Raw genomic sequence first — 55660 nt, forward strand, 5'->3', positions numbered from 1 at the left:
CGTACCGCGAATCTCGACGCGCTGGACAACCAGGATGTGGCGTTCGCCGACGTCGTGGCGGCGGTCGGTGAGACCGCGGTGCTGCGTCCGCAGATCATGCTCGTTCATCACGAGCAGGCCAGGCTCGGTCATCTCGACGCGCTGGGTGGGTTGATGCCGGTGCCGGTGGGTGTTCCGGATTCGGACCTGACGCTGAGTTTCTACGAGCCGATCGGCGACGGACCTGTCCACGCGTATTTCTCGTTCTCCTCGGATGTGCTGGACGCCGAGACGGTTCGTGGCTGGGCGTCGGAGTTGTCGTCGCTGGTCACCGTGTGGGCGGAAGGATCCCGATGAGCGAGAGTGATCCAGATCGCAGTTCCGGGGCGGAGTTCGCCGCCGCGAGGGCCGGAAGTACTTGGTACTGTGCTGGAAATAAGGATAGGCTTCACTATCTTTTCGGAAGGCGGACGGCGGCTGGGTCGGGTGCGGCGCGGCGTCGAGGACGGACAACGAGCTATGAGTGAATCGCCGGAAACGGTCGGTACAGATCTCCCAGTGCGAGATGTCGTGGGTGTCGGATTCGGTCCCGCTAACCTCGCCCTGGCCATTGCCATCGAGGAACACAATGCGGAGTGCCCCCCGCGCGAGCGGATCAGCGCGCAGTTCTTCGAGAAGCAGGATCGATTCGGCTGGCATCCCGGGATGCTTCTCGACGGCGCGACGATGCAGATCGCGTTTCCGAAGGACCTGGTGACGTTCCGGAATCCGCGTAGCGCGTTCACCTTCTTCAATTACCTTTTCGATCAGGGTCGCCTCGTCGACTTCGTCAATCACCAGACCTTCTTCCCGACTCGTCACGAGTTTCACGACTACCTGCAGTGGGCGGCACGCCGAGTGGACGCCGACGTGCGATACGGCACCGCGGTGGAGACCGTGCGCGGAATCCGCGGCGACGACGGGGTGATCGACCGTTTCGAGGTCCGCGCCGCCGACGGCAGCACGGTGATCGCGCGCAACGTCGTGATGGGCGCCGGTCTGCGGGAACGAATCCCCGAGTGGGCCAACCCCTCTGCGCGATGCTTCCACAACCACCAGTTCCTGTTCCGGCTCGGTGAGATGCCGGCCCCGGTCCACCATCGGTTCGTCGTCCTCGGGGCAGGCCAGAGTGCCGCCGAGATCGTGCAGTACCTGCACGGAAACTACCCCGAAGCCGAAGTCCACAGCGTCTTCTCGCGGTACGGGTACAGCCCGGCCGACGACAGTCCGTACGCCAACCGCATCTTCGATCCGGACGCGGTGGACGATCTGCACGGTGCCCCGGAGGCGGAGCGTCTGCGATTGCTGGATGTCCATAGGAGTACTAACTATTCGGTGGTCGACATCGAGCTCATCAACGAGCTCTACGCGACCGAATACCAGGAACGCGTTCGTGGGCGTCGCCGCCTGTTCATGCGTCGCGCGTCGGAGATCATTGCCGTCGACGAGACTTCGGACGGAATCGAGGTGGCTGTCCGCAGCGGTGTGGACGGCCTCACCGACACTCTCGCTTGCGACGCACTGATTCTGGCCACCGGTTTCACCCCCGCACCTCTCGAGCCTCTGCTCGGCGATCTCGCGCCGAAAACCCACCCGCCGCGCGACGTGGGCCGAGATTACAGATTGGCGGTTTCACCGGACGTCACAGCGGGAATCTATCTGCAGGGCGGCACGGAGAAAACGCACGGAATCACGTCGTCGCTCCTGTCGAACGTTGCCGTGCGGGCGGGAGAGATCGTTACATCTGTCGTAACAAGGCGTGGCCGCAACGGCACGCTTGCTAGTGTGAACGCACAGGACACGTATGCGACAAGCGAGGCGAGATGAGCACCAATCCATTCGATGACGAAGAAGGCCGCTTCTACGTGCTGGTGAACGATGAGGACCAGCACTCACTGTGGCCCACGTTCTCTGAGGTGCCGGCAGGCTGGCGCGTAGTTTTCGGCGAGGAAAGCCGGGCCGCGTGCCTCGAGTACGTGGAGAAAAACTGGACCGACATGCGGCCGAAGAGCCTGCGTGAGGCCATGGAGGCCGACGAGAAGTCGGGCGGACGGCACAGCGTCGACAAGAGCTGACCTCCCCGGCGCCGCGTTTCGGCGACGATGTGCCGGGACGACCGTCCGGTGAGACACCGGCGGTCGTACCCGGCAGACGGCCGAGAGGCGGTCGCCTGAAACTGCCTCAGGCCGCCTTCTGTGTGTGTGTTTCGACCGACTTCCGCCGCCTCGTCTTGAAGACGGGGCGGCGGATGTCGTCTGTGCGACGCAGGATGCGCGGCCTCCGCAGGGTCCGGGCGATCCACTCGCCCAGCGTGACGCCCGCCGCGAGCGCGCAACCGATACCGAACGCCGCCAGCAGCGAGCTGAGTCCGATCACCACCTCGTTGTTGAGCAGGGCGTACAAGCCCCGATACAGAGACAGACCCGGCAGCAGTGGCGTGATACCCGCCACCACGACGACCAGCGGCGGCGTGAGCGCGCGGCGGGCCATCAGACCACCGGCGAAACCGACCACCGTGGCCGCGAGTGCCGAACCGATGATGGGGCCGATGCCGAACTGGTGCGCCACCATGTAGACCAGGGCGCCGGCCGCGCCACCGAACCACGCGGCCGTGAGGGCACGCTGCTCGGCGTAGCAGGCCAGTGCATAGAACATCGACGCGAAAGCGCCCGACATCACCAGGACGGGTAGCTGCACGAGTTCCGTGATCTCGACGTTGACGGGTGGCAGGGTCGAACCCAGCACGCCGGTCAGACGCAACGAGATGGCCACACCGGCGATGATGCCGCCGGTCATCATGACCACTTCGAAGAATCGCGCCGCCGCGGTGATCGGTGCTCCGGTGATGGCGTCCTGCACGGAACCGACCAGCGACAACCCGGACAACAGCACCACCACACCGGCCGAAATGATCTGTGAGGGTCTGATCTCGACACCCAGCTGATCCTGGAACGTGTACAGCGTCGCCGCCGGGGTCGCCGCCACCAGACCGCCCGCCACCTGCTGGAAGAAGAACGGCAGACCGATGCGGTTGAGGACGCGGTTGACCCGGTAGATCACCATCGTCGTCAGGAAGGCGACCGATGCGACCAGCACCCCACCACCCATCAACACGGAGACCGACGCGGCCATGGACGCCCAGGCGAGCGTCGCGATCCAGCGGTTGTACGGGTGCGGCGCCGTGGTGACTGCGGTCAGGGCCTCGTGCGCCTCGCTGGGGGTGACGGCCTCCCGGCGGATCCGCCGCGTGAGCCGGTCCACCGCCGCGAGGCGGGTGAAGTCCATCGAGCGGTAGTGCACTATCCGCATCGTGCTTGCCGGCGGGAGGGTCGGCCCACGGTACGCGGACAGCACGATGGAGTTGTACGTGACATCCACATCGCACTGGGCGAGGCCGTACGTGGCGGCGATGAACTGCACCTGCTCGGCGGTGTCCATCGCACCGGTGCCGGACGCAAGGAGCACTTCACCGACTCGCACGGCGAGGTCGAGTACTTCGGCGACCACCGCGTCGTCGGTGAGGTCGATCGGCTGCAGCGGTGTGGGTGCAGCGGTGACCGCATCGACCGTTGCGCGACGGTCGCCTGTCAGACGTTGGAGGGATTCTGTGAGCTTGGCCATACTACGTGTCGGAGACAAGATCTTTCTCGGTCAAATCGGTGGCGGAGAGTGCAGACTCGAGTGTCTCGTGGCGGAACGTGGAGATGACCTGATCGTGGACGACACGGAATGCAGAGGCCAGGATACGCGTCTCCTCGGGGTCCGTGGCCCACGTGGCCTGCTGTTCGACCACCAGCACCCCGTCGTAGTAATACATTCGCTGCGGAATCAGCGTGATGCCCGCGGTAGACGCCCATTCCCGCAGCGCCGCCAGGCCCTGGGTGGCGCCTTTCGGCCCACCCATCTCGATGTCGTCGCTCGACAGCGACAGCAGAGTGTCGATGTCGCCGGAGTTGAGGGCGTCGTGCCAAGCGAGGACGGTGGCGATCTCCGAGGTACTCATGGCTTCAACGCTATCCAATGTGGGCGGAAGTAGCCGACGTTCCTGCAATGGATATGATGGGCGCGCGTGTCCGCCTCCTTAGCTCAGTGGTAGAGCACTCGCCTTGTAAGCGAGCGGTCGTCAGTTCAATCCTGACAGGAGGCTCCACCGCGGAATTACCTCCGCACACAGAGGGCCACCTTCTCCCGCGAAGGTGGCCCTCCGTGTTTCCCGCACGCTCACCCCTGGGTGGGCAGTTCGTCACCCTGGGGTCCCTGTCTCCCACCCCGCCGGTCATTGACGATGAGTGCATGCAAGTGAATTCGTGCAGGTCGGCGGTACTGGACGCGGTGGAATCGCTGCCCGCCCTCGAACGGGAGACACTGGCCCTCGTGTATTACCGGGGAATGTCCTGCGACGAGGTGGCGGACACGATGCAGATCAGCGTCGCCACCGTCCGGGACCGCCTCCACGAGGGGGCGCGCAGACTGCTCGCCGGTGTCGGCGACCTCTGATCGGGACCGCGCCCTCACGTGCCGATCGGCTGACCGAGCAGGCTCGCGATCGTGTCGCCGACGATCGACGACCACACCGGCCACGTCGCCTGGTCGAGGGCCATCGATCCCACGTCGTGGGTGGTGCACCCGGCGTCGGCGGGCACCCCGTCGAACCGGTCCCGCAGCCACACCAGGGCGCTCGCGGCCGCGACCGGTTCGAGGGACAGATGCTCACTGGCGTGGTCGCGGGTGTACGTCACCCGGGCGTTCGGGTCCTGGCAGTAGGTGTCGACGAGTGTGTCGACGGGCCCGACCGGAACCAGCCAGTCCGGGTTCGCCTGGTACATGAACATCGGCACGTCCGGGACCCGGTGACCCATCTCGGTCCGGTCGAGTACCGATTCGACCACCGGATCGCGAAGCGGGTCGCCGCTCGGGCTGTCGAACAGGCCCCTCAGGTTCGCAAACGGCAGTAGCGCCGACTGGTAGCTGACGCAGAGGTTGCTCTTGGCGGCAAGGAGCTGCTTGCCAAGTGGGTTCAGATGCGTGTCGAGATACTCCGCGAGCTCGGGATAGTCACGGCTCACGCCGAACACGCCGCTCAGCACGATTCCCGCACCCAGATTGTTGTCGGCGAGATCGACGAGGGCGCCGAGATCGGCGGGGATGCCGCCTTCGGCCGCGCCCACGATATTCAGGTCCGGTGCGTAGCTCGCGTGGAGTTCGGCGGCGTGACCCGTCGCGATCGCGCCTCCGGAGTAGCCCATCAACCCGACCGGAGTCTGCCGGCCCGTCAGGCCCAGGGGGTCGAAGTTCTCCGCCGCGCGGATCCCGTCCAGGGTGATGCGGCCCGCGAGGGGCCCGGCCGCATACGCGGCGTTCGGGCCCTGGTGATCCGGCATCACAACGGCCCATCCCTGGGCGAGGGCGGCCTGCGCCTCGAGGAACTGCAGCGGCGCGACGATTTGACCGGTAAGCGGCGCGGGCACGGACCACTGCCGCAGTGCGTACGAGGCGGCGCAGTATTTGCCGAGGGAGTCCTCCGCCGGCTGGAGCGAGAGCAGATTGCGGACGCCGTCGATCGTGCCCCGGGGCTTGACGACCGTCGCGACCGCCGGGATCGGCTCGTCCCGCGAATTGTCGGAGCGATACGACAGCTGCCACGCGTCGACGTTCACCGGAAGCACCGACAGGTTCGCCAGGTGCACTTCGCGGGCGGCGATGATCTCGCCCGGCTCGGCCGCCGCGACCACGTCCGCAGGCGGTTCGTAGAAACTCCGGTCGGCCTCGGGCCAGGCGGGAACGGTAGGGGCCGGCTGCACGTCGACCGACGTTCCGCCGTCGGTGGGAGCCCCGACCGACGGCGTGGCGACGGCGAGTTGTGCGCCCACCGCCATCGCTCCCACCAGCAGCATTCGGCGTCGTAGCGCTGTCGTTCCGATCATGTGGTCCTCCCCCGGGCAGAAGTGAGACGTCTATGTCTCACTTTGAGAGCAGACCCTAGATCAGGTGTGACGGGTATCGCAATACCCGCGAGTAAGTTCGGCTCAGGTCTGGTCGGTGACCAGCGCGATGAGCATCGTGCTCAGAACGTCCACCAGGACCGAGGCGGACGTTCGGGGGGAGGCGGTGCTCCAGTGATGGGCGAGATCGTTGACCGCCCCGATGAAGGCGATCGACACCATCGCGAACCGCTCGGGCGGGTCGACGACGCCACCGTCGATCGTGCGGGTGACCACCTCGAAGAGTTCGGCCCACTGCGTGCGGCGCGCGAGGTGGTACTGCTCCACCCGGGGGCCCGCCCCGACCACCTCCACGAAGATGATCCTGGCCCGCCGCTCGTCCGTGCCGACCGACTCGATGTAGGCCGTCATGACGCTGGCGGCGACGGTCCGGGGATCGCGCGAGGGCGCCCGGTCGTTCGCGGCGAGCACCGCGTCCCGGGCCTCGTCCTGAATCGTGTCGTAGAGCGCGAGGAGGATGTCCTCGCGGCTGCCGAACTCCTCGTAGAACTGGCGACGCGACAGTCCGGCGTGGGCGCAGATGTCGCTGATCGAACTGTGGGCGTAAGTCTTCTCCGCGAAGACCGACAGGGCGGAGTCGAGGAACCGTGCCCGGCGGGCTACGCGACGTTCCGCAACCGGTTGGCCGCTGTACGTCCGATTCGACTCTGCTCGGGACACGATCTCAGCCTACGGTGACGGGGCGTAGTGGTCCGCCTCGGCTCACATCAGTTCCCGCATCCGTTCGTGCAGGATGATGCGCCCCGCGGCCTCGATCAGCGCGAGGTGGGAGAACGCCTGCGGAAAATTGCCGAGATGACGGCCGGTGCTCGTGTCGAACTCCTCGGCGTACAGCCCCAGGGGAGAAGACACGCTCACCAACCGCTCCATCAAATCGGTTGCCTCCTGCACCTGTTCGACCACGGTCAGTGCCGACACCAGCCAGAACGAGCAGATCAGGAAACTGCCTTCCTTGCCCGACAACCCGTCGTCGGTTTCGCCGGTGCGGTAGCGCAGGACGAATCCGTCATCGGTGAGATCGTTCGCGATGGCGTCGACGGTGGCGCGCAGGCGCGCGTCCCCGCGGGGAAGGAAACCGAAGACCGCGGCGAGCAGGGTCGACGCGTCCAGCGCCTCGGTGTCGTAGTGCTGGCGCAGAACCCCGTTCTTCACCCCGTGCTCGAGGATGTCCGCGCGGATCTCTTCGGCTGTGGCGCGCCAGATTTCCTCGGCCGAGCGATCGCCGCGGATGCCCGCGATCTTCGCCGCCCGGTCGAGTGCCACCCAGCACATCAGCTTCGACGATACGTAGTGCTGCGGTGCACCGCGAGCCTCCCAGATCCCCTGATCGGGGTTGCGCCATACCGCGGACGCGCACGTCGCCTGCTGCTGCACGAGCGGCCACAGCCGGCGGGGGAGGCGCTTGCTGCGCACCGTGTGCAACAGGATCGAGTCGAGGACGGCGCCGAACACGTCGTTCTGGCGCTGGTCGAACGCGCCGTTGCCGATGCGCACCGGACGCGCGCCCGCGTAGCCGGACAGGTCGTCGCGGGTCGACTCCGTCAGGTCGCGGGTGCCGTCGATCCCGTACATGATCTGCAGTGCGCCATCGCCGTTCGACTCGAGGTCTGCGATGAACTGCATGAATTCGTCGGCCTCCCAGTCCAGGTTCAGATAGTGCAGAGCCTGCAGTGTGAACGTGGAGTCCCGCATCCACGTGTACCGGTAGTCCCAATTGCGTTCGCCGCCCGGAGTTTCCGGTAGGGAGGTGGTGAGGGCTGCGACGGTGGCGCCGGTCGGCATGTACGTGAGTCCCTTGATGGTGAGGGCGGACCGCTGAATCGCCTCCCGCCACCGGTGATCGGGAAAACGTGCGTGGCTGAACCAGCGCCGCCAGAACGCCGAGGTTGCATCGAGTTGCGCGACAGCCTCTTCCGCCGTTTCCGGTGCGGCGAGTTCCGCCGCCCACGACAGCGCGCAATAGAGGGTTTGACCCTTCTCCAGCACGTGCCGGGCGCGCACCCGCCCACCCTCGATGCCGAGCGCCATGTCCGTCTGCAGGCGCAGGGTCCGTCCCGCGCCGCTCGCGTCGGCGGTGTGCCGGTCGCCGTCCACGAGAACCCACTCCGCCGGTGTGCGCCCGTAGTCGAAGACGGGCTCGCACACCAATTCCACCTCCACACTGCCGTCGAGGCAGGTGACCGTGCGGACCAGCATGTGATCGGCGTCCTCGTCGGCAGGCGGCCGTGTGTGGGGAGTGATCGTGTCCTCGCCGCGGCTCGGCCCCATCGTCAGTGCACTGCGCACGGTCACCCAGCCGGTCGGCGTGTTCCACACCGCCGAAATGGTGTTGCTTCCCGGCTCGTACTGCCGGGACGCCGGAACGTTGAGCCCGAACGGGCCGATCCGGAACATCCCGGCCTCGCGGTCGAGAAGGGAACCGAACACGCTGGGCGAGTCGAAACGGGGCACGCACAGCCAGTCGACGGAACCGTCCGGCGCGATCAGCGCCCCGGTGTGACAGTTCGAGAGGAAGGCGTAGTCGGCGATGGGCGGGAACGGCGACGGCGCGGCTGCGCTCTGGGGTGGGGCGTCGTCGTCCGAGGCAGTAGTCACGTTCGCGCCTCTCTCCCGGCAGTGTCGGCCACCTCCATGCTGCGGGTCGGGGCGCGCAGGGTCATCACCCTGTACGGGTGACCGGGGTCCCGTCAGTCACCGAGAACCGCGAGATCGAGTCGGCGGACGCGATCGGGTTCCGCGATGACGTCGATCTCGGTGATGCTGCCGTCCGCGATCGTGAACGCCAGCACCAGGTGCAACCGCCCGTGGAGAGCCATCACGAGCCCGACCGTCCCGTTCACCAGGGCGACCTGGGTGAACCGGGCCCGTTCCGAGGAGGCGAGAGCGCCCCTGGCCACGACGCGGGCACCCCGGATCACGAGAGGCGCCGGGGTGGGGCCGACAGCCGGATCGGCGCGGAGCACCACATCCGGATCGAGCAGGGCGACCAGCGCGTCGAAGTCGCCGCCGCGGGTAGCGGCCAGATAGGCGTCGACGACGCGGCGCTGGCGTTCCAGATCCGCCGTGTCCGGCGCCGGCGAGACTCCTTTCACCCGTCGGCGGGCGCGGCTGGCGAGCTGCCGAACCGCCGGGGAGGAGCGGCCCACGATGGGGGCGACGTCGTCGAAGGGCACGTCGAACATGTCGTGCAGCACGAACGCGAGCCGCTCGGCCGGGGTCAGCGTGTCGAGCACCACGAGCAGTGCCTGCCCGACCGAGTCGGCAAGCACCGCTTCGTGTTCGGGGTCGCCACCGTCCTCGTGACCGACGACCGGGTCGTGCGCCTGCACGTCGAGAGGTTCCTCGCGCCGCTGCTCGCGTGATCGCAGCACGTTCAGGCACACCCGCGACACCACGGTGATCAGCCACGCCTCGAGATTGTCCACGTCGCCGGTGTCGGCGCGGTTCATGCGCAGCCACGCCTCCTGGACGGCGTCGTCGGCTTCGGTCACCGAGCCCAGCATCGGGTACGCGGCGGCCCGCAGCCGGGGCCGGTGTTCCTCGAAACGCTCCGTCAGCCGATCGCGGTCGTCCACCGTGTCACATTCCTTCCTCGCCGCGTGTCTTAGCTGTAGATCCACCGAAAACCAGCTGCCGAGACCGGGAAACCGAGTCCCGCATCCAACGAATCTGGAGAGATCATGACATCACCCATTCTGATCACCGGCGGTACGGGCACGCTCGGACGTCAGGTCGTCCCACTGCTGCGGGCAGCGGGTCGGGACGTGCGGGTTCTCAGCAGGCACGGCCGCGAGCCCGGCGTCGGCGTCGAGTACCTGGCCGGTGACTTGTTCGAGGGCAAGGGAATAGAGCCTGCGCTGGAGGGGGTCGAGATCGTTCTGCACTTGGCGGGCGGACCCAAGGGTGACGAGGTCGCGATGCGGAACCTGGTGGAGGCCGCCTCGCGTGCCGGGGTGCAGCACCTCGTGTACATCTCGGTGATCGGCGCCGACGGCGTTCCGCTCGGCTGGTTCGGATCCAAGCTGGCAGCGGAACGAGCGGTGGCCGACTCGGGTGTGCCGTGGACGACGCTGCGCGCGGCCCAGTTCCACGACCTGGTGCTGACCATGCTGCAGAAGCTGGTGAAACTGCCGGTGATCCCGGTCCCGGGCGGACTGCGCTTCCAGCCGGTCGATTCGGGGGAGGTCGCGGCGCGACTGGTGGAACTGACGCTCGCGGCACCGGCCGGCCTCGTACCCGACCTGCCCGGGCCGACCGTGTACGACATGGCCGATCTGATGCGCGGATACCTGAAGGCGACCGGAAGGCATCGGCTGATGATGCCGGTCCGGATGCCGGGAAAGGCCGGCCGCGCGTACCGGGAGGGCGCGAACCTGTCACTCGACGTCGCAGTGACGGGCAAGCGGACGTGGGAGGATTTCCTGGCCGACTACGAGAGCATCTGACCGCCGACGTCGGCGAGTTTCCCGCGCAGATCCGCCAGGGTCTTGGTCAGGAGCCGAGACACCTGCATCTGCGAGACACCCACCCGCGCTGCGATCTGCGACTGGGTCATGTTGCCGAAGAAGCGCAGAACCAGCACAGTGCGTTCGAGATCGGGAAGTGATTCCAGCAGAGGTGCGAGGACCACGTGGTCCTCGACGTGGGCGAGGGCGGGGTCGACGTCTCCGATCGTCTCCGACAGCGGGCGTTCGTTCTCACCGAGCGGGAAATCGACGGACAGGGTGCTGTACGCGTCGGCGACCCGGAGCCCCTGGACTACTTCGTCCTTGTCGATCCCGAGGGCCTCGGCCAGTTCGCTCGCCGTCGGAGCGCGTCCGAGCGTCGTGGTCAGGTCGGTTGTCGCGTTGGTGAGGGAGAGGTGCAGTTCCTGCATGCTGCGCGGGACGCGCATGGCCCAGCCCGTGTCGCGGAAGTGCCTGCGCACCTCGCCGGTGATGGTCGGGACGGCGTAGGACACGAAGTTCCCTCCGCAGCGGGCGTCGAAGCGGTCGACGGCCTTGACCAGACCGAGGCGGGCGACCTGGATCAGGTCGTCGAGTGGTTCGCCGCGACCGTGGAAGCGCCGGGCGATGTGTTCGGCGAGCGGCAGGCAACGTTCGATCAGTCGCTGTCGCAGCACTTCGCGGCGGGGGTCGGAGGCGGCGAGCCGGCCGATGGCCTCGCACTGTGCGGGCACGTCACGGTACTGGTCGCGCTCGCCGCGCGCGGCTTGCGGGCGTTCCAGTCGTCGGTCGTCTGTTGCGACCTCCGCCGCAGGCTTCGTGCGACGCGTCGGCGTCGTCCTCGGGGGGATGCGACGGATCTCGCAGGATGGTGCTAGGAGCTGGGTGGACACATTCATGGCTCTGCCCTTCTCTGACCGGCCGGCATCGGCAATGGCGTCGCTATTCGACGAGTGCGGGTGAGGTGTCGGCGGCCTCGTCGGCGAACATCGCCTCGATCCGGGCCTTGATTTCCTCGGTGCTCATCGTTGCTCCGCCTCGCGAGGCAGTAGTGGTGGCGGAAGCGTGGGATGTGGAACTGGCGGGCATGAGCGATGCGTCCTGTCGGGTGTGAAGGGTCGGTATGAGACGGAGAGCGGTGGCCGGGCCGGCCGTCAGGTCGGCAGGGAGGAGAGGAGGGTGAGTGCGCTGAGGGCCAGCGTGGCGATCAGGCCGCCGGCGATCGCTCCACCACTGCGTGCGCCGAGAACGAGGACTTCGCCGTCGTGGGGAGCGTTCTGCGGGTTGTGTGTGGTCATCGCTTCTCCTTGGTGCCCAACTCATGGTGAGAACTTATCTGCGTTGATGGATATAGATTTGTTCTACAGTCATAGCGCAGGAAGTTCAAGCGGAATCGGCAAGATAGCTGCTCGAGACGGTGATCGCCGGGCCGGAGAACCGGACCGGGAAGAGATCAGATGAGGCCGGGTGGCCATCCGGCTGCCGAGAACTGCGATGCAGGAGTGGGGACAGCGCGGTACGCGCAGGGCGGAGCGAACCTGCACCCCCTGCGGCACATTGTGTCTACCGAACCTTGGTAGGATTGATGCGCCCTGAGAAGAAGGGAGATCCGGTGACGTCCTCTCATGTGCCGCTTCGTTCGCAGCGGGGTGTGTACGGGATCTCGGTAACGTCGGAGTTGACGGGTATCGGGCCGCAGACACTGCGCTTGTACGAGCGGCGAGGGTTGATCACACCGACTCGCACGGGCGGTGGAACACGCCGGTACAGCGAGGACGATGTCGCGCGCCTCCAGAAGATCACCGAACTCGTCGCGGCCGGTGTCAATCTGATCGGAATCGGTCAGATCCTTCAGCTCGAAGCCGAGAACGCGATCCTCGCGGCGCGCAACGCCGAACTCGAGCGGCTCGTGCAGTCCGAGTTTCCGGACCGCGCCTGAGCCGCGCCTACCGGCTCAGCTCGCAGACTGGTCGTTGGTGGGGGTGAACTCGTCGAACGACGCGTCGGCCGACTGCCATTTTCCCTTCGCCCGGATATCGGCGAACGCGAGGTCGAACGCGTCCACCAGCCATGCGTGCTCGGCGGCGGCCAGCAGTTCGTCGGACGTTCCGTCGGTGACACCCTGGTAGAGGCTGACCCGCCATTCGGACGTGTCCTCGACCGTGTCGGTCAGTCCGTCGGCGGCGTTGGATGCGAGAAGGTAGCGGTTGTACTCGAAATCGACCCGGATCGCATAGCCCGCACCGGTGTTGACCACATTTGCCGGTCGCTGAGTTGCCGCGGCGAGCGCGGTGAGAGCGTCGCGGTAGCGGTCTGCGTGTTCCTGAGTGCGGGGCACCGTCTTCTCGTCTCTGGGGCAGAGGCCGTGGCACTCGCGGCCACGACACCTCCACGAACCCTGCCTGGACGGCCTCGGTTCGTGTTCGGTTCGGATCCGAGATTACGTCACCCGGTCCTGATCCTCGCCGCAGCCGAGGGTACGTGCTGAAGGTAATAAGCAAAATCTATATCTTCAATTACAGATTCGTTTCATTCGTTTGTTAACATCAGGTGTTCCTTAAGCAGAAGGGAGCCTGTTATGACCATCGATGCCCTACCCCGCTCGTGTCGCGGGGTCTACGGAATTGCGGTGACGTCGGAGTTGACGGGCATCGGCCCGCAGACCCTGCGGCTGTACGAACGTCGCGGATTGCTGACCCCTGCCCGGACCAGCGGCGGTACCCGTAGATACAGCGAAGACGATCTGGCCAGGCTGGCGCGCATAGCGCAGCTCATGGAGGACGGAGTGAACGTCCCGGGTATTCGGAGGATCCTCGCGCTCGAATCCGAGAATGCGGATCTGGCGTCCCGGTTGGAAGGCTCGGGGGGCGACTCGGCCGGAGAGTGATCCGTACGGCCACCGGGGATCGACGAATTCCCGGATCCACGTCGGTCTCCGTCTTCGGTCTTCGAGAGCGCGCGCATCTGCGGATGTGTCATCTGTGCTGGTCCTGGTGGTTTTCAGAGCGGTGATCCTCGCGTCGTTCGATTCTCTTGCTCGCAAGGGTTGTACTTTACTGATGAGTAGTTATGATGAAATCTGTATCAGCCAGAGCAGATAAGTTGATGACCCGAACGAGCCGCACGCATACGAGCATGTGACGTTGCGGCAGGGAGAGAACAAGCAATGGCCGAACGAGACACTGCCCGTCCAGTCGATGTCGTCAGCGCGCTACCGCTGCACATCGCGAAACCCGGGCACTGCACGAAGGCGCCGACAGCGTCGTCCGGCGAACGTCCTCTCGTGTAGTCCCGATTCTGGTCCGCATTCGAGACTTCAGACGGGAAATCGAACCATGACCCTTGCCGACAATGCACTCCGCACGCGCCCTCCCCGGCACGCGAAGAATCAGCAGGACGAGCCCGACCGTCGTTTCTCGCTCGGGACCGCTCTCATCGCTGCGCTCGTTGCCGCCGTGCCCGCGGTGTCCGTGACCGGATCGGCGGTCCTCGCGGCCGTCACCGGTGCGTCCGTTCTGATCGGCGTCCTACTCGCGGCATATCTCATCTCCAGCCTGATCTGACCGCACCCACGTACTGGAAGGACACACATGACCGTCCCCACACTGATCACCCAGCTGCACGCCGTCCTCGATCTCACCAATACCGAAATCCAGGTTGCCGAAACGCGCGTCACGCAGGCGCGCACGGAGGCCGTGCGCCGAGAGCTGACCGAGAACGCCGAAAACGGACGCCTCCGCGCGGAGGCGATCTCACGCGCCATCCGCGATCTCGGGGGAGTGCCGGAGATCGTCGGCCCCCTGCTCGGCCGGGTGGCAGCGGCGCTGAAGGCGATGGCGGAGCAGGCACAGCCGTTCGACGAGGCCCTGCTCGGCGACCTCGCCCTCGAGCACCAGCTGCTCGACCGGGCGCGGTACGTGAAGGCCCTCGCGACCGCGGCCGGGAAGCAGGACGTCGTCCGGTTGGCCGATCGGCTGGTCACCGCGCACGCCGCGACCGTCGACTGGTTGACCACGGTGCTCGCGGAGGAGGCGCTCGGCGGACCGGCGGCACTGCGACGCACCCCGTTCCAGGCGGCGACCGGCGCCACGATCCGGCTGATCAACGTCCCCGTCTCGTGGTCCGCGCGCGGTATCGACCGTGCTCTCGACACGGCCCGCACCACCCCGCCGATGCTGAGCGCGTTGCTCGGGCGAGGCGCCCACGCGGGCGACGTCGCGGTGAAGACGCTCGCGGCATCGCGTGATGCCGCCCTCGAAACGGCCGAGCAGGTCACTCGCAACGAAGGCGCTGATGGAGTCGCAGACGCGATTCATTCCGCACGCGCCGCCGGTGGCGTCCTGGAGGCGGATGAACTCCCGATCGCCGACTACGACGACCTCAACGTGTCCCAGGCCGTCGCCGCGGTCAAGGAACTGACCGATCCCTCCGACGTGCGCACCGTCGTCGCCTTCGAGGAAGCCCACAAGGACCGTCAGGGCGTGGTCTCCGCGGCCCAGACGCGACTGGCCGGCATTGCCCAGGAGGTTGCCGGTATCGGCAACTGACGCAACACCGACGACGAACTCGCCGGTCCCGATGCCCGGGGCCGGCGAGTTCGTCGTGTCCCGCTCAGCGGAGTCCGGCGAAGAACTCTCGGATGTCCGCGGTCCAGGTCTCGGGCTCTTCGAGTGCGGCGAAGTGACCGCCACGGTCCTCGACGTCGGTCCACCGCGTGATCGCGTGTTCCGGTTCGGCGTAGCGACGGATGCCGACGTCGTGGGCGAAGACGATGACCGCGGTCGGGATCCCGGACGCGGATTTGGCGGCGCCCCAGGATGATTCCTGCATGTAGCCGACGTACGCGGACGAAGACGCGGTGTCGGTGAGCCAGTACAGCATGACGTTGGTGAGCAGCCGGTCGATGCCGACGACGTCGTGGGGGAGCGCCTCGCGGGGATGCGTCCACTCGCGGAACTTGTCGACGATCCAGGCGAACTGGCCCACCGGCGAATCAGCCAGCGCGGCACCGAGAGTCGCGGGTCTCGTGGACTGGATGGAAATGTAGCCGAACTCCTCGGACATGAACCGGGACACCCGGTTCAGGCGATCCCGCTCCAGCGGTGACAGACTCGCCCGCTCCGCCTCGTCCAGCTCGTGGAGCGGAACCCCGACGTTGCCGTTGAGATGCACCCCGATCATCGCGTCCCGGGCGATGCGGGCGACCCCGGGTGAGACGTCCGCACCGATGTCGCCGCCCTGGACACCGTAGCGGTGGTAGCCGAGCCGGCTCATCAGCTCAGCCCACGCCGTGGCGATACGGGTAGTGTCCCAGCCCGATTCGCGGACCGGCCCGGAGGACCCGAATCCGGGCAGCGACGGCACGACCACGTGGAACGCGTCGGCGGGGTTGCCCCCGTGCGCTGCGGGGTCGGTGAGGGGCCCGATCACGTCGAGGAACTCGACGAACGAACCCGGCCAGCCGTGGGTGAGGACGAGGGCCAATGGGTCCGGTTCGGGTGAGCGCACATGGAGGAAGTGGATGTTCTGACCGTCGATCTCGGTGACGAACTGGGGGATGGTGTTGAGCGACTTCTCCTGCGCCCGCCAGTCGACTCGTCGCGCCAGTACGCGACGAGTTCGACCAGGTAGGACGTGGGCACACCGCTCACCCAGTCGTCACCCGGGAGGGGTGTGCCGAACCGGGTGCGCGCGAGGCGATCGGCGAGTTCGTCGAGTTGCTCCTGCGCGATGTCGATGCGAAACGGACGGATGGTTTTCGTCGTGTCGGTCATACCGGGCACGCTACGAAGGATTGAGGACAGTTCCGGTCCTCGATTGCGATCCGGGTCAGCAGGCCCCGGTCTTGGCGGCGTCGTAGGCCTGGATCATCTGGTCCTTGCGCTCCTGCGGGGCGTCCTTCCACTCCGGCGTCTCGGCCGACTGGGTGAAGAGGTCGTCGAGGGCCTTCGTGCGGTCGAACGTCTCGCCGCTCTGCTGCGCGCGAGCCTCCGCGCCGTTCGCGTACTGGAGCAGGCCTTTGCACAGGTCCGCGACGGCGGGCAGGTCTGCGGAGGATGCCTCGGTGGCCTCGATCGTTGCGCTCGCCGGGGACTCGGCCTCGGTGGTGGTCGATTCGGAACTGCATGCCCCGAGCAGCAGGGCGGCAGGGATCAACAGCGCAACGATGGTTCGTGTCATGCGAAATACATACCAGAGGCACGGGTCGGCTGCTGTCGGCCGGTCGGTCCTATGCACGAAGTGGCAGCAGTCTCGCGAGCTGCCGGGCCGCCTCGTCCGGCCGCTCACCCAGTTCGTTGACGACGACATGATCGGCACCGGCCGCGAGGTGGCTGTGGACCCGCGCGACGATCGCGTCCGCGTCGCCCCAGGCGACCAGGTCGTCGACGAGCCTGTCGCTCAACCCCGCGATGTCGTCGGCGCCGAAACCCATCCGTACGAAGTTGGTGGCGTAGCCGCCCACCCCGGACAGGAAGCGGAGCGGAACGCGGGCCGTGTCGCGGGCCTGCGCGGCGTCGGTGCCGAGCACCGTCATCAGCGAGACGACGAGCGTGGCGTCCGGACCGAGGATGCGCCGCGCCTCGGCGGTGTAATCGGGGGTGACGAGGAGCAAGACGGCCCCCGCGGCCCTGTCCCGCGCGAGTTCCAGCTTGCGCAGGCCCAGCGCGGCCAGAATCCGTCGCTCCGCCGGCACCGGCGGATCGAACCGGTCGAGCCTGTCGAGATAGTCGTTCAACGCCCGGAACGGCCGGGGGACCTGCGGGCCACCCAGTCCGACGACGAACCGGTCCGGCGCCGTGGTCTGCAGATCCGCATGAAGCTGTGCGACGGCGCCCGAGTCGTACACGCCGACCGGGATGATGCCGGTCGCGACGGGGATCGAGTTGGTCGCCCGGACGACAGCCGAGATCCGGTCCAGGCTGTCGATCTGACCGCCCCGCAGCCAAATCGCCGAATAGCCGAGGGACTCCAGTCGGGCCGCCTCGTCGAGGTACGTCTCGTCCGGTGAGATGTTCAGGGAGATGCCGAGGGGTCCGAGGCCTTCGATGCGAGTCATGACCCGACCGTAAAACCTCGAGTCACGTTCAGGTCAAGGCGTCAGGCGGGCCCGAGTGTGTAGTCGACGCCCGGGCGGTCGCCCTTGCCCTTGAGCCAGCGTCCCGGCAACTTGCCGGCGAGGTCGCCGAGCGGCCCGACCGCGGCGCTGAGAATCCCCACCGTTTCCTGCAGCAGGTCGATGCTGGCGCTCATCCGCTCGAGATTGGGCGCCAGCGCCGTCAAGGTCTCGGACAGCGCGACGATCTGGTCGAGCGGGCCGCCCTCGGCGATGAGACGTTCGAACGCGCCACCCTCCGACAGCAGGGTCTCGAGGATGCCGTTCTCGGCGAGCGCCCGGTCCACGAGTCCACCCGGCGCCGTGAGCCGCTCGACCGCACCGTCCTGCGCGGTCAGCCGTTCGAGCGGTCCCTGTTCGGCGGTGAGACGGTCGAGCAGGCCGTCCTTCGCGAGAAGCCGTTCCAGGGTTCCGTCCTCGGCGAGCACCCGGTCGAGCGGGCCGTCCTTGGCGAGAACCCGCTCGAGCGGGCCGCCCGGCTCGAGCAACCGTTCGAGGGTGCCGCCCTCCGAGGTGAGTCGGTCGACGGGACCACCCGGAGCGAGCAGGCGGTCGAGCGGACCACCCGGCTGGAGGGCCTGCCCGAGCGGCCGGTCGTTGGCCGCGAGCGACGACAGCTGGCTGATCACCTGCAGCGGGCTGCCCTGGGTGCTCATCCCCGTGACCACACCGGTTCCGGCGACCGCCGTCCGGACGGTCACCAGGCTCGCTTCGGCGATTCCGAGACCGACATCGGCCGCCGCGAGACCGACACGCACCGGGAGGGTCATCAACGACACCAGGTTCATGGAATTACTGTAACCCGCGACACACAAGCATCGAGTGTCACGATCCGGTCAGTGCAGAACCTTCAGTCCGACGACGCATCCCACGATGCCCAGGATCAGGAGGATCTTCACCAGCGAGGAACTCTCGGCGCCGGTCACCATCGCGAACCCGACCGTGAGGGCTGCGCCGATGCCGACCCAGACCGCGTACGACGTTCCGATGGGGAGACTGCGCATCGCGAACGCCAGACCCGCCATGCTGAGAATCAACGCGACGCCGAACACGACACTGGGTCCGAGTTTGCTGAACCCGTCCGATCGGCCGAGGGCGGTGGCCCAGACGGCCTCCAGGACTCCCGACAGCACAAGCACGATCCACGCCATGACAAACCTCCGGGCACCGTCTTGTCGCTGGCCGGGTACGGTGCGCTCGTCCGGATGTCGTGTCGACGATTTCCACGGTACCCAACGGGGCGCTCCGCGCCTGTGAGTGGTGAGCGAGTACACACACTCCTCGGACGCGCACGGGTGTGCGAATGCGCCGATTATCTCGCGGATCGAGGTCGCCTCATTTATTGTCGAGCGAAACAGTGAATTCTGTGCATTTACCACGGAAGATAACGAGGCACATCATGATGCTCGGACTGCTCGCGGCAATCAACAGCGCATTCACCCTCGGACTCGCCAACACGATCGGGACGTTCGGTGGAGTGGTACTCAACCTGAACGTCGTAGCCTGAACTTCCTGCCTGTCAAGACAACTCCGCTCCCGCAACCCCGCTGTCGGATAGACGGCGGGGTTGTCTCGTGCGTGCGACGACCGGAGGCGACAGCACACGGAGCGCAACTTTCCCATCCTTGCTCATGCGCCGAGAATTTCCCCCTTTTTCGGTAAAGAAGAATGGGTGATTTTATTCGGGGAATTCGCGTGCGTGTGTCGCCGTGAATTCTTCGGAGTTGACCTAGTGTCATCCGCAACGCGCACGGACAGCGCGCAACCACCCCTTCCCAGGGGCAACGATGGAGGTCATGATGCTCGGACTGCTCGGGGCACTCAACAGCGGTGTCACACTCGGATTGGCCAACACGATCCTGACGTTCGGCGGGGTAGTACTCAACCTCAACATCGTGGTGAACTGACGACCGGAAACCGACCGCACGGGCCGACGGTACCGGCTCCCAGGAATCTCCCAGGAAACCTACAGCGACGATCCAGCGGCGCGAGCGATGATGGGTTGCGTGAATGAGAAGCCTGTCGAAGCCCGCGTCCTCGTCGTCGACGACGAACCGAACATCCTCGAGTTGCTGTCCGTGAGTCTGCGGTTTCAGGGATTCGAGGTGGTGACGGCGTCGACCGGGGCCGAGGGACTCGACACGGCCCGCACGTTCCGCCCGGACGCCGTCATCCTCGACGTCATGATGCCGGGAATGGACGGGTTCGGCCTGCTCAAGCGGCTGCGCGCCGACGGTGTGGACGCTCCGGTGCTGTTCCTCACCGCGAAGGACGCGGTGGAGGACAAGATCAGCGGACTCACCCTCGGCGCGGACGACTACGTCACCAAGCCGTTCAGCCTCGAAGAAGTGGTGACCCGGCTGCGCGTCATCCTGCGGCGGGCAGGCAAGGTGTCGATGGAGGAACAGTCCGCCCGCATCAAGTTCGCCGACATCGAACTCGACGACGACACGCGGGAGGTCTGGAAGGCGGGCGACCTGGTGTCGCTGTCGCCGACGGAGTTCACGCTGCTGCGGTACTTCATGGTCAACGCCGGCACCGTGCTGAGCAAGCCGCGGATCCTCGACCACGTCTGGAACTACGACTTCGGCGGTGAGGTCGGGGTGGTCGAGTCGTACGTGTCCTACCTTCGCCGGAAGGTCGACACGGGTGAGACGCCGCTGATCCACACCCTCCGCGGAGTCGGCTACGTGATGCGAGAACCGCGGCGATGACCGCGCCTGCGGCTCCGCGGGAGTCGGCCGAGGCGGTCGCCGCTGTCCCGAACAGGCCTGCGCGACGGTGGATTCGCTCGATGCCGCTGCGCATCACCCTCGTCGGTGCCGTGCTCCTGCTCGCTGCGCTCGGGCTCCTCGCATCCGGTGTCGCAGTGACGTCGGCGCTCGAAAATTCGCTGACCAACCGCGTCGATCACCAACTGCACGACGCGGCTCAGGGGTGGGCGAAGCCCGGCAAATCGCGCCCGCTGCCGCCGCCGGTCGAACCGAACCTCGGCCGCCCACCGAGCCCGTTCTACGTCCGCACGACGCTGCCGAACGGAACGGTCCTGCGCGAGATCAACGACGAATCCGTCTCCCCCGCGCTGCCCGAGAACCCGGCGGCCGGGCCCGACACGGTCGGCTCGACCGACGACTCCGACGTGCGGTGGCGGGTGCTGACGACGACCGCGCCGGACGGAACCGAGACCACCGTCGCGATGACACTCACCGAGAACGACGAAACGGTGAACCGTTTGATCGTCCTGCAACTCATCATCGGTGTGGTGGTGCTGATCGCGCTGGGAGTGGTCGCGTACTTCGTGGTCCGGCGCAGTCTGCGACCCCTCGTCGAAGTGGAGGAGACCGCAGCGGCGATCGCGTCGGGTGACTTGCACCGGCGTGTTCCGGAACGGGACGACCGTACCGAGATCGGACGACTGTCCGTGGCGCTCAACGGAATGCTCGCTCAGATCCAGCACGCGTTCGCCGCCACCGAGGCGTCGGAGGAATCGGCGCGGCGCTCCGAGGAGAAGATGCGGCGATTCGTCGCCGACGCGAGCCACGAGCTGCGCACCCCGCTCACCACGATCCGCGGCTTCGCCGAACTGTATCGACAAGGCGCGATGACCGACACCGAAACCCTGATGAGTCGCATCGAAGGGGAGGCGTCGCGGATGGGACTCCTCGTGGAGGATCTCCTGATGCTCGCCCGGCTCGATGCCCAGCGCCCCCTCGAGACCCGGCCCGTCGACCTGCTGTCGGTGGCCTCGGACGCCGTGCACGGGGCACGCGCTCTCGCCCCCGATCGGTCCATCGCGCTCGACGTCCGCCCCGGACCCGGGACACCGGAGGTGATCGGTGACGAGGCCCGGCTGCGGCAGGTCCTCGGCAACCTGCTCGCCAACGCCGTCAAACACACCCCCGCCACCGCGGACGTGACGGTGCGGCTGAGCACCACCGAACACAGCGTCGTGCTCGAGGTGGCCGACACCGGACCCGGACTCAGCGAGGAGGACGCGGCCCGGGTGTTCGAGAGGTTCTACCGCACCGACGCCTCCCGCACCCGGGAGAGCGGCGGCAGCGGGCTGGGCCTGTCGATCGTGGCGGCCCTGGTCGCCGCCCACCGCGGGTCGGTGACCGTCGACAGCCGGCCCGGTGAGGGTGCCACGTTCCGGGTGGAACTGCCGCGGTCGAGCTGACCGTCAGTCGGGGACGTTGCCGCCGTGGCCGAGATCGCGCAGCGCCGCCTTGAGCTTCGACTGCGCCTCGTCGAGCGATTCCTGGGACGGATTCTGCTCGGCGTTGCTGATGTTGAAATCGCCGAGGTCGTAGGCCGGGAAGACGTGCACGTGCAGGTGCGGCACCTCGAGACCGGCGATGAGCAGACCCGCCCGCGGTGCGTCGAAAGCGGGGCGGACGGCCTGTCCGATCGTGCGGGCGACGTCCATGACCTTCGTCCATATCTCACCGTCGACGTCCTGCCACTGGTCCACCTCCTTGCGGGGTACGACGAGCGCATGGCCCTGCGTGACGGGGGCGATCGTGAGGAACGCGACGACGTCCTCGTCCTCCCACACGAAACGTCCGGGCAGATCTCCGTTGATGATGGCGCTGAATACAGATCCCATGGCCGCCATTATGCGGCTTCGCCCCCCGTGAGTACTTATTAACCTCCCGCGGTTAACAAGTACTCACGGGGGGCGAAGCGCACAGGAAACTCCCAGCCTCCGTCCAGAGTCATCGGAGCGTACGGGACGAATCTTGGACGCATGACGACGAATTCCCTCTCCCGCGCACCGGGCGCCATGGGACGACTCGAGACCCCCGAAACCTCCGAGACCGCGCCCGTGCTCGACGTTGTCGTGCCGGTCTACAACGAGGAAGCCGGACTCGAACGTTGCGTGCGCCGGCTGCGGCGGCACCTCGACGAGAACGTTCCCTACTCCGCCCGGATCACCATCGCCGACAATGCCAGCGTCGACGCCACCCTCGCAGTGGCGCACCGACTGGCCGCCGAGATCGACGGCGTCCGTGTCGTGCACCTCGACGAGAAAGGGCGCGGCCGCGCTCTGCGTGCAGTGTGGAGCGGCTCCGACGCCGAGGTGGTGGCGTACATGGACGTCGACCTGTCGACGGACCTCAACGCCCTGATGCCGCTCGTTGCGCCCCTGCTGTCGGGGCATTCCGACGTCGCGATCGGCTCCCGCCTCGCCCGCTCGTCGCGGGTGGTCCGGGGACCGAAGCGCGAGTTCATCTCCCGCAGCTACAACCTCATCCTCCGCAGCGCGTTGCACGCGCGGTTCTCCGACGCGCAGTGCGGGTTCAAGGCGATGCGGGCGGACGTCGCGCAGCGCCTGCTGCCGCTGGTCGAGGACACCGGATGGTTCTTCGACACCGAGCTGCTGGTGCTCGCGGAACGCGCCGGCCTGCGCATCCACGAGGTCCCGGTCGACTGGGTCGACGACCCGGACAGTCGCGTCGACATCGTCGCGACTGCCGTCGCCGACCTCAAGGGCGTGTGGCGGGTGGGCCGGGCACTGTCCACCGGATCGCTGCCCATCGGCAGCCTCCGCGACAGTTTCGGCCGCGAGCCGCTGGTGCCCGGAGTTCCGCGTGGCATGGTCGGGCAGCTGGCCCGGTTCGCCGTGATCGGCGTCGCGTCGACCGTCGCGTACGCGCTGCTCTACCTGATCCTGCATCCGATCGTGGGCGCGCAGTGGGCCAACGCCGTCTCACTGCTCGTCACGGCCGTGCTCAACACGGCCGCGAACCGCGCGTTCACGTTCGGTGTCCGCGGATCCGAGGGCGCCGCCCGGCATCAGATGCAGGGGCTGCTGGTGTTCGCCTTCGGACTGCTGCTCACCAGCGGTTCGCTGTACGTCCTCCACTCGGCGGCCCCGGACGTGTCCAAGCACGTCGAACTCGCCGTCCTCGTCCTCGCCAATCTCGTTGCCACCATCAGTCGTTTCATAGCCCTTCGCTGGGTGTTCCGGAACGCACGCCCCGAAGGAGCTCACGCATGACGACGACCCTCGAACAACCGAAGTTCGAAGCGGCCGAACCACCTCCCGCCCGCAGGCGGTGGGAGCCGTGGGCGCTCGCCGCACTCCTGGTCGGGACCGCGGTCGCGTACATCTGGGGGCTAGGTGCCTCCGGCTGGGCCAACTCGTTCTACGCCGCCGCGGTCCAGGCGGGTTCGGAGTCGTGGAAGGCGTTCTTCTTCGGATCCTCCGATGCCGCCAACTCCATCACCGTCGACAAGCCCCCGATGTCGCTGTGGCTGATGTCGCTGTCGGTCCGGGTCTTCGGGCTCAGCTCGTGGGCGATGCTGGTACCGCAAGCACTGCTCGGGGTCGGTTCCGTCGCCCTGCTGTACGCCACGGTGAAGCGGTGGTTCGGCGCCCCGGCGGGTCTGCTCGCGGGTCTCGTGCTGGCGCTGACGCCAATCGCGGTGCTGATGTTCCGGTTCAACAACCCCGACGCCCTGCTGGTGCTGCTGATGATCGCCTCCGTGTGGGCGATGCTGCGGGCCGTGGAGGACGGACGCACCCGGTGGATGGTGCTGACCGGCGTGTTCGTCGGTTTGGGGTTCCTGACCAAGCAGCTTCAGGTGATGCTCGTCGTCCCGCCGCTCGCTCTGACCTATCTCGTCGCGGGACCGCCGAAGTTCGGCAAGCGCCTCGCCCAGTGCTTCGCGGCGCTCGGCGCGATGATCGTCTCCGCGGGCTGGTGGTTGCTGATCGTCGAGCTGTGGCCGGCGTCGTCGCGGCCCTGGATCGGCGGTTCGCAGAACAATTCGATCCTCGAACTCACGCTGGGCTACAACGGTCTCGGCCGGTTGAACGGTGAGGAGACCGGCAGTGTCATGCCCGGCGGCGGTCGAGGGGAGCTGGCAGCGGCCATGGGCGGTGCCGGCGAGGCCATGGCGGGCGGCCGCTTCCCCGGAGGAGGCGCCCCCGGCGGTGGCGGTATGTGGGGTAGCACCGGCATCACGCGGATGTTCGAGTCGGCTCAGGGCGGTCAGATCGCCTGGCTGATCCCGGCCGCACTGATCCTGCTGGTCGCCGGTCTCGCACTGCGCGGCAGGGCACCTCGCGTCGACACCCGGCGTGCGTCGTTTCTCGTGTGGGGTCTGTGGCTGCTCGTGACCGGACTGACCTTCAGCTTCATGGCGGGCATCTTCCACGCGTATTACACCGTCGCACTCGCACCGGCCGTGGCCGCGCTGGTGGCGATCGGTTCGGCGACGCTGTGGCGTCGACGGGACACGCTGTGGGTGCGGGCGGTTCTCGCCGCGACACTGCTGGCCACCGCTGCCATGTCCTGGGTTCTGCTCGGACGCAGCGCGTCGTTCGTGCCGTGGCTGAAGTGGGCCGTGGTCGTCGTCGTCGGCGTCGTCGCTGCGGTTGCCGTGCTCGTCCCGGCGCTGACCCGAGGCCGGATCGCTGCCGTGGTCACGCTGGCCGCGCTGTTCACCGGCCTCGCCGGTCCGACGGCTTACGCCGTCGACACCATCGCGACGCCGCACACCGGTTCGATCGTCTCGGCCGGACCCAACGTCGAAGGCGCCCACGGAGGCCCCGGCGGGATGGGTGGCCCTGGCGGGATGGGTGGCCCTGGCGGCATGGGCGGTGCCGGACGCACCGACGGTGCCGCGGCGCCCACCTTGCCGGGCGGTGCCGTTGCCGGCGCAACGGACGGCGCGGCGGCAGGAGCCACCGACGGCATGGGCGGTATGGGTGCCATGGGCGGCGCCGCCGGGGGACTGCTCTCCGGCAGCGAGCCGGGCGCCGAGCTGGTGGCGTTGCTCGAACAGGATTCCGGCAACTACACCTGGGTGGCAGCGGCCATCGGATCCAACAGTGCATCCGGCTACCAGCTCGCCACCGAGGATCCGGTCATGCCGATCGGCGGATTCAACGGCAGCGATCCGTCACCCACGCTGGAGCAGTTCCAGCAGTACGTGGCGGACGGCAAGATCCACTACTTCATCTCCGGCGGCCGAGGCGGCGGAATGGGAGGAGACGGAACGGCATCGGAGATCTCCACCTGGGTGCAGGAGAACTTCACCGCCGTCACCGTCGACGGCGTGACCCTGTACGACCTCACCGCATAGAAACCACCTGTGAGTACTTGTTAACCGCCCGCGGTTAACAAGTACTCACAGCTGTTTCAGAGGGGGAACGAGATCTCGGGTGTGCGGCAGATCAGCAACCTCCGGACGCGCCCCGAACCGTCGAGCTGTGCCGAGGTGTTGAACGAGGCCTCGAAATCACCGTTCCGTGTGGTGCGTCCCAGTGCCAGCTCGACCTCTCCCACACGAGCTCCCGCGAGGACCTCGTGTACGAGCACACTCTTCTCGCGTTGCTGCAGGTACTCGACGAGACCGCCACGATCCCCGACGAATTCGGCGGCATTCCCACCGCCGGTGGAGAATTGAACCGACATCCGGAAGTCGTCGGTGATCATGTTCAGGACGCGATCGGGATCGTCCGAATCCATGATCGCGAACCACGCGACCAGCACGGGAGTCGCAGAAGTCGTCTCGTTGAGGTCAGTCGCGCTTCCCATGGGCCAACTCCTTTGTGAGAATGCTGAATTCCGTATCGAAGGACACCTCGTACGCATCGATGGTTCCGTCGCTGTCGAGGTGCATGGCGGCGAGGAAGTAGCCGGTCGTCTTCACGTCGTTCTCGACGACGGAACCGTAGGCGAACTGGACGTCGCCGGCGCTGCTCGTTCGGAGCAGCACGTGTCGTCGATCGACCGGGGGCCGTCCCCTCAGGTAGTCGAGCATGTCGGCGCGGCTGTACCCCCTGCGGACGGTACCCGGGAGGACTATGGCGAACTCGATCGATTCGTCGAGCAGGGCAACTGCGTCGTCGATCCGGCCGCTGTCGAGGATCGCGTAGTACCGCTCGATTACGAGTGCATCGGTCATGAAATGAACTTAGTTCAACCCGGCGCCGCTTGTCGAGGGTCCTTGCCGGGACAGCTTCGGCGAAACTAAACTGAACTCACGTCAATTTGAGGAGAGTTCCATGCCGACCCCCCATTCCCATCCCTGGCCCGAGACCGAACCCCCGGCGATGACGCCTGTCGCCGAGCACGACGATATCCGGGCGGTGGTCCGCCGATTGCTGGATCGGCATTCGACGATCGAGGCCGGCCGACTCGCCGCCGAGTCGGAAATCGGCTATTCACCCGAGTTGTGGTCGCTTCTCGTCAAGGAGATGAACGTCGCCGCCCTGACGGTGCCGGAGGATCGCGGCGGCCTGGGTTACGGCGTGGTCGAACTCGGGATCGTTCTCGAAGAATGCGGGCGCGCGCTGGTTTGCGAACCCGTACTCACGTCCGCGACGCTGGGAGTGCACGCCCTGCTCGCCGCCGACAGGTGCCCGCAGGTCGACGACCTGCTGGGGCGAGTCGTCCAGGGCGAACTCGTCGCAACCGTGACAGCTCTCAGTGCGGAGACCGATTTCGTCGACGCCACCCGAACCGGAGACCGCTGGTCGGTGTCCGGCCGCGCGACCAATGTCGTGCAGGGCGGCGCGGCCGATATCGCCGTGCTACTCGGGCGCGGTGACGAGGGGCCCGGCCTGTACGCGGTCGATCTGCGTACCGCCCCGGTGCGGCGCACGGAGCTTCCGGTCATCGATCCCAGTCGGCGGCAGGCGAATCTGCTCTTCGACGACGCGGCCGCGGTGCGTCTCGTCGGACCCGGCGACGCACTGCGGACGGCCGCATCGCTGCGGAGCCTCGGAGTGATCGGACTGGCGTGCGAACATGTGGGAATCGTCGATCGTTTACTCGAAAGCACAACGGAATACACGATGCAGCGCCACCAGTTCGGGCGAGCGATCGGCTCCTTCCAGGCCGTCAAGCATCGACTGGCTAACACTTTGGTCGAGTTGGAGAAGGCTCGATCGGCGGCGCGGTATGCGGCCGCCGTGTTCGCGGAAGACCCCGACTCCGCGGCGCTCCCGGCCGCGGTTGCGGGGGCGATCTGCACCGAGGCCGCGATCGCCACCGCCCTCGAGGCCGTGCAATTGCACGGCGGTGTCGGCTTCACCTGGGAACACGCGACGCATTCCTACGTTCGCCGCGCGCTCGGTGACGAACCGCTTCTGGGGGATTCGCGGGCACACCGCAGTCGCGTTGCGGATCTCGTCGGGCTCTGAATCGGGGCGTCTGCCCTCGGCTGAATCGAAACCTCTTGCTCCGCCCTATTGACGGACCATCTCCCACCCAGTAGAACTGAAGTGAATCCAGTTCAGTTTCATTCCTCGAAAGGACACCGACATGGTGGACACCGACCACATCGTGCTCGAGAAGGACGGCGACGTCGCCCGCGTGTGGCTCAACCGCCCGCACAAGAAGAACGCGGTCACCGTCGAGCTGCTGCATCGCCTCGACGAGATCATCGTGGAGGTCGACAACGACCCCAACCTCAAGGTGCTCGTCCTGCGTGGACGTGACGGCACCTTCTGCTCGGGCTTCGATCTCGACGAGCTGCGGGAGAAGTACGTCGGCTCCACCACCGCGATGGACGTCGCGGTGCTGTCGGCCCGGGTGTGCGACCGCCTGTACTCGATGAACACCCCGTCCGTCGCGGTCCTCGAAGGCTTCGTCACCGCGGGCGGTTTCGAGCTGATGATCTCGTGCGACTTCGCGATCGCCGCCGAGGACGCCCGGATCGGCGACTTCCACATCCGGCGTGCGCTGTTCGGTGGCGCGGGCCCGATCTACCGCCTGCCGCGCATGATCGGCGTGCGCAAGACCAAGGAGCTCATGCTCACCGGCAAGCTCCTCACCGGGAAGGAGGCCGAGGCCTTCGACCTGATCAACGCGTCCGCGCCGGCCGACGATCTGGACAAGCTCCTCGCCGAATTCATCGCACCGATCGTCGACAAGAGCCCGTTCATGATGAAGCTCACCAAGATGTGCATCGACCGCGGTCTCGACGCGGACATTCAGTCGCTCATGGTGATGGAGCACCTCGCCGTCGGCAACGCGCTGCAGTCGGAGGACGCGCGAGAAGGCGTGAACGCGTTCCTCGAAAAGCGTGAACCGAAGTGGGTCGGTCGCTGATCCGACCGCGACGACGATTCCCGAGGAGAGGATGAGGATGGGCGAGACACACACCGCGCCGGCGCTCGACGCACGCCGCTGCCCGGACTGCGGGGCGGTCGCGTTCCCGGCCACCCGCGTGTGCTCGAGGTGTGCCGGGACGTCGATGGCGCCGTTCACGGTGAGTGCACGCGGAACGGTCTGGGCGTACACCGTTCAGCGGTTCGCCCCGAAATCCCCGCCGTATGTTCCGCCGCCGGACGGGTTCTCGCCGTTCGCCGTCGGATACGTCGAGCTCCCCGAGGGAATCAGGATCGAAGCCGTGCTCGACTGCCGCGACTTCGCCGAGTTGGACGACGGGGCGCCGGTGACCTTGGTCGCCACGGCGCCGGTGCCCCGCTTCGCCACCGACGCCTATCTGAAGGAGACCCGCTGATGTCCACCGTGTCGATCATCGGGGCCGGACTCTCGAAATTCGGCCGTCAGCCCGACAGAACGGGTCGCGGACTGGCCCTGGACGCGATCGCGTCCGCCCTGGCCGACGCCGGCATCGCGTGGACCGACGTTCAGGTCGCGTTCGGTGGCAGCGACGGATCCGGGCTCGCCGACACCCTGGTGTCCGAACTCGGACTCACCGGGATCCCGTTCACCAACGTCAAGAACGGGTGCGCGACCGGCGGTAGCGCACTGGTGTCGGCGGTCAACGCCATCCGCGCGGGTGCCGCCGACATCGCACTCGCGGTCGGCTTCGACAAACATCCGCGCGGCGCGTTCGATCCCGCACCGGAGGATTGGGGTCTGCCCGTCGGCTACGGCGAGGCAGGCCTCATGGTCACCACCCAGTTCTTCGGCATCAAGATCGCGCGGTACATGCGCGAACACGGGATCACCGCACCCACACTGGCTGCCGTCGCGGAGAAGGCGTATCGCAACGGCTCCCTGAACCCGAATGCCTGGCGGCGTGAACCGATGTCCGCAGAGGCGATCGCCGCCGCGGACATGGTCAACGACCCCCTGACCCGGTACATGTTCTGCTCGCCCGGCGAGGGCGGTGCCGCCGTCGTCGTGGCAAGCGAGGCCGCGGTCCGGCGACTCGGGGGACGGCCCGTGCACCTACGGGGCATTGCGGCAGGCACCCGCCGGTACGGCTCCTTCGAAGTATTCGGCCCGGCAATACAGGGCGAGGGAACCCCACCCAGCGTGAGCACGTCCGTCGCAGCCGCGGCATTCGAGCAGGCCGGACTCGGCCCGTCCGACGTGGATGTGGCGCAACTCCAGGACACGGAGAGCGGCGCCGAGATCATGCACATGGCCGAATGCGGGTTCTGCGAGCACGGCGAACAGGAAAAGCTCATCGCCGCAGGCGAAACGGAGATCGGCGGACGGATCCCGATCAACACCGACGGTGGCTGCATCGCGAACGGGGAGCCGATCGGCGCGTCCGGTCTCCGGCAGATACACGAGATCGTCACGCAGTTGCGCGGAGAGGCCGGTGGCCGCCAGGTCCCCGGACACCCGCGCATCGGATTCACCCACGTCTACGGTGCGCCCGGGATCAGCGCCTGCACCGTCCTGTCAGTCTGAGGAAGAGCCATGAATCAAGCAACGATGCCCGGCCTGGACCAGTTCGTGGACGACGCGCGGGCGTGGCTGCGAACGGTCGCCGAACCGCGCACCCAGATCAAATGGGGAGTGGGACCCGACTCGGTCGCCGTCTTCGAGAATTGGACCGCGGAGCAGGAGCGCGAAGAGACCGACCACATCCGCGCGTACGAGCAGACGAAGTTCGACGCCGGCTGGGGTTCGATGAACTGGCCGGCCGAATACGGTGGACGCGACCTGCCGATGTCCTATGTACTCGCGTTCCGGCGGGAGGAGAACGCGTTCGACGTCCCCCGCCGCACTGAAATGTTTTCGGTCACTCAGCAACTGGTTGCACCCGCCATTGCGCAGTGGGGAACACCGGAACAGCGCGAGCGGTACGTGCGGGCGATGCTCCGCACCGACATCATTGCCTGCCAGCTGTTTTCGGAAACCGAAGCCGGATCGGACCTGGCGGCTGTCCGGACGAGGGCCGTCGAACGCGACGGCCGGTGGACGATCACCGGGCACAAGGTCTGGACGTCCGGCGCCCGGGTCGCCGACGTGGGCGTCGCGGTGTGCCGCACCGACCCGGACGCGTCCAAACACGCAGGCCTCACCGTCTTCCTGATCCCGATGGACGCCCCCGGGGTCACCGTCCGGCCGATCCGCCAGATGACCGGCGGCAGTTCCTTCAACGAGGTCTACCTCGACGGCGTCGAACTGTCGGACGACTACCGGCTGGGCCCGGTGGGCCAAGGGTGGCCGGTCGCGTTGACCGTGCTGGCGGCCGAGCGCCTCGACGCCGGGAATCTCGGCCTGGCCAACGCGGATCAGGCCGTCGAACTCGCCCGGCACCTGGGCCGTGAACTGTCCGAGATCGAGCGGGACAAGGTCGCAGATCTCGTGACGCGCAGCTACGTCCAGCGGGTGACCGGAATGCGGGTGGCGGCGGCCGTGGTCGCCGACAAGGACCCGGGCCCGGAGGCGTCGGTGGGCAAGTTGCTCGCCACCGACACCATGGCACGAACCTCGGAAGTGGTCCGGCTGTTGCTGGGTCGCGATCTGATCGCCGACTCGGGGGAGTGGGGAACGTTCGCGTGGACCGAGCACGTGCTCGGCGCTCCCGGATACCGCATCGCCGGCGGCACCGACGAGATCCAGCGCAACATCCTCGCCGAGCGTGTGCTCGGCCTGCCGAGGGAGCCCCGCCCGTGACTGCAACGATCACCCTCGACGACCGTGTGGCGCGGCGGCTGCGCGAGCAGAACCCGGGACTGGACGTCGGCCCGCTCGAGCCGTTGCTCGGAGGGCATTCCGGGCTGACCTACAAGGTCCGGACGGGCGACGGCGACCTCGTCGTCAAGGCGGTACCCGAGGGGCAGCGTCCCATCGGCCGGCACGACATGCTGCGTCAGGCACGGATCATGGAAACACTGCGAGCCACAGCGGTTCCCGTGCCCCGCATCGTCGCCGTCGACGAGAGCGGGCCCGCCTGGTTCGCGATGGAGTGCGTCGCAGGCGAATCGCTCGAGCCGGTGCTCGACACACCCGCGGTCGAGCCGGCGGTCGCGGCCGCGCGGATGCGCCGGGCAGCCGCGGTGCTGCCGCTGCTGCACGCGGTGCCCGTCGACACGATCCCGGACGCCGGAGATCCGTTGTCGCCCGGCGCGGAACTGGCGCGGTGGCAACGCACTCTGGACGCCGTTCCCCCCGAACTCGTGAGTGGGGGAGGCGAACTGCTGCGTCTCCTCGCCGCCGATCTCCCCGAAGCACTGCCGCCGACGCTGGTGCACGGCGACTACCGGTTGGGCAACATCCTCGCGCAGGACACGGAGCCGGCGGCACTGATCGACTGGGAGATCTGGAGCCTCGGTGATCCGCGGGTCGAGCTCGGCTGGTTCCTGGTCTTCGCCGACGGCGGGAACTTTCCCGGCGTGGGGCGCGTGGTGCCGGGCCTGCCGTCCGCGGACGAACTGATCGCCCTCTACTCCGGGGACGGCCCGGAACTGCGGGACATGAACTGGTTCAACGCGCTCGGCCGCCTCAAGATGGCGGCCATCATGGGTCACAACCTGCGCAGGCACCGGGAGGGCCGCCACCACGACCCCGATCAGGAACGGCTGCCCGACACCATCTCCCAGCTCATCCGCGGTGGCACCGCGCTACTCGCCTGATTCGAAAGGACGACACGTGGACTTCGAATACTCCGCACGCACCGAGCGACTGCTCGAACAGCTGCGCACCTTCATGGAAGAGCACGTCTATCCGGCCGAGGCCGTGTACGACGAGCAGATCAAATCGAACGACAACCCACACGAGCAGCCCAAAGTCATGCTGGACCTGCAGGCGAAGGCGCGCGAGCTCGGATTGTGGAATCTCTTCATGACGCACGGGGAGTGGGGGGCCGGTCTCACCAACCTCGAGTACGCCCCGCTCGCCGAGCTGGTCGGACGCTCGGTGATCGGCAACGAAGCCGTCAACTGTTCGGCACCCGACACCGGCAATATGGAAATCCTCGCCATGTACGGTACCGAGCAACAGCAGTCACGGTGGCTCGCGCCGCTTCTCGACTGCACGATCCGATCGGCATTCGCCATGACGGAACCGGATGTGGCGAGCTCGGACGCCACGAACATCACGTCGACCATCCGCCGGGACGGCGACGAGTACGTCCTGAACGGCCGGAAATGGTACACCTCAGGGATTCTCGACCCCGATTGCAAGCTCGTCATCTTCATGGGCAAGTCCGATCCCGACGCTCCGACCTACCGGCAGCAGAGCATGATCCTGGTGCCCGCGGATTCTCCCGGTATCGAGGTCCTTCGCGATCTGCCCATGTTCGGGTACCGCGACCGGCTCGGTCACGGCGAGGTCCAGTTCACGGACGTCCGGGTGCCTGCCGATCACATGCTCGGCGCCGAGGGCGACGGTTTCGCGATAGCGCAGGGCAGGCTGGGGCCGGGGCGCATGCACTACGCGATGCGCGCGATCGGCATGGCCGAGCGCGCCCTCGAGCTGATGTGCCGACGAGCTCTGCAGCGCAATGCCTTCGGTGCGCCGCTCGCCGACCGCGGTGTGGTACGGGAGTGGATCGCGCGCAGCCGGATGGAGATCGACCAGATCCGGCTGCTGGTTCTCCAGTCGTCGTGGCTGATGGACACCCGGGGCAACGCCGCGGCCCGCTCGGAAGTGGCCGCGATCAAGGTCGCGGCCATGGAGGTCGCTCATCGGGTGGTCGACCATGCCGTCCAGACCTACGGCGCAGCAGGGGTGAGTGACGACACGATCCTGGCCCGGCTGTATGCGATCACCCGGGCGCTGCAGATCGCCGACGGTCCGAACGAAGTCCATCTGCGCACCATCGCGCGCCTCGAACTGAAGAAGTACGCATGAACGCACAGCGAGAACTGACAGGCAAGGTCGCACTCGTCACGGGGGCCACCCGAGGGCTCGGATACGCCATCGCGAGTGGGCTGGCCGCCGCCGGCGCCACCGTGATCGTGTCGAGCCGCAAGGAGGACGCATGCGTCTCCGCGGCCCTCGCGATCACGAGGGACACGGGTGGCATCGCCGAACCGCTCGCACTGCACGTCGGGAAGTGGGACGCGATCGAACTCGCCGTCGACCACATTCTCACGCAGTTCGGAAGCCTCGACATCGTCGTCAACAACGCCGGCATCGCGCCCCTGTCGCCGAACCTCGAGTCGGTCTCCGAGTCGCTCTTCGACAAGACGATCGAGGTCAACCTCAAGGGCCCGTTCCGGCTGATGGCCGTGGCGGGCGCCAGGATGAGCGCGGCAGGAGGCGGTTCCATCATCAACATCTCGAGCATCGGTGCGCTGCGGCCCAGCCCGCCCGAGGCGATGTACGCGGCGTCGAAGAACGGCCTCAACGCGCTGACGATGGCGTTCGCGCAGGAATACGCGCCCACGGTGCGGGTGAACTGCATCATGCCGGGTGGATTCGCGACCGACATGGCGGCCGACTGGGACGACGAGTTCGTCGGCAAGATCGTCGACCGGCTCCCCGCCGGTCGGCTGGGGCATCCGGATGAAATCGCCGGCCTAGTCGTGCATCTGGCCGGTGACCGCGCCGGCTACACCACGGGCGCCGTCATCCCGGTGGACGGCGGACGCACCGCCGTCTACTGACGCGCGTGCCACGAACAGGAGTAGGAGCCAACCACATGCAGGTACCCGAGCTGTTCCAGCTGAGCGGTCGCGTCGCCGTCGTCACGGGTGCGTCGTCCGGCCTGGGAATGGGATTCGCGCGGACACTGGCGTCGGCAGGCGCGACGGTCTTCGCGGCCGCCCGCCGGGCCGATCGGCTCGAGGCACTGGCGGCGGAGGTCGATGCCGTGGTCCCGGTCGAATGCGATATCACCGTCGACGCCGACCGCCGCCGCCTGGTCGACCGCGCCCGCGAGCGCACCGGTCACGTCGACATTCTCGTCAACAACGCAGGCAAGCCCGGACCTCCGAACGCGGAGGACGAAACCGCCGACGGGTTCTCGTCGATTCTCGACGTCAATCTCGCGGCAGGTTTCCATCTGGCGACGTATGCCACGTCGACAGTCCAGGAGGGCGCGGGGATCTCGATCATCAACATTTCCTCGGTGATCGGTCTCGTGTCCACGGCGCCCATCGGCGGTGCCAGCTACGCGGCGTCGAAGGCGGGAATTCTCGGGCTGACCCGCGAGTTGGCGGGTCAGTGGGGCAGGCGGGGCGCCCGTGTCAACGCCGTCGTTCCCGGATGGTTCGATACCGAAATGACGGACGGACTGTTCGGCAACCAGCGCTCGGCGGACTGGGTGCGCCGCAACACGATGCTCGGCCGCGGTGGCCGGGCCGGCGAAGTGGACGGCGCCGTGCTGTTCCTCGCGTCGGATGCGTCGTCGTACGTCACCGGACAGACGCTCGTCGTCGACGGCGGCTGGACGGCCAGGTAGGCGACACGACGATGACCATCGAGACGATGCGCGCCGTGCGCATGACCGCCTGGGGTGAACCCGCGCAGGTCCAGCGCGTGCGAGTCCCCGAACCGCGGCGCGCCGAACTGTTGATCGGGGTCCGGGCCGCCGGGCTCTGCCGATCCGACCTGCACGTCATGGATGCACCCGCAGGCGCGTTCGACTACCCGCTCCCGTTCACACTCGGGCACGAGGTGGCCGGAACCGTGGTCGCCGCGGGCCCCGACGCCGACGGGTCGTGGATCGGCGAGTCCGTGGTGGTCCACGGCGTCTGGTCCTGCGGCGAGTGCCGCAACTGCAGGCGGGGCAGGGAGAACTACTGCCACGAGCTGCGTCCTCGAGCAGACGGCAGGCGTCCGGCGATCGGCAACGGTCTCGGGCACGACGGCGGTCTGGCCGACGCCATGATCGTTCCCTCGGAACGATTCGTGGTGCGCACCCGGGGGCTCGCTCCCGAGAGTGCCGCACCGCTCGCCGATGCGGCCCTGACCGCCTACCACGCGATCCGCACGAACCGAGACCTCGTCGACAGCCACTCGGTCGCCGTCGTGGTCGGTGTCGGGGGACTGGGCCATCTCGCCGTCCAGATCCTTCGCGCTCTCGGCGCGGGCACGATCATCGCGGTCGATCCCCGCGCGGACTCGCGCGACCTCGCCCGGCAGTTGGGGGCGGACCGGGCGGTCCCGGAGGTTGCCGACGTGGCGACGTCCGACGCCGACGTGGTGTTCGATTTCGTCGGCTCGCCGGCCACGATGGACTCGGCCGCGCGGTTGCTCGGTCCCGGCGGCCGCCTGGTCACCGTTGGCAGCGGGGGCGGCCGGCTCACGGTCGGCAAGGACCTCGGCCTGCCCAACGGCTGGCAGGTCAGCGCCCCGTTCTGGGGAACGCGCGCCGATCTCGAAGCGGTGGTCGACCTCGCGCAACGAGGACTGCTGAGCGTCGAGTCGACAGCGTACCGATTGGACGACGCCGTCGACGTGTACGACCGGCTGCGCCGCGGAGCGATCCACGGGCGCGCCGTCCTCGTGCCGTGACCGGCGAAGCCTGCGCGATACCGCGCACGATGACCGAGAATGACAGTGGTTCGCTGAACAGGAGGATTGCGGGATGTGGGAGTTGGCTCGCGAATTCGTTGCTCGCGCAAAGAGTTCGCCCGATGAGATCGTGGTCGTCGACGCCTCCGGCGAGTACACCGCCGCGCGCATCGCCGCGGCGGCGACCGAGCTCGCCGCACTGCTGGACACCGCTCGCGGGGGTTCGCCCACCGTGCTCGTCCAGGCGGACAACAGCTGGCGGACGCTGACCGCGGCCCTCGCGGTCGGTCTGCGAGGCGGTGTCGTCGCGGTGTTCAGCAGGCACGCCACCCCGTCGGAGTTCGCCGTGGCCCTGCACGACATCGCACCCGACGTGGTGATCGCCGACCCCGGGTCTCTTACGCACTGGGGCGCGTCGGACGACCACTTCTCCGAAGAGGCGACCGCGCTGGGCGGCTGGTCGATGCGCTGGTCGCGATCACCGGTCAGCGATGTCGCACGGTGGAACGGCGGGATCGCGATCGCGATGACGTCCGGGTCGACCGGACATCCCAAGTGCGTCGTGCAGTCGGAAGCCGCGATCCGGTACGCCTGCCGCTGCACGATCGACGCCGTCGGCCTCGAACCCGGAGACCCGGTTGCCGCGTTCGTTCCGCTGTCGTCGGTGGCCGCATTCTGCTTCGGGCTCTACCTCCCCACGATGCTGGCAGCGCCGATGGTCTGCATGGACGGCTGGAAGCCGGCACACGCCCTCGAGGTGGTCAGGAAACACCAGGTCGCGTGGACGATGCTCGTCCCGACGATGGCGCTCCAGCTGGCGGTCGCGCCGGACGCGGTGGGCGCGCTCACGTCGCTGCGCGCAATGACCGTCGGCGGGGGTCCGATGGATGCCGGTGCGCTCGGTCGCGCCGAACGGACCCTCGGCACCACGTTCCTGCGGGTGTTCGGCATGTCCGAGTGCCTCGGGCACACCACCCCGCTGCCCTCGGACGAGCCGGCCGTGCGCCTGGGGCGGGACGGTCGTCCCTTCCCCGGGACCGTCGTCCGTGCGGTCGACGAACACGGCGCTCCGCTGCCGCCGGGGCGGGTCGGTGACGCGCAGGTCAACGGGCCCTCCCTCTTCGTCGGTTACGCCCGAGCCGGCGTTCCCGCACCGCCCGAACTCACCGCGGACGGATTCCTGCCCACCGGCGACCTCGTCGAAGTCGCGGAGGACGGGAGTATCCGGGTCATGGGGCGGCAGAAGCAGATCATCATCCGCGGGGGCCGCAACATCGACATCAACGAGGTCGAGGCGGCCATCGCGCGAATTCCGACGGTGTCCCAGGTATGTGTGGTGCCGGTGCCGGACGAACTGCTCGGTGAACGCGCCGCAGCCCTGGTCGTGAGCACCGGTGCACCGATCACCCTCGCCGACGTGACCGCGCACCTCGGGGACGACGAGTTCCCGAAGTTCAAGTGGCCCGAGTTCGTCTTCACGATCGACGATCTGCCGCAGAACCGGGTCGGGAAACTCTCGCGGCCGGACGCGGTGAATCTCGCAACACGCCTGCTCGCCGGTACCGAGGCCACCTGACCTTCACCCGACCCGACCTCAGTTCAGGTAGTCTTACCGGTACCGACCCGCGACAAAAGGATGGGGATCCCGTGTCCGTAGAAGCCATGACGCTCCGCGATGGTCCGCGTTCCAAGCGCGGGCTCATCCTCACGGCCGCAATCGAACGCTTCGGCGAAGTGGGCTTCGAGCACACGAAGTGGGCGTCGATCGCCGACGAGGTCGGTATCGGTCAGACCGCGCTCTACCACTACTTCGAATCCAAGGCGCACTGCCTGCTGACGATCATGCGCCTGGAGTTGGCGCAGTCGCTCGAACGATTCACCACCGCGATCGAGGGCGTCGACGACCCGGTCGAGGCGCTGAGCGCCGCCATCACCAGCGCCCTGGAAGCGACCCCTCGGGACGCCCTGCAGCGTCGAATCCTCCAGAGTCACATGGACCTGCTGGCCACGCCCCGTCAGTCCGAGAAGGAAGAGGCCGAGCGTCAGACGTCGCGGGCGCTGGTGAATTCGATCGAGGAGGCATGGTCTCTTCTCATCGCGAAGGGGATGGGCGCCGGGGTCTTCGCCGACGCCGATGCCCGTTTGATGGCCCGGCTCGTCCTCGGTCTCGTCGTCAGTGTGTGGCGGTGGTACCGGCCCGACGGTGACATGACTCTCGACCAGCTCAACCGGCACGTTCGCGACGCCACTCTGCGTATCGTCCGCGCATAATCCGCGGCGGTCGTGGGGTGGCTTTCCCACACCTTCGGTAATTGAACTTAATTCATGTCAGTAATGGAGAGATGATGTACAACTTGATCGTCCTGGCCGCCCGTCCCCACGACTGGAGCCACGAGCAGTTCATCGAGTGGTGGCGCGGTGAGCACGCCGACGTGACCTATCCGCTCCCGGGCCTGCGACGCTGGCAGCACACCGAAGTACTGGACGCGATGGACGACCGATCCCGCGAATGGGACGGCGTGTCGATCCTGAGCTTCGACTCCCGCGAGGACCTCGACGCCGCGCTCGCCAGCCCGGAATGGCAAGCCGCAGTGGACAACGTCGGCAAGATGCGCGGAAAGCGCATCCTCGTCATGGGCGAAGAGAAGACGATGATCGAAGTGGACAGCGCGACATCATGAGGGCGGGGTGGATGGAACCGGGCTGCTACGAGGTGGCGCCCGGTGTGCATCGGATACCCCTGCAGATGCCCGGCGACGGTCTCGGGGCCGTGAACGTCTACGCCCTGGAGACCCCGGACGGCCTGGCCCTCGTCGACGGTGGGTGGCGAGTCGGCACCACCCTCGAGGAGATGGAGCGGGCACTGCTCCGGATCGGCCACAGCCCCGATCAGATTCACGACATCTACGTCACGCACGTGCACCGCGACCACTACACGTTTGCCGTCGAACTCCGCCGCCGTCACGGTTCACGCGTCCACCTCGGAGTGGCCGAGGCGGACGGATTGGCGGCCGTCAGTGCACTCGGCAGCAACGTTCCGACGGATTCCCTACACGAACTCCGCCGCGCCGGTGCCCCCCTCCTGGCAGACACGGTCGAGGTGCTGACCGCCGCCGAGCCGTTCCACCCGTCGGATTGGGAAGAGCCGAATCACTGGCTCACCGCGGGTCCGCTCCGGATCGGCCGGCACACGCTCGACGTCGTGCACACGCCGGGCCACACGAAGGGACACATGGTGTTTCACGACGAACAGCACGGGTTGCTGTTCAGCGGAGACCACGTCCTGCCCACGATCACACCGTCGATCGGCTTCGAGCTAGGCGAGTGGGACCTGCCGCTGGGGCGCTACCTCGACTCGCTGTCCCGTTTGCTCGATCGCCCCGATTCGCGACTTCTGCCGGCGCACGGAGATCCGGCACCGAGCGTCCACCGTCGAGTAGAAGAGCTTCTCGCGCACCATGACCAGCGATTCGATGCCATGCGCAATGCGCTGATCTCGCTCGGGCAGGGGACCGCGACCGCCGTGGCACACGTGGTCACGTGGACTCGTCGCGAAAAGCCGTTCACCACGCTCGACCCGTTCAATCAGATGATCGCTACCTGTGAGACCCTCGCGCACCTCGACACCCTGGTCGACCGCGGCCGGCTCACCGTCCGACAACGAGACGGCCACGACGTCTTCTCCGTGGTCTGAGTGGAAAGGATTCCCGTGCAGAGTCGTGAGCTGAAACTGGCGCGCCATCCCCGGGGGAAGGTCCAGTCCGACGACTTCTTCCTCGAGGTGGTGACGGTTCCCGAAGAACTCGGGCCCGGTGACATTCTCGTGCGCAACTCGTGGTCGTCGATCGACCCGTCCGTCCGGATGCGACTCGGGCCCACCAGCCCCGCCGGCTACCTACGCCCGTTCCGCATCGGGGAGACGCTGACCGGGTTGACCGTCGGCGAGGTGATCCGATCCCGTGCCCCCGGCTTCGATCCGGGCGACACGGTGTTGCACATCAATGGTTTTCGTGAGTTCGCCGTGATCCGGCAGGATGGGGAAACTCTGGCCGGGGCCGGTGGTGTGACGCGACTCGACACCGGTGAACACCCGCCGCAGGCGTATCTCGGAGCGCTGGGCAGCGCCGGGCTTACCGCGTACGTGGGATTGCACTGCATCGGTGAACTCGCCGGAGGAGACGTCGTGTGGATCTCGTCGGCGGCCGGAGCGGTCGGCAGCCTCGCCGCACAGATTGCAAAGCTCCGAGGTCACTACGTGGTCGGCAGCACGGGATCCGCCGAGAAGGTCCGGTTCCTGAGGGAGGAACTGAATCTCGATGCCGCATTCGACTACCACACGGCGGACCTGACGCAGGCCCTCGACGGCGCGGCACCCGACGGCATCGATCTGTACTTCGACAACGTGGGCGGAGCGCATCTCGAGGCCGCCCTGCATCGTCTTCGGCCGGGAGGCCGGGTGGCCATGGCCGGCGCGGTCGCGTCCTATGACGCGGAGGCGGCGGCCGCAGGTCCGGACAACCTCTTTCAGATCGTGGCCAAGAGCCTCACGATGAAGGGTTTCCGGGCCGGTGCCTACGACCACCTGCTCGGCGACATGCGGGCCGAGGTCGGGAGCTACCTCCGCGACGGGCGACTCGTTGCCGAGGAGACCGTGTTCGACGGTCTCGAATCGGCGCCCGACGCCATCGTCGCGATGCTGGGCGGCCGCACCGTGGGGAAGACGCTGTGCCGTCTGTGGTGACGACGTACCCGCACAGCAAACATGGCCTCCGCATCGCGCGGAGGCCATGTTCGTCTGCGGGGGTTCAGGCCGCCGTCCACCCACCGTCGGCGTAGATCTCCGATCCGGTGACGAAGGTGGAGTCGTCGCCGGCCAGGAAGGCGACCGCGGCCGCGATCTCCTCACCGCGCCCGAGCCTGCCCATCGGTGTGCCGGCCAGCATCTCGCGGTGACGCTCGGTGCCCTCCCAGCGTTCGAGCAGCGGTGGCGTCGCGATGAAGCCCGGGTGCAGCGAGTTGACCCGCACTCCCGCTGTCGCCCAGTGCAGGGCGGCGTTCTTCGTCATCGTGCGGACGGCGCCCTTGGCGGCCGCGTAGGCGACGCTGTTGCCCAGGCCGCCCACGGTGCCCAGGATCGAGCACATGTTCACGATCGAACCGCCGCCGCTGCGCTCGATCAGGGGTCCGGCATGTTTCATGCCCAGCCACGTGCCGGTCTGGCCGACCCCGACCACACGATCCCAGTGCGCTCGGGTCTCGTCCTCGACGGTTGCGACACTGCCGATGGCGGCATTGTTCACCAGGGCGTGGAGCGCGCCGAACGTCGTCTCGGTCGCGGCGACGACCGCCTCCCACCGGTCGTCGGAGGCGACGTCCAGCGCGTGCGCGGCATGTCGTTCGGGCCGGGCGAGAGTGCGCAGCAGGTCGTGGCAGGCCGATTCGTCGAGATCGGTCACGACGACGTGAGCGCCCTCGTCGGCGAGCCTGCGGACTATCTCGACGCCGATGCCACCGGTCGCACCCGTCACCACGACGACCTTGTCTCTGAGCCGGTCAGGGCCGACAGTCATCTTGACTCCTCGTTCTTCGTTCGGATCTGACAGGGCGTCGCGACATCACAGATTGCTCAACACGTTTCGACCACCGACCAGCATCGCGATCACGACACCGATGCTCGTCACCGCCGTCATGAGCAGCGCCATCGCCGCCACCAGCGGGTAGGAACCGTTCTCCCACAGGTCGAACAGCAGCGTGCCCATCACCTGTGTCGTGGCGGCCCGCACGAGCAGGGAGGCAGCGAACTCGTGGGTCAGCAGGATGAACATCAGGGCGACGGCACTGAGCACCGTCGGCCGCATGAGCGGCAGGATCACCCGGATATTGGTGACGAACGGGCTCGCACCACTCGTCGCCGACGCCTCGGCGTAGGTCTCCCCGAGCGACAGCATCGCCGTCATCTGCATCCGGGTGGAGAACGGCACCATCAGCACGACGTACACGAGGATGATGACCGCTTTGGTGCCGTACAGGATCAGCGGAGGCTGCGTGTAGGTCAGCAGGAACCCGACGCCGAAGATCACCGCCGGGATGCCCAGGGGCAGAGCAGTGATGACGTCACCGATTGTGCCCAGGATCCGGTGCTTGCGGCCGCGCACGAGCAGCGTGGCGGTGAGATAGCCGATCGGCACGCAGATCACCACTGCCACGACGGAGGTGAGAAGACTGGTGAACACCGAGTCGACGATGCTCGCGGTCTGGAAGAGCGCCCGGAAGTTGTCGAGCGTGAACATATTCCAGGACAGCGATTCCGACCAGTACGGAGACACGGCCACGATGGCCAGGCCGATCAGCGGGACGATGAGCGCGAGAAACGCATAGACGGAGATCGTCACCGCGGCCCAGGCCGAGCGACCGGTATTCGGTGCGAACGCTTTTCCGCCGTGGGTGACGAAGCGCTTCTGATTGCCGAGCAGCATCTTCTGCGCGAGCACGACGACGATTCCGAAGATGACGAGCGGTGAACCCGCGGCGGCAGCGGCCGCGAAGTCCGCCGGCGACTCCGACACGCGGCGGTACATTTCGGTGGTGAGCACCTTCACGCCCGCGTTCTGCCCCAGCAGGAGCGGCCCGGTGAACTGGCCCAATCCGAGAAGGAGCGCGATTCCGCCGCCGTACACCAGGGACGGGCGAAGCAGCGGAAGGACCACGCGGAAGAACACCCCGAGCGTCGACGAACCACTGATCTGCGCGGCCTCGAGGTGCTCGGAACTGATGTTCTGCATACCCGCGCTCACGAACAGGTACACGAACGACGTGAGTCCGAAACCGGTGAGAATGATGATCCACGGGGTGCTGTAGACGTCGATCGGTCCGGAATCCACGGTGTTCCACCACGGAAGCATGCGCAGGAGTGCGTTCAGGTACCCCGGTCCCGGAGAGAGCAGGAACGCCCACCCGACGACGTTGGCGACCGCGGGCATCACGATGGGCAGGATAGGGACGATCCGCAGAAAGCTCAGCCGGCGTGGCAGTCTGGTGGCCGCGAACGCGAGCACCGTTCCCAGCACCATGGCGATGGCGAGCGACGTGACGGCGAGGGCGATCGTCGTCCGGATCGTCTGACCGATGTCGTACCGCCCGTACTGGGCCTGATATCCGCGAGCCCCGTCTTCGAACGCCAGCGACTGCAGCCGGAACAGCGGGAGCACGACGAGGTACGCGAGGAACGCCAGCAGCGCGCCGTACCCGAGCCGGGTTCGCCACACCGCGCTGACGACGAGCGGCCGCGCGCCGCGGCTCACAGCGACGGTAGCCATCATGCCTCCGATCGGGCGGCGGCCCGAGCGAGCTCGGGAGCCTGCAGATCGACGTGCCCGTCGGGGTGCGGGAACACGCGTAGTGCGGTGGGGGAGAAGCTCACCACCAGAGGAGATCCCGTGGCGGCGCCACGCAACCAGGGCCCGTGCCGACCCGCATCCGCGCGCAGGTACAACCGCTCACCTCCGGCGTCGACCGTCACGTCGAAATAGCGGCCGCCGTACTCCGAGGTGACGAGTTCACCGGACAGGCCGACATCGCCGGGGGCGACCTCGCCGAGCGAACGATGAAGCGCGAGGTCGTCGGGGCGCATTCTTCCCAGTGCCGCGTCGCCACCGATGTGTCCGCCCTGGATGCCGGCCGCATCGAGGTCGACCGGGGTGCCCGCGCGCGTCGTCCACCCCTCGTGCCGCCGGACGAGTTCGAGTCTGTTCGCCATGCCGATGAACGCGGCGACGTAGTCGGAGGACGGGGTCTCGTAGACCCGCTCCGGGGTGTCGTACTGCTCGATCTTGCCCGCTTTCATGATGGCGAGCCGGTCTCCGAGTGCGAACGCCTCGGCCTGATCGTGGGTGACGAATACGGCTGTGAAGCCGAGGCGTTGGTGGAGCTGATGGATCTGGGACCGCACCTGATCGCGCAGTCGCGCATCGAGATTGCTTAGAGGTTCGTCGAACAGCACCAGGTCGGGTTGCGCGACCAATCCGCGAGCCACCGCCACCCGCTGTTGCTGCCCACCGCTGAGCTGGGAGGGATACCGGTCGAGCAGAGCCCCGCAGTCCACCATGCCCGCAGCGGTTTCGACCTGACCGGAGGCCATGGCGCTCTTCATCCGGCGGACCTTCAGCGGGTAGCGGATGTTCTCGCGCACCGTCATGTTCGGCCACAGCGCGTAGGACTGGAAGACCATGCCGATGTTGCGTTTGTAGGCCGGGACGTTGATCCGGGCCGACGCGTCGAAGACGGTGTGGTCCTTGAACGTGATCGACCCGCCCTCGGGTGTCTCGAGGCCGGCGATGCAGCGGAGCGTGGTCGTCTTCCCACACCCGCTGGGGCCGAGCAGGACGAGGAATTCGCCGTCCTCGATGTCGAGGTCGAGTTGGTCGACGATGGTGTTGGACCCGAAGGTCTTGGTCAGGTTGGAAACCCGGAATTGCGATGTCACCTGGCACCTGCTTGGTTGCGAGTGGTTCGTTGAAATAAAGTGAATTCAGTTCATGTCACGATAGCCGGGGTGTGGACGACCGGCAAGGGTCCCGGTCACCGTGACGAGCGCTTCGGAGTCCGGGCGCCCGCGGAGGTTCCCCCGTCGATCATGAGATCGGTCCCGGTGACGTAGCTGCTGTCGTCGCTCGCGAGGTAGAGGATCGCCTTCGCCACCTCGAGCGGCAGGCCGCGGCGTTGCAACGGAATGCTTTTCACGTACGCGTCCATGTCGTCGTTCGCGAAGTCGGCGCCCGCCGTGATCGCCGTGTCGATACTGCCCGGGCACACGGCGTTGACCCGGATGTTTCTCTCCGCGAACTCCAGCGCCGCAACGCGGGTCAGGGCGCGCACGCCGAACTTCGACGCGCCGTAAGCGCCGAGTTCGGCGGTCGCGAGGACACCGCGCAGCGAAGACAGGTTGACCACCGATCCACCGGTGGTCATCGCGGCTCCCGCGGCCTGCAGTCCGAGAAACGTGCCCACCAGATTGAGGTCGATCATGCGTCGCAACTCGGCGAGCGAGGTGTCCATGATCGACGCCTTGGATGCGGCGCCGGCCGAGTTGACGAGAATGCGCATCGGATGGCCGCGGTCCGCCATCTCGGTGGTCACCCTGGACCAGTCGGCTTCCTCGGTCACGTCCAGATGCCGGTAATGGGCTCTTTCACCGAGTTTCGCCGCGACGCTGTTGCCGAGGTCGTCGTCGACGTCGCACAGGTACACCGTCGCACCGTGGGCGTGGAAGAGTTCCGCTGTCGCGGCGCCGATCCCGCGTGCCGCACCGGTGACGAGAGCACAGGTGTCACGCAGTCGCGCGTCGTGTGGCGTCACTGGATGAATCTCTTTTCCCAGTCGGCCTGGTATTCGGTGAGCGATTCGGGCGTCAGATCGGAAGGGTTGGGCAGTGCGATGTCCTGGGCGCGCGCGACGCTTCCTTCGATGCCGGGGAGGGCGCTCGCGTAGCCGAGCGACAGCGCCTTCTGGCCGGCCGGGGTGACCATGAAATTCGCCAGGACCTGAGCCGCATTCGGGTGCGGCGCAGCGGACAGGGCATGTGTGAACCAGGGTGTTCCCCACGGCGGTGTGGGCAGCGCCCAGTCGACGGGTGCGCCCGATTCCTTCTCCCGCACCAGCGGTTGCACCACCGGCGTGGCGACGATCTCGCCCGAGGTCAAGGCCTGGGCGACCCCCAGCGCGCTCGGGTAGATGCGCGGTTTCAGTTCGGCGAGCTTCTGGAGATAGCCGGGGCCGAAGTTCTTTTCGAAAAAGCGGTAGAAGTCGACGTAGGAGGCGATGCCCGACGGGTTGACGATGCCGATCTTGCCCTTCAACGCAGGGTCGAGGAGGTCCTCCGGCTTCTGCAGACCGCCGGGAAGAGCTGTCGTGTTCCATCCGAGGGAGAACACTGCCGCGCTGGTCAGGAAGAACCTGTCGGAGATGATGCTCTTCTGCGGTTCGTACTCCGGCGCGTCGAATGCCGGGCCGACGAGGTCGGTCGAGTAGGTTCCCGACTCCGCGGCGGTCTCGATCCAGGCGGAGTCGGTGAGCATGTGGACGTCGGCCGTGCCGCGTTTCGTCTGATTCTCGACCTCGACCTTCGGGTTGATGTCGGCGTCCGTTCCGCGGACGTACTCGAGCGAGATCTCGGGGTACTCCTGCTCGAATGCCACTTTGAGGGCCTCGAGATTGGCGGGGTTCTGGCTCGAGTACAGCAGTACGCTGCCTTCGCCCTTGGCGGCCGCGACGACGTCGTCCCACGTGCCCGACACGGGTTGGTTGACGCCGGAGCCGCTGGAACTGCAGGCGGCGGAGGCGAACGCGGCGACCACCGCGATGGCCATCAGCTTGATCGGCACTCTTCTCATGGCAGGAAAGTCCTTCCGGAATCGGTTCGGCGAGTGCGAACCTGGGTGTTCGGTAATGGATCGGGGAGTCGAACGGGGCCTACGACGCGAGAGCGTGGAGCAGTGCAGCAACGCGATCGGGAATCGTGACCATGGCCATGTGGCCGGATTCGAGAAAGACGGTGTCGCCGCCGACGACGGCCGCCGATCTCTCCTGCAGTTCCGGTGGATAGCAGGCGTCTTTGGTCAAACGTACGTATGTACGGGGTATGTCGGCGCGGAGACCGGACAGATCGACGGATTCGGTGAGGAGCGCGCCGCAGTCGTCGACGAGCTGATCGATCGTCCAGCCCGTCTGCTCGGCATCCATGTCGTTGCAGAGCATCGCGGCGGCGCCCGTCGGATCCTGGCGGTACACACCGTCTTCTATCGACGCTTCCACGGCGGTGCGGACGTCCGGATCGATCTGGTCGATCACCCGTGTGCCGTCGGGCGGGACGACGGCGGAGAGGTAGACGACGTGCCGCAGTCGGGGAGCGAGCGCCTGCATGACCTTCGGGGCCGTCACGCCCCCGAAGGAGTGTGCGACGAGGACGACATCCTCGAGGCCGGCCGCCTCCACGTCGTCGATGACGGCGGCGGCACAGTCGTCGAGGGTGACGGACCGCGGGTCGACGGAGCGCCGTCGTCCCCGTCCGGGGAGATCGACTGCGAGAGCGTCCTGTTCGAGTAAGGGGAGGAGTGGCTCCCAGCAGGAGGCACCCATTCCTGCGCCGTGGACGAGAACGAACGACATGTTGCTCCTCGCTAAATTGAACTGATATCAGTTTGAATCTAAAGAAGTGCTCCTGTGATGTCAATCACCTGATAGCGTGAAGTGAATCCAGTTCAGTTAGGGGATGGGTATGACGACACCACGGGCAGCGCAGCCGCTGCAACTCGGCTCGCTACAGCTGGCGAACCGCCTCGTCGGGACGCCGCACGCGTCGGGAGCCGTCGCCGGCGGCATCCCCGCACGCGGCGACGGCGACTACTGGCGGCGCTGCGCGGCCGGCGGTGCCGCGATGCTCATCGTCGGCGGCACCGTGGTGTCACCCGGTTCGACCAACCGCAACGGCAACATCACCGAGGCCTGGCGCCCCGAAGTTCTCGCCGGCCTGGAGGCCCGGGCGCGGGCCATCACCGAGGAGGGAGCCGTCGCGGCCTGCCAGCTGGTGCACCTCGGACGCGAGACGCTCGGCGCCGAGCTGTGGAGCCATCCCGTCGCGCCGTCCGCGGTCCGCTCACCGCGCGAACCGACGCGGCCTCGCGCCCTCTCGCCCGCCGACGTCGACGACATCGTCGACGCCTTCCGTACGTCCGCCGTCCACGCGTGGTCCGCCGGATTCCCGGTCGTCGAACTGCACGCGGCCCACGGGTATCTGCTGGCACAATTCCTCTCGCCGATCACCAATGTCGGCCGAGACGCCGCGACGGTGTCCCGGCGGGTGCGGATTCTCGACCGCATCGCGTTTGCGGTGCGCGACGCCTGCCCTGGAATCGTCCTCGGTGTGCGCGTCTCCGCGGAAGGCGGCGACGAGGCCGGACAGAGCATGGACGGGCTCTGCGAGGTGCTGCCACACCTCTCGGGATTCGACTACGTCAACGTCACCGTCGGCGTCCGCACCACCTACGTCCGCGACATGGCCGTCACCGACCCACCGCTCCTCGACGCGGTCGGCCGGTTGCGCGCCGCAGCGCTGACACCGCTGCTGGTGTCACACTCGTTTCGCACCGGCGCGTCCATCGACAGCGCGCTCCGTTCGGGAGCCGACCTCGTCGGCGTGGCACGACCGCTGATCGCGGACCCGAATTTCCCGAGGAAGATGCTGACCGGCCGGGAAGCCTCGATCCGGCCGTGTGTGTCGTGCAACGAGGACTGCAGGGCCTTCGACCCGGTCCTGCTCTGCTCGGTCAATCCCGAACTCGCCCCGCCCGGCCATTCCGCGCGTCCGGCACACCCGCTGTCGCTGGGTCCGACACGTTCGTCGAGGGACCGGCGGCGGATCGCGGTCGTCGGCGCCGGCCCGGCCGGGCTCGAGTGTGCGATGCGGCTCGGACCCGATCGGGACGTGACGCTCTTCGAACAGCGCGAGCGGATCGGCGGCCAGCTCGCGTTCGCCGCCGACGCGCCACATCGCAGCGGCTGGCGTCGCCTCCTCGACTACTACTCGGCCAACATGCCGGGGGTCGCGATCCGTCAGGGCCACACGGTGAGCGCCGCCGAGCTGGAGGACTTCGACGAGGTGGTTCTGGCCGTCGGAGCCGTCGAAGTGCCTCTGCCCGAGGCGGAAGGAACGAAGACGCTGCTGTCGTCGCAGGCGCTGGCCGGCGGAGGGGCGGCGCTCCGCGGCGCCGGACACGTCGTCGTGATCGACGACGGATTCGGGCTCTGGCCCGCGGCGAGTGCGGTCGAAGCGGCGCTGGCGGCCGGCGCCCGCCGGGTGACGGTCCTGACGCCGGCCGCGGCCTTTGCGTCGGGTCTGCCCGCCGAAGGTCGGGTCCAGTACCTGCGCCGGCTGTCGGGCGCGCCGGTCGACGTCCGGGTGCTGTCGTCGCTCGTCGCGGTCTCCGGCGGCTCGGTCGAGTTCGAGAACACCCTGTCGGGGGAGCGGGTGCGGCTCGACGCCGACCGCATCGTCGTCGCGGGTGAGCGGCGCTCGGTCGACTGGTCACTCCTGGTGCCGGAAAGCGCGCGCGTGCACGTCATCGGCGACGCGCTCGTGCCGCGCAAGGTCGCCCATGCCGTGGCAGAGGGCCGCTCCGCTGCCTGTGAGTACTTATTAACCACGGGCGGTTAATAAGTACTCACAGGGGGTGTGGGGTGTGGTTGCGCTCACATCCGCGGTCGTCTACGTTACTTGAACTGAAGTCAACTCAATTTGAATTCCGGCCGCCCCTCGGAGGCATCGTGGACCAGTTGTTCATCACTTTGACCACCGGCATCGCCAACGGTGCCGTGTACGGTCTCATCGGACTCGGATTGGTCATCATCTTCCGATCCACCGACGTCATGAATTTCGCCATGGCGTCGTTGTCGACCCTCGCCATCTACGTTGCCCTCAGTGCGTACGGGGCCGGCGTAGGCATTGTCGTCGCTCTGGTCGTCGCGGTGGCCTTCGGCGCCCTCAGCGGAGTCGTGGTGCGGGAAGCGCTGATTCGTCCGCTCGGGCAGGGGAAGTTGTTCGCCGCGCTCGTCGTCACGATGGGGCTGTCGATCATCGTCGAACATGTGATCGGCCAGTACTGGGGAGAGCAACCGCGACGATTCCCGCAACTCGTCGACGGCACGATCTCGATCGGCAACTCGAACCTGATGCTGCAGGACCTCGCGACGATTCTGCTCGCCGCGCTGGCCGTGTCGGCCATCGCATACCTGTTCACGCGGACACCGGTCGGATCCGCGATGCGTGCGGTCGCGGAATCGGCCGAGACCGCGGAGATCTTGGGCATCAACGCGCACAAGGTCGCGCGGATCGCATGGGCCCTCGGCATGGCGCTGGCGGTGCTGGGAGTCTTCCTGTACGCCCCGAAGACTGGAGTGTCGCCGGTGATCCTCGCCCCCGTGTTGTTCCGGGCGTTCGCCGGCATCCTCCTGGGTGGTCTGACGAGCATGTACGGCGCGGTCATCGGTGGGCTCGTCATCGGTGTGCTGGACAACTTGGCGGCGGCCTATATCTCCGCCAGTTTCCGCGACACGTTCGTCTTCTGCGTGGCGGTGCTCGTGCTGCTCATCCGTCCCCAGGGCATCTTCGGCCGCCAAACCTTCGAGAGGGTCTGAATTCATGATCACACAGGACATCTCGGGCCGGGGTGCAGGCCGCCTGGCCCAGCGGCTGTACAGCGCGGGTCAACTTCTCGGCGGACCGGTCGCGGCGATCCTGACGATTGCGTTGCTCTCTGCCGGACTCGTGCCCGGCTACCAGATCTACACGGTCGGACTTGCCGCGGTGTACGGACTGATCGTCCTGTCCATCTCGCTTCTGGCGGGGTGGACGGGTATCTGGTCGATCGGGCATCCCGCGATGGTCGCGATCGGCGCGTATGCGACGGCCTACGGCAGCAGTCACGGTTGGGGACTGGCCTTCACGTCCGTCGTCGCCGTTGTATTGTGCGCAGTGCTGGGAGGCTTCCTCGGTTTCGCCGGTTCCCGCTTCTCTGTGCTCTACGTCGCGCTCCTGACATTGGCGTTCACATTGGTGACGCTCGAAATCATCGGTGCGTGGAAGAGCGTGACGGGCGGCGACCAGGGCGTGCCGGTCGACACCTTCGGCGACCTCGTTCCGTCGTCCGACGACGTCACCTACCTGGCCGTCGGAGTCCTCGGTCTCGCCATCGCGGTATCGGTGTTCATGCGCCGCACCACCATTCGCATGCGCATGGTCGCGGCCAAGACGCACCCCCTGGCCGGCAGGTCGATCGGCATCGCTCCCGAACTGCAATCGAGCCTCGGTTTCGCGATCAGCGCGGGTGTCGCGGGTCTGGCGGGTGTACTCCTTGCCCTGCTGTCGGGCTTCATCAGCCCGGAAGGCTTTTCGATGGTGTTCGCGGTCAACCTGGTTGCCGCGACCGTGCTCGGCGGGACCGGCAGCGTGATCGGCGCCGTACTGGGTGGGGCGTTCCTCGCCTCCGCGCCGACGTTGTCGTCGTCGCTGTCGATCGACCAGCCGTACCTGATCGGGGGAGTCCTGATCCTCACCCTGCTGTTCCTCGCCGACGGCATCGTCCCGACGGCCGGGAAGCTGTTGCACCGATTCGTCCCTGCCACGCGTGTACTCGGCCGCCCCGCTTTGCCCATGCTTCTCGACACAGCTGATTCGGGAACGAACACGCCCGCCGATGCGGCCGCGGCAACCGTGCTGAAGACGGAGAGGCTCGGTGTTCGATTCGGCGGTCTTCAGGCCGTGCACGACATCGACCTCCGCGTGGGTGCCGGTGAGGTGCTCGCGATCATCGGGCCCAACGGCGCAGGCAAGACGACCTTCGTCAACGCCCTCTGCGGCCTGATCGGTGGCGGTGAAGTCGTGGGAACGATGGAACTCGGTGGCAGGCCCCTGCACGGGGTACGCGCGACTCGTCGACGCTCGCTCGGCCTCGGCCGGACCTTTCAGCATGCCGAACTCTTCGCCGAACTGACCGTGCTCGAAAATGTCAGTGTCGTCAACCGCTGGGGGCGCCGGGCCGATCGCGACAGTGCGGTGCGGGTCCTCGCGAGTGTCGGATTGTCCGACCACGTGCACCGGCTCCCCGACGAACTGCCGTTCGGGCTGCAGAAACGAGTCGACCTGGCCCGTGCGATCGCGGCGCTGGCCGACAACCCTCGCTTGATGGTGCTCGACGAACCGTTCGGTGGTCTCGACGCGGATGAACGGCACACCCTCGCCGGCCACATCCGGCGACTCTCGAAGTCCGGAACGTCCGTGATCATCATCGACCACGTGCTCGACGACCTGTTCGCCGTCGCGGACCGGGTGGTGGCGTTCGACTTCGGCGAGCTGATCGCCGACGGAACCCCGGACACCGTCCTGCAGAACCGTCAGGTCCGCGACTCGTACCTCGGAAATATCGACACCACTCTGATCGCACCCGAGATCGACCGGACGTCGACTCCGTTGATCTCCGTGCGGGGAATCGAGCACCACTACGCGGGTGTGCAGGCATTGTCCGGCATCGATCTCGACGTACATGCGGGCGGAATTCTCGGCATCGTGGGCGCGAACGGCGCCGGCAAGAGCACTCTGGGGCGGATCCTGCACGGCGACCTGCAGTCGACCGGGGGCACCCGCACGGTCACCGGCACGGACGCACTGCGCCTCAGCCTGGTTCCCGAGGGGCGTGCGCTGTTCCGCACCCTGTCGGTGCGGGAGAACCTGGAGGTCGCGGCGTACGCCGCAGGAATCTCCGGTCGCACCTTGCGAACTCGGCTCGACGAACTGCGCCAGGGGCTCCCCGAACGCGTCCGCACCCGCATGGACATACCGGCCGGCTCGTTGTCCGGCGGCGAACAGCAACTCGTCGCCATCGCCCGGGCGCTGATGGCCGACCCCGAAGTCCTGATCCTCGACGAACCCGCACTGGGGTTGTCTCCGGCGATGGTCGACGAGGTCTACTCACAGGTCAATGCGCTGGCACGCCGCGGCATCACAACTATCCTGCTCGACCAGTCACTCTCGCGCGCGCTCGAATCCTGCAGCGAGGTAGTCGTTTTGCGTCAAGGTGAGGTCGTCGCGCGCGGCAACAGTGGTTCCGCGGAATTCGCCCGGACCGCCGAGGCAGCGTACTTCGGCACGGATATCCCTGCCTCCACCGGTGAACTGCACTGAGGTGAACTGCACTGAATTGTCCCGACCTCGATCGGGAACGGAGAAAGGGGAGTACGGAGAAGATGAATATGTCTCGGACGGCAGGACAGGGCAGGTTCGAGGGTGCGGTCGCCCTGGTCACCGGCGGCGGATCGGGGATCGGGGCGGCCGTCGTCGCACAGCTCGTCGGTGAGGGAGCTGCCCGCGTCTACGTGGCGGATATCGCGGCCGAGAATGTGCGCCGGCGGCACGGCGACGACCCCACGACGATCGCGCGGGGCGTCGACGTGTCCGACCCGGAGGCCGTCGACGCCGTCATGGCGGAGGTTCTCGCCGCCGAGGGTCGGCTCGACGTGGTCGTCCACGCTGCCGGCGTGGACGATCCGGAGTCCAAGAAGATCATTACGGGCGCCGCCGCCGCGGGCACGCCGATCGACCTGACGGCGAATCTCACCGACGCGCAGTGGCGCCGGGTGATGTCGGTCAATCTCGACGGCACGTTTCACGTGGTCCGCTCCGCGGTGCGGGCGATGAAGCCGAAAGGAGGCGCGATCGTCGTGATCGGGTCGTCGTCGGCGTTCGACACCTTGATCGGATACCCGCACTACGCGGCGTCGAAAGCCGCCGTTCATGCGTTCTGCCAGGCCGTCGCCAAGGAAGTGGTGGCGTTCGGCATCCGACTCAACCTCGTCGCTCCCGGCCCGACGGAGACCGGCATGGCCGCGCGCACACCGGAAGAACTCAAAGTGCAGTGGGTCAACAACACGCCGGTGCCGTATGCGACTCCGGACGAGATCGCGGACAACGTGCTGTTCCTCGCTTCGGAACAGGCCAGGAACGTGGTCGGTGCGGTGCTTCTCAGCAACCGAGGACGCTTCACGGTCTGACTGCTCGCCTTCCGCAACGAAGAACGCATCCAGGTCGGGTTTTCCGACCTGGATGCATTTCGGCGTGCTACTGCGGTGACACGAAGTCTCCGATGGGGACGAATTTGCCACCCTCGACCTGAACTCGGACCACACTGTCGGTGCCGAGATGCTCGTCGGAGCTGAACGTGAGAGGAGGCATCACGCCGGTGTCGAGTGTGCCGCTCGTGGTGATCGCGTCGGTGACGGACTTCGATGTGATGTCGCCGTCGATGCCGGCAAGGATCTGGGCGAACGCTTTGGCCGAGCCATACGTTGCCAGCGAGTAGAAGTCGGGCTTCTCGCCCGGCTTGTACTTCGCGAGCGCCTGCCGGTACTCCTCGACCTCCGGGTTGTCGGCGGTGGGCGGCAGCGTCAGCGACACGGCGCGGAACCCTTCCGCGTTCGCACCCGCGAGGTCGAGCAGGCTGTTACCGATCGTGGGGGAGTAGCCGTAGCTGGGGATCTTGACACCCTGCAGAGCCATCTCGTTGAGGTAGGCCGCGGCCTCCTGGATCGGCAGGATCGTCAGGACCGCATCGGGTGCAGACGAACGGATTTGGGACACGAACGGGCTGTAGTCCGTGGTGCCGAGCTTGACCTCGACCGTCGAGACTTGTGCCCCGGCCTTCTCGAGCTCGGTCGTGGCGACCGCGCCCACATTCACGAACGCGGCCGGATCGTTGCGGATGATCGTGACCTTCTTCGCGCCCTCGTCGAGGGCCCATTGCGCGGCGGCGCGTGCCTGGTTCTCGTAGAGCGTCTGGCTGCCGAACAACCCGTCTCTCGGCGGGTCGTACCAGGCGGCGGAACCGCCGTAGGTCCCGAAGATGGGGATCTTGTTCTGTTCGAGGACGAACGGGAACGTCGCCTCGGTGGTGGCCGTGCCGTTGGCGCCGACGATGGCGACAACCTTGTCGCGTGAGACCAGCTGTCGCGCTATCTGAATCGTCTGCTGCGGATCGAAGGCATTGTCGACGGGAGTCCACTCGATGGGGCGGCCGTGTATTCCTCCTGCGGCGTTGAGCTGGTCGAAGAACGCCTGGGTGCCGGCCTCCTGAGGTAGACCTCCCGAAGCCTGCGGCCCCGAAAGGGGAAGCCATGCGCCGAGTTTGATCGGCCCGCCCGGATCGCCGTCGCCGGCTTGCGACCCGCATGCTGTCAACGTCGTGGCGAGTACCACGCCGACGGTGAGAAGAATTTTCCGCACATCCACTCCTTGAATCGAGTTCAGTTCAATGGATGGTATAGAGGAAATGCTGTGGCGGCAATCACATCGCGAATGGGGCCCGTTGGATGCTTCCGTCGAACTCTCGAACCCTTGAACTGACTTCAGTTGAGGGGATACGGTGATGCGGGTAATGCCATTGCTCGGTCGAAGGGGATGAGGAACACCAGATGCCAGAAATCGAAACCGACGTACTCGTCATCGGCGCCGGAATGGCCGGGTTGACTGCGGCCGCGCGGGCGGCGACCCGTGGACGATCGGTCGTCGTCGTCGAGAAGTCCGCGGCGATCGGCGGGTCCGCCCAGTTTGCAGGATATGCCTGGACCGCGCCGTCGCACGAGGTCATGGACGAGGTCAACCCGCACGGTGACCCCGCGTTGCGCCGGGCGCTCGTCGACGGGTTCTCCGACGGGATCGACTGGATCCGGTCGCTCGGCGTCGACTGCGCGGACGCGGTGACCGTTCTCCGTTACGGAACCGGCCATCAGTTCGACACCAATCACTACATCGACGAGTGTCGCCGGCGAATCCGGAGTCGCGGCGGTGAGCTGCACGCGGGCGCAGAGACCCTCTCGCTGCTCACGTCCGACGGCGGCGTCGTCGGT

General features: G+C 67.2%; 58 protein-coding genes, 1 tRNA gene, 1 pseudogene and 1 riboswitch (2 of these 61 running past the window's edge). Of the genes and pseudogenes, 34 read left to right on the forward strand and 26 right to left on the reverse strand.

Features of this window, described 5'->3' with window-relative positions; all coding sequences use genetic code 11:
- The 3 genes from FND50_RS06420 to FND50_RS06430 form a co-directional block, all read left to right on the forward strand.
- Positions 1–336: the final stretch of a non-ribosomal peptide synthetase gene (locus FND50_RS06420; protein WP_144285176.1), read on the forward strand. It extends 16407 nt beyond the left edge of the window; 336 of the gene's 16743 nt are visible here — the last part of the coding sequence; its start codon lies off the left edge, out of view; the stop codon is at positions 334–336.
- Between the two features lie 162 nt (positions 337–498).
- Entirely contained in the window at positions 499–1845 is a 1347-nt protein-coding gene (locus FND50_RS06425) for a lysine N(6)-hydroxylase/L-ornithine N(5)-oxygenase family protein (RefSeq protein WP_144285177.1), read from the forward strand.
- The gene (locus tag FND50_RS06430) at positions 1842–2093 is read left to right on the forward strand and encodes an MbtH family protein (protein ID WP_005244517.1); all 252 of its coding nucleotides are present in this window, start codon (positions 1842–1844) and stop codon (positions 2091–2093) included. Before FND50_RS06425 ends, FND50_RS06430 begins: the two co-directional genes overlap by 4 nt.
- Positions 2094–2199: 106 nt before the next feature.
- Here the strand turns inward: FND50_RS06430 and FND50_RS06435 are convergent, their stop codons facing one another.
- Together FND50_RS06435 and FND50_RS06440 are read right to left on the reverse strand one after the other, a co-directional pair.
- On the reverse strand, positions 2200–3639 hold the full coding sequence (locus FND50_RS06435; protein WP_005262864.1) for a threonine/serine exporter ThrE family protein: 1440 nt from the start codon (positions 3637–3639) through the stop codon (positions 2200–2202).
- Between the two features lies 1 nt (position 3640).
- Positions 3641–4021, reverse strand: coding sequence for a nuclear transport factor 2 family protein (locus tag FND50_RS06440; RefSeq protein ID WP_005262863.1), 381 nt, complete (start codon positions 4019–4021; stop codon positions 3641–3643).
- A gap of 72 nt (positions 4022–4093) precedes the next feature.
- Between FND50_RS06440 and FND50_RS06445 the strand changes: the two genes are divergently transcribed.
- Positions 4094–4168, forward strand: a tRNA-Thr gene (locus tag FND50_RS06445).
- A 143-nt stretch (positions 4169–4311) separates the two neighbouring features.
- Complete coding sequence (locus tag FND50_RS06450; protein WP_144285178.1) at positions 4312–4515, forward strand: RNA polymerase sigma factor; 204 nt, start codon at positions 4312–4314, stop codon at positions 4513–4515.
- A 14-nt stretch (positions 4516–4529) separates the two neighbouring features.
- Here FND50_RS06450 and FND50_RS06455 read toward each other — a convergent pair whose 3' ends face one another.
- The 4 genes from FND50_RS06455 to FND50_RS06470 form a co-directional block, all read right to left on the reverse strand.
- Positions 4530–5942: a lipase family protein gene (locus tag FND50_RS06455; protein WP_144285179.1), complete on the reverse strand. Its 1413-nt coding sequence runs from the start codon at positions 5940–5942 to the stop codon at positions 4530–4532.
- A gap of 102 nt (positions 5943–6044) precedes the next feature.
- Entirely contained in the window at positions 6045–6680 is a 636-nt protein-coding gene (locus tag FND50_RS06460; RefSeq protein ID WP_144285180.1) for a TetR/AcrR family transcriptional regulator, read from the reverse strand.
- A 42-nt stretch (positions 6681–6722) separates the two neighbouring features.
- Complete coding sequence (locus FND50_RS06465) at positions 6723–8615, reverse strand: glycoside hydrolase family 15 protein (protein ID WP_144285181.1); 1893 nt, start codon at positions 8613–8615, stop codon at positions 6723–6725.
- 92 nt (positions 8616–8707) lie between these two features.
- Positions 8708–9595: a sigma-70 family RNA polymerase sigma factor gene (locus FND50_RS06470; RefSeq protein ID WP_144285182.1), complete on the reverse strand. Its 888-nt coding sequence runs from the start codon at positions 9593–9595 to the stop codon at positions 8708–8710.
- A gap of 105 nt (positions 9596–9700) precedes the next feature.
- On the opposite strand from FND50_RS06470, the gene FND50_RS06475 reads away from it, so the two are divergent.
- Complete coding sequence (locus FND50_RS06475; protein WP_144285183.1) at positions 9701–10465, forward strand: SDR family oxidoreductase; 765 nt, start codon at positions 9701–9703, stop codon at positions 10463–10465.
- On the opposite strand, the gene FND50_RS06480 is transcribed toward FND50_RS06475, so the two are convergent.
- The 3 genes from FND50_RS06480 to FND50_RS36000 form a co-directional block, all read right to left on the reverse strand.
- Positions 10450–11364: a SigB/SigF/SigG family RNA polymerase sigma factor gene (locus FND50_RS06480; RefSeq protein ID WP_007300957.1), complete on the reverse strand. Its 915-nt coding sequence runs from the start codon at positions 11362–11364 to the stop codon at positions 10450–10452. The two genes, FND50_RS06475 and FND50_RS06480, sit on opposite strands and share 16 nt — an antisense overlap.
- A 43-nt stretch (positions 11365–11407) precedes the next feature.
- Positions 11408–11554: a hypothetical protein gene (locus FND50_RS35995; RefSeq protein ID WP_164709551.1), complete on the reverse strand. Its 147-nt coding sequence runs from the start codon at positions 11552–11554 to the stop codon at positions 11408–11410.
- 65 nt (positions 11555–11619) lie between these two features.
- Positions 11620–11763: a hypothetical protein gene (locus FND50_RS36000; protein WP_037206481.1), complete on the reverse strand. Its 144-nt coding sequence runs from the start codon at positions 11761–11763 to the stop codon at positions 11620–11622.
- 314 nt (positions 11764–12077) lie between these two features.
- On the opposite strand from FND50_RS36000, the gene FND50_RS06485 reads away from it, so the two are divergent.
- Positions 12078–12404 carry a helix-turn-helix transcriptional regulator gene (locus FND50_RS06485; RefSeq protein WP_144285184.1) on the forward strand — a complete coding sequence of 109 codons (327 nt, stop codon included), beginning with the start codon at positions 12078–12080 and terminating at the stop codon, positions 12402–12404.
- Positions 12405–12419: 15 nt separating this feature from the next.
- On the opposite strand, the gene FND50_RS06490 is transcribed toward FND50_RS06485, so the two are convergent.
- Positions 12420–12803, reverse strand: a complete 384-nt coding sequence (locus FND50_RS06490; protein ID WP_007300959.1) for a hypothetical protein — start codon at positions 12801–12803, stop codon at positions 12420–12422.
- 240 nt (positions 12804–13043) lie between these two features.
- Between FND50_RS06490 and FND50_RS06495 the strand changes: the two genes are divergently transcribed.
- From FND50_RS06495 to FND50_RS06505, 3 genes are all read left to right on the forward strand, one after another.
- Positions 13044–13352 carry a MerR family transcriptional regulator gene (locus FND50_RS06495; protein ID WP_144285185.1) on the forward strand — a complete coding sequence of 103 codons (309 nt, stop codon included), beginning with the start codon at positions 13044–13046 and terminating at the stop codon, positions 13350–13352.
- A gap of 448 nt (positions 13353–13800) precedes the next feature.
- Positions 13801–14028 (forward strand): hypothetical protein, encoded by a 228-nt coding sequence (locus tag FND50_RS06500; RefSeq protein WP_144285186.1) that lies wholly within the window; start codon positions 13801–13803, stop codon positions 14026–14028.
- Between the two features lie 27 nt (positions 14029–14055).
- On the forward strand, positions 14056–15012 hold the full coding sequence (locus FND50_RS06505) for a ferritin-like domain-containing protein (RefSeq protein ID WP_144285187.1): 957 nt from the start codon (positions 14056–14058) through the stop codon (positions 15010–15012).
- A gap of 64 nt (positions 15013–15076) precedes the next feature.
- Here FND50_RS06505 and FND50_RS06510 read toward each other — a convergent pair whose 3' ends face one another.
- From FND50_RS06510 to FND50_RS06530, 6 genes and pseudogenes are all read right to left on the reverse strand, one after another.
- Positions 15077–15973, reverse strand: coding sequence for an alpha/beta fold hydrolase (locus tag FND50_RS06510; RefSeq protein WP_397494143.1), 897 nt, complete (start codon positions 15971–15973; stop codon positions 15077–15079).
- A pseudogene (locus FND50_RS37740) lies at positions 15962–16239 on the reverse strand (epoxide hydrolase N-terminal domain-containing protein); the annotation flags it as partial. The gene FND50_RS06510 and the pseudogene FND50_RS37740, both read right to left, overlap by 12 nt.
- Before the next feature lie 55 nt (positions 16240–16294).
- Positions 16295–16645 (reverse strand): hypothetical protein, encoded by a 351-nt coding sequence (locus FND50_RS06515; protein WP_144285188.1) that lies wholly within the window; start codon positions 16643–16645, stop codon positions 16295–16297.
- Positions 16646–16694: 49 nt separating this feature from the next.
- Positions 16695–17522 carry a TIGR03620 family F420-dependent LLM class oxidoreductase gene (locus tag FND50_RS06520; protein WP_144285189.1) on the reverse strand — a complete coding sequence of 276 codons (828 nt, stop codon included), beginning with the start codon at positions 17520–17522 and terminating at the stop codon, positions 16695–16697.
- Positions 17523–17563: 41 nt separating this feature from the next.
- Entirely contained in the window at positions 17564–18367 is an 804-nt protein-coding gene (locus tag FND50_RS06525; RefSeq protein WP_005244499.1) for a hypothetical protein, read from the reverse strand.
- Positions 18368–18415: 48 nt separating this feature from the next.
- Positions 18416–18730 (reverse strand): multidrug efflux SMR transporter, encoded by a 315-nt coding sequence (locus FND50_RS06530; RefSeq protein ID WP_005262845.1) that lies wholly within the window; start codon positions 18728–18730, stop codon positions 18416–18418.
- A gap of 10 nt (positions 18731–18740) precedes the next feature.
- A riboswitch (guanidine-III (ykkC-III) riboswitch) is annotated at positions 18741–18802 on the reverse strand.
- Between the two features lie 774 nt (positions 18803–19576).
- On the opposite strand from FND50_RS06530, the gene FND50_RS06535 reads away from it, so the two are divergent.
- Positions 19577–20293 (forward strand): response regulator transcription factor, encoded by a 717-nt coding sequence (locus FND50_RS06535; RefSeq protein ID WP_186301246.1) that lies wholly within the window; start codon positions 19577–19579, stop codon positions 20291–20293.
- Between the two features lie 80 nt (positions 20294–20373).
- Positions 20374–21756, forward strand: coding sequence for a cell wall metabolism sensor histidine kinase WalK (locus tag FND50_RS06540; protein WP_007300968.1), 1383 nt, complete (start codon positions 20374–20376; stop codon positions 21754–21756).
- A 3-nt stretch (positions 21757–21759) separates the two neighbouring features.
- On the opposite strand, the gene FND50_RS06545 is transcribed toward FND50_RS06540, so the two are convergent.
- Positions 21760–22185 carry an HIT family protein gene (locus FND50_RS06545; RefSeq protein ID WP_169693431.1) on the reverse strand — a complete coding sequence of 142 codons (426 nt, stop codon included), beginning with the start codon at positions 22183–22185 and terminating at the stop codon, positions 21760–21762.
- Between the two features lie 141 nt (positions 22186–22326).
- Between FND50_RS06545 and FND50_RS06550 the strand changes: the two genes are divergently transcribed.
- Positions 22327–23580 carry a bifunctional glycosyltransferase family 2/GtrA family protein gene (locus FND50_RS06550; protein WP_144285191.1) on the forward strand — a complete coding sequence of 418 codons (1254 nt, stop codon included), beginning with the start codon at positions 22327–22329 and terminating at the stop codon, positions 23578–23580.
- Positions 23577–25673 (forward strand): glycosyltransferase family 39 protein, encoded by a 2097-nt coding sequence (locus tag FND50_RS06555; RefSeq protein WP_144285192.1) that lies wholly within the window; start codon positions 23577–23579, stop codon positions 25671–25673. The genes FND50_RS06550 and FND50_RS06555 overlap by 4 nt, the downstream gene beginning before the upstream one ends.
- 56 nt (positions 25674–25729) lie before the next feature.
- Here FND50_RS06555 and FND50_RS06560 read toward each other — a convergent pair whose 3' ends face one another.
- Together FND50_RS06560 and FND50_RS06565 are read right to left on the reverse strand one after the other, a co-directional pair.
- The gene (locus tag FND50_RS06560; protein ID WP_007300972.1) at positions 25730–26128 is read right to left on the reverse strand and encodes a hypothetical protein; all 399 of its coding nucleotides are present in this window, start codon (positions 26126–26128) and stop codon (positions 25730–25732) included.
- Positions 26112–26498 carry a hypothetical protein gene (locus tag FND50_RS06565; RefSeq protein ID WP_065489199.1) on the reverse strand — a complete coding sequence of 129 codons (387 nt, stop codon included), beginning with the start codon at positions 26496–26498 and terminating at the stop codon, positions 26112–26114. The genes FND50_RS06560 and FND50_RS06565 overlap by 17 nt, the downstream gene beginning before the upstream one ends.
- Before the next feature lie 100 nt (positions 26499–26598).
- Here FND50_RS06565 and FND50_RS06570 point away from each other — a divergent pair, with 100 nt between their 5' ends.
- From FND50_RS06570 to FND50_RS06640, 15 genes are all read left to right on the forward strand, one after another.
- Complete coding sequence (locus FND50_RS06570; RefSeq protein ID WP_144285193.1) at positions 26599–27738, forward strand: acyl-CoA dehydrogenase family protein; 1140 nt, start codon at positions 26599–26601, stop codon at positions 27736–27738.
- A 121-nt stretch (positions 27739–27859) separates the two neighbouring features.
- Complete coding sequence (locus FND50_RS06575; protein WP_144285194.1) at positions 27860–28648, forward strand: enoyl-CoA hydratase/isomerase family protein; 789 nt, start codon at positions 27860–27862, stop codon at positions 28646–28648.
- Between the two features lie 37 nt (positions 28649–28685).
- Positions 28686–29063, forward strand: a complete 378-nt coding sequence (locus tag FND50_RS06580; RefSeq protein WP_144285195.1) for a Zn-ribbon domain-containing OB-fold protein — start codon at positions 28686–28688, stop codon at positions 29061–29063.
- Entirely contained in the window at positions 29063–30211 is a 1149-nt protein-coding gene (locus FND50_RS06585; RefSeq protein ID WP_144285196.1) for a thiolase family protein, read from the forward strand. The genes FND50_RS06580 and FND50_RS06585 overlap by 1 nt, the downstream gene beginning before the upstream one ends.
- Positions 30212–30220: 9 nt before the next feature.
- Positions 30221–31426, forward strand: a complete 1206-nt coding sequence (locus FND50_RS06590; RefSeq protein ID WP_186301247.1) for an acyl-CoA dehydrogenase family protein — start codon at positions 30221–30223, stop codon at positions 31424–31426.
- Complete coding sequence (locus tag FND50_RS06595; RefSeq protein ID WP_144285197.1) at positions 31423–32385, forward strand: phosphotransferase family protein; 963 nt, start codon at positions 31423–31425, stop codon at positions 32383–32385. Before FND50_RS06590 ends, FND50_RS06595 begins: the two co-directional genes overlap by 4 nt.
- A gap of 16 nt (positions 32386–32401) precedes the next feature.
- Complete coding sequence (locus tag FND50_RS06600; RefSeq protein WP_144285198.1) at positions 32402–33604, forward strand: acyl-CoA dehydrogenase family protein; 1203 nt, start codon at positions 32402–32404, stop codon at positions 33602–33604.
- Positions 33601–34362 (forward strand): SDR family NAD(P)-dependent oxidoreductase, encoded by a 762-nt coding sequence (locus tag FND50_RS06605; RefSeq protein ID WP_144285199.1) that lies wholly within the window; start codon positions 33601–33603, stop codon positions 34360–34362. The genes FND50_RS06600 and FND50_RS06605 overlap by 4 nt, the downstream gene beginning before the upstream one ends.
- Positions 34363–34397: 35 nt before the next feature.
- The gene (locus FND50_RS06610; RefSeq protein WP_144285200.1) at positions 34398–35159 is read left to right on the forward strand and encodes an SDR family NAD(P)-dependent oxidoreductase; all 762 of its coding nucleotides are present in this window, start codon (positions 34398–34400) and stop codon (positions 35157–35159) included.
- Positions 35160–35170: 11 nt separating this feature from the next.
- Positions 35171–36214 carry an NAD(P)-dependent alcohol dehydrogenase gene (locus FND50_RS06615; protein ID WP_144285201.1) on the forward strand — a complete coding sequence of 348 codons (1044 nt, stop codon included), beginning with the start codon at positions 35171–35173 and terminating at the stop codon, positions 36212–36214.
- 73 nt (positions 36215–36287) lie between these two features.
- Positions 36288–37790: a class I adenylate-forming enzyme family protein gene (locus FND50_RS06620; protein ID WP_144285202.1), complete on the forward strand. Its 1503-nt coding sequence runs from the start codon at positions 36288–36290 to the stop codon at positions 37788–37790.
- An 86-nt stretch (positions 37791–37876) separates the two neighbouring features.
- A complete protein-coding gene (locus FND50_RS06625) occupies positions 37877–38485 on the forward strand; it encodes a TetR/AcrR family transcriptional regulator (RefSeq protein WP_144288991.1) in 609 nt (202 codons plus the stop codon).
- A 74-nt stretch (positions 38486–38559) separates the two neighbouring features.
- Entirely contained in the window at positions 38560–38895 is a 336-nt protein-coding gene (locus FND50_RS06630; protein ID WP_186301319.1) for an EthD family reductase, read from the forward strand.
- Between the two features lie 11 nt (positions 38896–38906).
- Positions 38907–39908 (forward strand): MBL fold metallo-hydrolase, encoded by a 1002-nt coding sequence (locus FND50_RS06635; RefSeq protein ID WP_144288992.1) that lies wholly within the window; start codon positions 38907–38909, stop codon positions 39906–39908.
- 15 nt (positions 39909–39923) lie between these two features.
- On the forward strand, positions 39924–40955 hold the full coding sequence (locus FND50_RS06640) for an NADP-dependent oxidoreductase (protein WP_144285204.1): 1032 nt from the start codon (positions 39924–39926) through the stop codon (positions 40953–40955).
- 64 nt (positions 40956–41019) lie between these two features.
- Here the strand turns inward: FND50_RS06640 and FND50_RS06645 are convergent, their stop codons facing one another.
- The 6 genes from FND50_RS06645 to FND50_RS06670 form a co-directional block, all read right to left on the reverse strand.
- Entirely contained in the window at positions 41020–41784 is a 765-nt protein-coding gene (locus FND50_RS06645; RefSeq protein ID WP_144285205.1) for an SDR family NAD(P)-dependent oxidoreductase, read from the reverse strand.
- Between the two features lie 45 nt (positions 41785–41829).
- On the reverse strand, positions 41830–43530 hold the full coding sequence (locus FND50_RS06650; protein WP_144285206.1) for an iron ABC transporter permease: 1701 nt from the start codon (positions 43528–43530) through the stop codon (positions 41830–41832).
- Entirely contained in the window at positions 43530–44696 is a 1167-nt protein-coding gene (locus FND50_RS06655; protein ID WP_144285207.1) for an ABC transporter ATP-binding protein, read from the reverse strand. Before FND50_RS06655 ends, FND50_RS06650 begins: the two co-directional genes overlap by 1 nt.
- Before the next feature lie 95 nt (positions 44697–44791).
- Positions 44792–45568, reverse strand: a complete 777-nt coding sequence (locus tag FND50_RS06660) for an SDR family NAD(P)-dependent oxidoreductase (protein WP_144285208.1) — start codon at positions 45566–45568, stop codon at positions 44792–44794.
- Positions 45565–46602 carry an ABC transporter substrate-binding protein gene (locus tag FND50_RS06665; protein WP_144285209.1) on the reverse strand — a complete coding sequence of 346 codons (1038 nt, stop codon included), beginning with the start codon at positions 46600–46602 and terminating at the stop codon, positions 45565–45567. Before FND50_RS06665 ends, FND50_RS06660 begins: the two co-directional genes overlap by 4 nt.
- Before the next feature lie 79 nt (positions 46603–46681).
- Entirely contained in the window at positions 46682–47377 is a 696-nt protein-coding gene (locus FND50_RS06670; protein ID WP_144285210.1) for an alpha/beta fold hydrolase, read from the reverse strand.
- Between the two features lie 109 nt (positions 47378–47486).
- On the opposite strand from FND50_RS06670, the gene FND50_RS06675 reads away from it, so the two are divergent.
- The 4 genes from FND50_RS06675 (at position 47487) to FND50_RS06690 (ending at position 53809) form a co-directional block, all read left to right on the forward strand.
- On the forward strand, positions 47487–49421 hold the full coding sequence (locus FND50_RS06675) for an FAD-dependent oxidoreductase (protein WP_144285211.1): 1935 nt from the start codon (positions 47487–47489) through the stop codon (positions 49419–49421).
- Between the two features lie 110 nt (positions 49422–49531).
- Positions 49532–50401 (forward strand): branched-chain amino acid ABC transporter permease, encoded by an 870-nt coding sequence (locus tag FND50_RS06680; protein WP_144285212.1) that lies wholly within the window; start codon positions 49532–49534, stop codon positions 50399–50401.
- Positions 50402–50405: 4 nt separating this feature from the next.
- Entirely contained in the window at positions 50406–52943 is a 2538-nt protein-coding gene (locus tag FND50_RS06685) for an ATP-binding cassette domain-containing protein (protein ID WP_144285213.1), read from the forward strand.
- A 68-nt stretch (positions 52944–53011) separates the two neighbouring features.
- Entirely contained in the window at positions 53012–53809 is a 798-nt protein-coding gene (locus tag FND50_RS06690) for an SDR family NAD(P)-dependent oxidoreductase (protein WP_144285214.1), read from the forward strand.
- Between the two features lie 67 nt (positions 53810–53876).
- On the opposite strand, the gene FND50_RS06695 is transcribed toward FND50_RS06690, so the two are convergent.
- Complete coding sequence (locus tag FND50_RS06695) at positions 53877–55037, reverse strand: ABC transporter substrate-binding protein (RefSeq protein WP_144285215.1); 1161 nt, start codon at positions 55035–55037, stop codon at positions 53877–53879.
- A gap of 188 nt (positions 55038–55225) precedes the next feature.
- Here FND50_RS06695 and FND50_RS06700 point away from each other — a divergent pair, with 188 nt between their 5' ends.
- Positions 55226–55660, forward strand: the start of a protein-coding gene (locus FND50_RS06700) for an FAD-dependent oxidoreductase (protein ID WP_144285216.1). It continues 915 nt past the right edge of the window; 435 of the gene's 1350 nt are visible here — the first part of the coding sequence; its start codon is at positions 55226–55228; its stop codon lies beyond the right edge, outside the window.

The organism is Rhodococcus sp. WB9, from assembly GCF_007558985.1.
In the GTDB taxonomy this organism is placed as follows: Bacteria; Actinomycetota; Actinomycetes; order Mycobacteriales; family Mycobacteriaceae; genus Rhodococcus_F; species Rhodococcus_F opacus.

What these genes read in the sequence shown, in the direction of transcription:
- FND50_RS06495 (WP_144285185.1), top strand. Translation starts at nt 13,044, where the DNA reads ATGACCATCGATGCCCTACCCCGCTCGTGTCGCGGGGTCTACGGAATT.
- FND50_RS36000 (WP_037206481.1), bottom strand. Translation starts at nt 11,763, where the DNA reads ATGACCACACACAACCCGCAGAACGCTCCCCACGACGGCGAAGTCCTC.
- FND50_RS06590 (WP_186301247.1), top strand. Translation starts at nt 30,221, where the DNA reads ATGAATCAAGCAACGATGCCCGGCCTGGACCAGTTCGTGGACGACGCG.
- FND50_RS06570 (WP_144285193.1), top strand. Translation starts at nt 26,599, where the DNA reads ATGCCGACCCCCCATTCCCATCCCTGGCCCGAGACCGAACCCCCGGCG.
- FND50_RS35995 (WP_164709551.1), bottom strand. Translation starts at nt 11,554, where the DNA reads ATGCCCGCCAGTTCCACATCCCACGCTTCCGCCACCACTACTGCCTCG.
- FND50_RS06685 (WP_144285213.1), top strand. Translation starts at nt 50,406, where the DNA reads ATGATCACACAGGACATCTCGGGCCGGGGTGCAGGCCGCCTGGCCCAG.
- FND50_RS06455 (WP_144285179.1), bottom strand. Translation starts at nt 5,942, where the DNA reads ATGATCGGAACGACAGCGCTACGACGCCGAATGCTGCTGGTGGGAGCG.
- FND50_RS06575 (WP_144285194.1), top strand. Translation starts at nt 27,860, where the DNA reads ATGGTGGACACCGACCACATCGTGCTCGAGAAGGACGGCGACGTCGCC.
- FND50_RS06520 (WP_144285189.1), bottom strand. Translation starts at nt 17,522, where the DNA reads ATGACTCGCATCGAAGGCCTCGGACCCCTCGGCATCTCCCTGAACATC.
- FND50_RS06530 (WP_005262845.1), bottom strand. Translation starts at nt 18,730, where the DNA reads ATGGCGTGGATCGTGCTTGTGCTGTCGGGAGTCCTGGAGGCCGTCTGG.
- FND50_RS06505 (WP_144285187.1), top strand. Translation starts at nt 14,056, where the DNA reads ATGACCGTCCCCACACTGATCACCCAGCTGCACGCCGTCCTCGATCTC.
- FND50_RS06625 (WP_144288991.1), top strand. Translation starts at nt 37,877, where the DNA reads ATGACGCTCCGCGATGGTCCGCGTTCCAAGCGCGGGCTCATCCTCACG.
- FND50_RS06665 (WP_144285209.1), bottom strand. Translation starts at nt 46,602, where the DNA reads ATGAGAAGAGTGCCGATCAAGCTGATGGCCATCGCGGTGGTCGCCGCG.
- FND50_RS06645 (WP_144285205.1), bottom strand. Translation starts at nt 41,784, where the DNA reads ATGACTGTCGGCCCTGACCGGCTCAGAGACAAGGTCGTCGTGGTGACG.
- FND50_RS06545 (WP_169693431.1), bottom strand. Translation starts at nt 22,185, where the DNA reads ATGGGATCTGTATTCAGCGCCATCATCAACGGAGATCTGCCCGGACGT.
- FND50_RS06435 (WP_005262864.1), bottom strand. Translation starts at nt 3,639, where the DNA reads ATGGCCAAGCTCACAGAATCCCTCCAACGTCTGACAGGCGACCGTCGC.
- FND50_RS06650 (WP_144285206.1), bottom strand. Translation starts at nt 43,530, where the DNA reads ATGGCTACCGTCGCTGTGAGCCGCGGCGCGCGGCCGCTCGTCGTCAGC.
- FND50_RS06440 (WP_005262863.1), bottom strand. Translation starts at nt 4,021, where the DNA reads ATGAGTACCTCGGAGATCGCCACCGTCCTCGCTTGGCACGACGCCCTC.
- FND50_RS06560 (WP_007300972.1), bottom strand. Translation starts at nt 26,128, where the DNA reads ATGGGAAGCGCGACTGACCTCAACGAGACGACTTCTGCGACTCCCGTG.
- FND50_RS06675 (WP_144285211.1), top strand. Translation starts at nt 47,487, where the DNA reads ATGACGACACCACGGGCAGCGCAGCCGCTGCAACTCGGCTCGCTACAG.
- FND50_RS06670 (WP_144285210.1), bottom strand. Translation starts at nt 47,377, where the DNA reads ATGTCGTTCGTTCTCGTCCACGGCGCAGGAATGGGTGCCTCCTGCTGG.
- FND50_RS06480 (WP_007300957.1), bottom strand. Translation starts at nt 11,364, where the DNA reads ATGAATGTGTCCACCCAGCTCCTAGCACCATCCTGCGAGATCCGTCGC.
- FND50_RS06565 (WP_065489199.1), bottom strand. Translation starts at nt 26,498, where the DNA reads ATGACCGATGCACTCGTAATCGAGCGGTACTACGCGATCCTCGACAGC.
- FND50_RS06430 (WP_005244517.1), top strand. Translation starts at nt 1,842, where the DNA reads ATGAGCACCAATCCATTCGATGACGAAGAAGGCCGCTTCTACGTGCTG.
- FND50_RS06690 (WP_144285214.1), top strand. Translation starts at nt 53,012, where the DNA reads ATGTCTCGGACGGCAGGACAGGGCAGGTTCGAGGGTGCGGTCGCCCTG.
- FND50_RS06620 (WP_144285202.1), top strand. Translation starts at nt 36,288, where the DNA reads ATGTGGGAGTTGGCTCGCGAATTCGTTGCTCGCGCAAAGAGTTCGCCC.
- FND50_RS06580 (WP_144285195.1), top strand. Translation starts at nt 28,686, where the DNA reads ATGGGCGAGACACACACCGCGCCGGCGCTCGACGCACGCCGCTGCCCG.
- FND50_RS06550 (WP_144285191.1), top strand. Translation starts at nt 22,327, where the DNA reads ATGACGACGAATTCCCTCTCCCGCGCACCGGGCGCCATGGGACGACTC.
- FND50_RS06610 (WP_144285200.1), top strand. Translation starts at nt 34,398, where the DNA reads ATGCAGGTACCCGAGCTGTTCCAGCTGAGCGGTCGCGTCGCCGTCGTC.
- FND50_RS06515 (WP_144285188.1), bottom strand. Translation starts at nt 16,645, where the DNA reads ATGACACGAACCATCGTTGCGCTGTTGATCCCTGCCGCCCTGCTGCTC.
- FND50_RS06535 (WP_186301246.1), top strand. Translation starts at nt 19,577, where the DNA reads ATGGGTTGCGTGAATGAGAAGCCTGTCGAAGCCCGCGTCCTCGTCGTC.
- FND50_RS06605 (WP_144285199.1), top strand. Translation starts at nt 33,601, where the DNA reads ATGAACGCACAGCGAGAACTGACAGGCAAGGTCGCACTCGTCACGGGG.
- FND50_RS06615 (WP_144285201.1), top strand. Translation starts at nt 35,171, where the DNA reads ATGACCATCGAGACGATGCGCGCCGTGCGCATGACCGCCTGGGGTGAA.
- FND50_RS06555 (WP_144285192.1), top strand. Translation starts at nt 23,577, where the DNA reads ATGACGACGACCCTCGAACAACCGAAGTTCGAAGCGGCCGAACCACCT.
- FND50_RS06475 (WP_144285183.1), top strand. Translation starts at nt 9,701, where the DNA reads ATGACATCACCCATTCTGATCACCGGCGGTACGGGCACGCTCGGACGT.
- FND50_RS06525 (WP_005244499.1), bottom strand. Translation starts at nt 18,367, where the DNA reads ATGAACCTGGTGTCGTTGATGACCCTCCCGGTGCGTGTCGGTCTCGCG.
- FND50_RS06540 (WP_007300968.1), top strand. Translation starts at nt 20,374, where the DNA reads ATGCCGCTGCGCATCACCCTCGTCGGTGCCGTGCTCCTGCTCGCTGCG.
- FND50_RS06500 (WP_144285186.1), top strand. Translation starts at nt 13,801, where the DNA reads ATGACCCTTGCCGACAATGCACTCCGCACGCGCCCTCCCCGGCACGCG.
- FND50_RS06425 (WP_144285177.1), top strand. Translation starts at nt 499, where the DNA reads ATGAGTGAATCGCCGGAAACGGTCGGTACAGATCTCCCAGTGCGAGAT.
- FND50_RS06585 (WP_144285196.1), top strand. Translation starts at nt 29,063, where the DNA reads ATGTCCACCGTGTCGATCATCGGGGCCGGACTCTCGAAATTCGGCCGT.
- FND50_RS06450 (WP_144285178.1), top strand. Translation starts at nt 4,312, where the DNA reads ATGCAAGTGAATTCGTGCAGGTCGGCGGTACTGGACGCGGTGGAATCG.
- FND50_RS06635 (WP_144288992.1), top strand. Translation starts at nt 38,907, where the DNA reads ATGGAACCGGGCTGCTACGAGGTGGCGCCCGGTGTGCATCGGATACCC.
- FND50_RS06630 (WP_186301319.1), top strand. Translation starts at nt 38,560, where the DNA reads ATGTACAACTTGATCGTCCTGGCCGCCCGTCCCCACGACTGGAGCCAC.